Source organism: Streptacidiphilus sp. MAP12-16 (assembly GCF_041262165.1).
GTDB lineage: Bacteria > Actinomycetota > Actinomycetes > Streptomycetales > Streptomycetaceae > Streptacidiphilus.
In genome coordinates, this window is sequence record NZ_JBGCBY010000010.1 from 113,686 (window position 1) to 169,553 (window position 55,868).

The window sequence follows — 55,868 nt, forward strand, 5'->3', positions numbered from 1 at the left end:
GCACACCACCGGCCCAGGCGCTGCAGACCGCCCAGGTCCGCTGAATCTGACGCCTCGCGTGTACTCCTGCCGTCCGGTGAGGCCATGCTTGCTCCCAGAGGATGTGACCATCGATCAGCCGAGCTGCACTGATGAACTTTTGTCCCATATCTGACGCTAGGCCCCTGGTCAGCTCCGTCAACGCCGCGACACACGCCCATTGGGGGGCCGGGGGGCGGCGCGTGGACCATGGTCACGGGCACGAATTGGTTGCGGCGGCTGATATTCCACAGCGTCTCGGAGCGGCGCGCGGGAGGGGCGCGGGAGAAGCCGCCGCAGGCGGCGCAGGCCCGGACGCCCGCGGTCGGGTGACCGCAGCGGGCCGCCGCAGGGCGTCACGGGAGCCGGCAGGTAACGTGCCTATGCCGCGCCGCCCTGGTACACGCTGTCGACGAAGGCGTTGCGGAACTTGCCCGCCGGATCGTGAAGGTCCATCAGCTTGCGGAAGTCCGAGGCACGTTCGTACAGCTCCGCGGCCGCACCGGGCGTCGCGCTGAAGAGCTTGCCCCAGTGCGGCCGGGCACCGAGGGGCGCCAACTGCTCCTCGACGGCGGCGAGGACGGGGGCGACCGCCACCGGGTCCTTGATCCAGGTGAGGTGCACGGCGAGCGAGTCGCGGTGGTAGGCGGGGCTCAGCCACAGCTCCTCCGCCGCCACGGTGCGGAGCTCGGAGACCTGGAGCACCGGGGCCAGCCGAGCACCGAGGGCGCGCAACGCCGCGAAAGCCGCGGGTGCCGCCTCGCGCGGGAGGAAGAACTCCGACTGCAGCTCCTCCCCCGAGCTCGGGGTGAAGTCCGGGCGGAAGTGCGGCAGCCGCTCGTGCCACGGCCCGGGGACGCCCAACTGCTCTGTGCAGTGGGTCGCGGGGACGCCGGGGACCGGGTGATGCGGACGGTCGGCGGGGGTGGCGCCGAACCAGGTCCGGGCGGGCGGCCCGCCGTCGGCCGTGTCGCAGCGGCGCTTGAGCCAGAGCATCGCCTCCGGGGCATGCCAGTCGGTGAAGGCGCTGACGCTGTAGGCGGCGCCGAACACGTCCGCGACGTTCTCGGCGAGGGCGTCCAGCGCCAGACCGGTGTAGACGTGCTGGGCGACGTCGAAGGTCGGTTCGACGTCCAGGGTGACCGCGGTGACGACCCCGAGCGCGCCGAGGTTGACGGCCGCTCCGTGGAAGGCGTCACCGTCCGCCTCTCGGCTCAGCCGGACCAGGTCGCCGTCCGGGCCGACGAGGTCGAGCGCGGCCACCGCAGAGGCCAGACTGCGGTTTCCGTCGCCGGAGCCGTGGGTGGCGGTCGCGCAGGCGCCGGTCACGGAAATGTGGGGCAGCGACGCCAGGTTGGCCAGGGCCAGGCCCTCCGCCTGCAGGTGCGCGGCGACCTGCGCGTACCGTAGCCCGGCCGCGACCGTGACGGTCGAGCGCTCGTGGTCGACGCTGATCTCCGCCGGCAGTCCCGCGACGGAGACAAGCGCGCCGCCCGCGTCGGCATCCGCGATGCGGTTGAACGAGTGACCCGAACCGAGCACGCGGACCGACGGAGCCCCGGCCACGACGCGGCGCAGTTCGTCCACGGTCGCCGGACGGTGGACCCGCGTCGCCGAGAACGTGACGTTCCCGGCCCAGTTGGTCACGGTCTCGCTGCTGGGCATTCGACTGCTCCTTCACGGGGGCCTGCTGTGAGCGCTCACAACAGTAGTCGACCACCTCAACGCCGCCTTCGTGGCCCTCGCCGCCCCGCCTCCCGCTGCCAACGGCACCCGCCCGCACCGCCTCCCACTCCGTCCCCCCGCACTGGCTCCGTCACATGCCGCACGTTTGCCATGTTCCGTTCAAGTCTTTGTTGCCCGACCATGGTGGAACACACCACGGCGCACACCCATGCTGGTCTCCGGCATTGCGCCTACGCGCGTAGCGCAAGCCTCAGTCCCCACAGCTCGAGGAGTTTGACGGATGATCAGTATTCAGCTCCCATCTCGCCGCGGCCGGGCGGCACTCGCCGCCGCCGCCGTCCTGGCCGCGCTCGCCTCGGTGGCCGTCGGCCAGCCGGCGGGCGCGGCGCCGGCGCGAAGCGCTGCCGCGAAGGTCCCGGCGGCAACCGCCCAGCATCGGGTGCTCTTCGACAACAGCAAGTCCGAGACCGCGGGCAACGCCGACTGGATCATCAGCACCGGCCAGCCTGACCCGCTCGCCCAGAACGCCAACCCGCAGTCGGAGACCGACTGGACCGGAGCGATCTCCGCCTGGGGCGTCGCCCTGCAGAAGACCGGCAACTACAGCCTGAAGACGTTGCCCGCAGGCAACACCATCACCTACGGCAGCACCTCCAACGCTCTCGACCTCTCGAACTTCGACACCTTCGTGCTACCCGAACCCCAGGACCAGCTCAGCCCGTCCGAGAAGACCGCCGTGATGACCTTCGTCCAGCACGGCGGCGGCCTCTTCCTGGTCGTCGACCACACCGGCAGCGACCGCAACAACAACGGCTGGGACTCCCCCGCCATTGTCAACGACCTGCTGGCCAGCAACGGTGTGGACAACAACGACCCGTTCGGCTTCTCGGTCGACCTCAAGAACATCGTCACCGACAACCCGCGGGCCATCTCCGACGCGTCCAACCCGGTCCTCAACGGCCCGTTCGGCACCGTCACCGGCAGCATCCTGCGCAACGGCACCACGTTCACCCTCAACCCGACCGACAACCCCTCGGTCAAGGGCCTGGTCTACCTCAGCACCGGCTCCAGCGGGGGCAACACCAACGCCTTCTTCGCCACCAGCACCTTCGGCACCGGCCGGGTCGCCGTCTGGGGCGACAGCTCGGCGATCGACGACGGCACCGGCCAGAGCGGCAACAACCTCTTCAACGGCTGGGACGACCCGGCCGGCACCAATGCCGCACTCGCCCTGAACGCCACCGCCTGGCTCGCCACCGGCTCCGGCGGCACCACCACCGGAAGCGTCAGCGTCACCAACCCGGGCAGCCAGACCGGCACCGTCGGCACCGGCGCCAACCTCCAGCTCGCCGCCACCGACACCGCCGGAGGCACCCTGAGCTGGGCCGCCACCGGTCTGCCCGCCGGACTGACCGTCGACTCCGCCACCGGCCTGATCAGCGGCACCCCGACCACCGCAGGCAGCTACACCGTCTCGGTCACCGCGACCGACTCCACCGGTCCTTCGGGCACCGCGACCTTCGGCTGGACCGTGGCGGGTTCCGGAGGCGGCGGCTGCACCGCGGCACAGCTCCTCGGCAACCCCGGCTTCGAAACCGGCTCCGCCGCGCCCTGGACCGAGACGGACTCCGCCGGCGGCAGCGTCATCAACAACAGCTCCACCGAGCCCGCCCACAGCGGCAGCTACGACGCGTGGCTGGACGGCCGGGGCAGCACCACCACCGACACGCTCGCCCAGACGGTCACCCTGCCGACCGGCTGTGCCAACGCGACCTTCAGCTTCTGGCTGCACGTCAACACCGCCGAGACCACCACCACCAAGGCCTACGACACGCTCGCAGTCCAGGTCCTGGACAGCTCCGGCAGCGTGCTCGCCACCCTCGCCACCTACTCCAACCTCAACCACGCCAACGGCTACACCCAGCACAGCTTCAGCCTGGCCGGATACGCCGGACAGACCGTCACCCTCAAGTTCAGCGGCGCCGAGGACTACACGAAGCAGACCTCGTTCGTCCTGGACGACACCGCCGTCACCGTCTCCTGACCGCCAGGACCACCCGGAATGCCGGCAGAATGCCGGCACCCAGGACGCCGGCTCAGACAGCCACGTCCCGCACCGCCTGCTCGGCCTGGACCTCCCCGCTGACGAGCTCGAGAATGAGCCCGCTCGTCCGCGGGGTGTTCAGCAGTTCCGCGATCGCCAGCGCCACGTCCTGACGCGGAACGCTCCCGCGCCCGGTGTGCTCGGCGAGGGCGACCCGGCCGGTGCCGGGCTCGTCCGTCAGCCGGCCGGGCCGAAGGACCGTCCAGTCAAGGCCGGCGCGCGCGGTGACGTCCGCGTCCGCCGCGCCTTTCGCGCGCAGATAGGCCGCGAACACCGGATCGGTGCCCGCCGGTGGTTCGCGGTCCGCCCCCATCGACGAGAGCAGCACGAACCGACGCACCCCGGCCAGCTCAGCGGCGTCCGCGAACAGGACGGCCGCGGCCCGGTCCACCGTGTCCTTGCGGCCGGCCCCGCTCCCGGATCCGGCCCCGGCCGCGAACACGGCCGCGTCCGCCCCCGCGAGCACCTTGGCGACCTCCTCGACCGTGGCGGACTCCAGGTCGCAGACGGCCGCCTCCGCTCCGGCCGCACGCAGGTCGGCCTCCTGAGCGGGTTTGCGGATCAGGCCGACCGGCGTGTCACCACGCTCGGCGAGCAGCCTTTCCAACCGAAGTGCGATCTGACCGTGTCCCCCGGCGATGACGATACGCATGTCCCCGATCCTAGGCGCGGACGCCGACGCCGGCCTCCGCTCGCCACGGCTTTCCGTCGCGACGGCTTTCAGTCGCGCTGTCAGCGGACGCGCAGCCCCAGCGCCGTGGCGATGACCGCCGCCTGCTCCAGGTCGATCATCGCGCCGCCCAGCTCCACGGTGAGCGGGTCGAGCGAGGACAGGTCGCTGCCGCGCAGGTCGGCGCCGCTGAGTTTGGAGCCGCGCAGCATCGCCCCGGAAAGGTCCGAGCCGGTGAGGATCGCCTTCTCCAACCGCGCGGCGGTCAGGTCGGCCTCGCGCATCCGGACGTTCTCGAAGGTCGCCTGGCGAAGATCCGCGCCGGGAAGGCCGACGAAGGACCAGTCCCCGCCGGACACCTTGAAGAGGGTGAAGGTGGACCGCTGGAACAGACTCCCGACCAGCTTGCAGTCGGAGAACTGGGTGTCGAAGAAAGTGCAGCCGCGAAAGGTGCAGTTGGTGAAGGCCGCCCCCGCGTGCCGGGAGGCGTTGAAGCGCACACCCGCGAAGGTGCACTCGTCGAAGACCGCGCCCTGGGTGGTGACCTCCGTCCAGTCGGTGTCGAGGAAGCTGTGGCGCGCGTACCTGCCGCCGGAGAGGTCCCGTCCGTACCAGTCCTCGTCGCGGACCACGAGCCGCTCGTCCGGAATCGGGGGTTCGTTGGAGACGGGATCCACGTTGGCGCGAACGGGTCGAATCGGCATGGCTTCATTCAACACCGAGGGTCCGACAATCCGGCCGTGCCGAAACCCGGGCCGACTCAGCGGTGGGCGAAGGTACGGCGGTAGTCCATCGGGGTGATCCCGACGGTGCGCCGGAAGTGGTGCCGGAGCAGCGCTGCCGTGCCGAAGCCGCAGGCGCGGGCGATCTCGTCGATGCCGAGCGACGACTCCTCCAGCAGTCGCCGGGCGTGCGCCACCCGCTGCGTGGAGAGCCAGCGCTGCGGGGTGGTGCCGGTCTCGGCGGCGAAGCGGCGGGCCAGGGTACGCGACGACAACTGCGCGCGGCGGGCCAGCGAAGCCACGCTGTGGTCGGTCTCGAGGGTGTCGAGCATCCAGGCGAGCAGGGGTTCCAGGCTGTCCGCGTCGCGCTCGGGGATCGGCACTGCGATGTACTGTCGCTGTCCGCCGTCGCGCTGCGGGGGCACCACCATCCGCCGAGCGATGGCGGTGGCCGGCCCCGATCCCAGTTCGCGGCGTACCAGGTGCAGGCAGGCGTCGATGCCCGCGGCGGTCCCGGCGCTGGTGATGATGTCGCCCTCGTCGACGAAGAGCACGTCAGGGTCGAGCTTGGCCTCGGGGAAGCGTTCGGCGAACTCTGCGGCGTGCCGCCAGTGGGTGGTGCAGCGGCGCCCGTCGAGCAGACCGGTCGCGCCGAGCAGGAACGCGCCGCTGCACACGGTGAGCAGGGTCGCGCCCCTGGCGGAGGCGGCCCGCACCGCGTCGAGCACGGCCGGCGGGTATCCGTCGCGAATCGTGAAGGCGGGGATGGCGACCAGGTCGGCGCCCTCCAGCGCGTCGAGCCCGTACCGGGGAATGACCTGCGCGCCGACGCTCATCGACAACGGCTCGCCGGGGCGCTCACCGCACACCCTGAAGTCGAAGGGTGGCACCCCGTCCTCGGTGCGGTCGATCCCGAACACCTCGCAGACCACCCCGAACTCGAAGGGGGCGACCTCGTCGATGAGTACGGCGGCAACGGTCCTCAGCATGCGGGAAGTATATCTGGCAGGATTTTGTAGGTACAGGTCTTCACTGCCACTTATGGCAGGATGTTGTCGGGAGAATAATAAGTGACATGACGTACACACTCATCGCACTCGTCCTGATCGGCCTCCTCGCCTACGCCCTCGAGCGCAACCACCGCCGTCAGGTCGGCCCGCGACCCCCGCTGGCCGGCAGCAGCGACGTCATGGACCGGGACGCCCAGCGCGTCGAGGCAGAACTCACCTACCTCTCGGGGTCGCTGAGCCACCGTCAGCCGACGGTCCGAAACAGCAGGACCGCGACGGCCCAGGAGCCGAAGACCAGGAACGCACCCAGGCCGGCGGCGCTGGGTCGACTCGGTGCGGCCGGCCGCACCAGGTAGACGGCACGAGTTGACCCGCGAGTGAACCGATGACCGGCGATCCGCGTACCTTGCTGAGGACGCGCCACCGCACCTGGCCGGCGGCCATTCTGGAGCGGAGTTCGCCATGTGGATCCGAGGCATCGTCGGCATCGTCCTGGTCGCGATCGGAGGCGTCTGGATCGCCCAGGGCACAGGCGCGTTGCGCGGTTCGATGATGAGCGGTCACGGCCAGTACGCCGTGCTCGGCGTGGTCGCCGTCGCGGTCGGGCTGGCACTGGTCGGCTGGGCCTGGCTCATCCGCCGCCGCAGCCCCCGCGCGTGACGCGGTCCCCGCTGCGACGTGCCACGACAGCGCAACGCGAAGGCCGTTACGGACAGCGACCTGCTGTTGTATGCCTGCACACCGTAGCCAACCGAACGCAGATCCGATAGTTTTTCCGGCAGCAGTCGTGGTTCCGAAGTCTCACGTGCCCACGGTCCCGCACCGTGGGCACTGTGCTGTGTCGCAGTCGGAGGACCAGGGCGATCACCTCAACCCTGAGGGCGTGCACCAGGTACGCCCCCGTACTCCTGAACAGGAAACAGCATGGCAACTGGCACCGTGAAGTGGTTCAACTCGGAGAAGGGCTTCGGCTTCATCGCCCAGGACGGCGGCGGCGCCGACGTCTTCGCCCACTACTCCAACATCAACGCCCAGGGCTACCGGGAGCTTCTCGAGGGTCAGGCCGTGGAGTTCGAGATCGCGCAGGGCCAGAAGGGCCCGCAGGCCGAGAACATCCGCGTCATCTGACACGGCCCCGCAGCGCCCCGCGCCCACCCGGGTGCGGGGCGCTGCGCCGCGCAGAGGTACGCGGGAAAACTCATCGCCGGCCCGCCCGCCTACGCGTTGCCACGTCGCGGAAGGTGAACGCCGGATGCACGGCGTGGGACGGCGGAGCGATTTCGCCGGCCGCCGCGGGCGCGGACGTTACCGTCGCCGCATGGGCATCTTCCGGGGGCGTGCACTGATCGGCGCGGTGCTGCTGGCTACGGTTGCGGGCTGCGCCACGGCAGTGGGCGGGCCGGACCCGACGGCCCCTCAGGCCGCACCTTTCGGCGCGGCCGGCACTGCGCAGAGCGCCAGTCAGAGTGCAAGTCCGAGCGGCGCGCGGCCTCCAGCGGCCGAGCCCGCCGCGACACCTGCGTCCGCCACACCCAGCGCGGCCTCCCCGGCGGTGCCCACGGCGGCTGCCCCGATCCGAACCTGTGCCTCCGGCGACCTCGCCGTCTCGGCCGGGGTCGACGGAGGCCTGGTGCCCGACGGCAGCGGGGAGACCATCACCAGAGTCCTGCTGCGCAACGTGACGCACTCGCTCTGCGGACTGGACGGATGGCCGGGGCTCGCGCTCTACGGCGACGACACCCTCGTGGTCTGTTCCGCCGGGCAGCCCACGCCGAACTGCGGCTCGGTGGTGAGCAAGACCGAGGCGCGAACCTTCACGGTGACCCTCTCGCACCGGCGTCCGCCGACGGAGGTCCTGCTCGCCCCCAAGCAGAGCACCTCCTTCGCCCTGCTGTGGGTCTCAGCGTTCGGCAGCGTCTGCGCAGGCGGCCGCTTCGAGGCGAGCCCCTACGGCGGCGACATCCGGATCCCCGGCGACTCCCACCCGCTGACCCTCGCCCCCTTCCCGCAGATCCAGCCGTGCGACGGCCACCTCGAGGTCACCACGTTCGGCTCGAACTTCTGAAACCGGGCTCAGGGCATGCAGGTCGGTCTTAAGATCATGTGTACGGCATCGCGTGTCGGTCACCGGTCGGGTGAGGCATGGAGGTGCCCGTGAGTGCCTTACGGAGGCATCCACCGTGTCAGTCGAGTTGAACCACACCATCGTTCACGCCCGGGACAACCGGGAATCCGCCGAGTTCCTGGCGACCGTCCTGGGCCTCGAGGTCGGGCCCGAGTGGGGCCCGTTCGTCCCGGTCGCCACCGGCAACGGGGTCACCCTGGACTTCGCCACCGTCCCGGCGGGGTCGATCACCGTGCAGCACTACGCGTTCCTGGTCTCGGACCAGGAGTTCGACGCCTCCTTCGAGCGGATCCAGCAGGCCGGGATCACCTACTTCGCCGATCCCTACCGAGCGCAGCCGGGCGAGATCAACCACCACCACGGTGGGCGCGGGCTCTACTTCCTGGATCCGGTCGGGCACGGCATGGAGATCATCACCCGCCCCTACGGCAGCCACGAACAACCGCCCACAGCGGCGTCCTGAGGCGGACACCGGCCGGGGCACGACGCCCCGGCCGGCCCCGGCCCCGCCGGCATACCCCGCCGCGTCCCTGCGCCGGGGCCCCAACCGAGCGAATCTGCTGCCTGAAGTGGCGCCGATCTGTCGCCGAAGGACAATGGGGCCCTAACATCCGGCCATGACGCGCGTCACATCCGTCTCGCCCCTCGGTGACGCCCGGCCGCTCGTACCCACGCCCGGTTCCAGGTCCGACCGCGAAAGGCACGGGATCCCCGATGAGCAGTCCCTCTGGCAGATCCGCAGCACCCGAGTCCCTCCCCCCGCTCACCACCGGCTCCGGCGCGGGTGAGAAGGGCCTCAAGAACAACGCCCTCGGCCTCTTCTCCTCCGTCGCCATCGGGCTGGCCTCGACCGCCCCCGCCTACAGCCTGGCCGCCACCCTCGGCGTGATCGTGGCCGGGGTCGGGCTCCAGGCGCCCATCATCACCATCCTGGCGTTCATCCCGATGCTCCTGATCGCCTACGCCTACAAGGAGCTCAACCAGGTCGACCCGGACTGCGGCACCACCTTCACCTGGGCGGCGCGGGCCTTCGGCCCCCGTACCGGCTGGATGGGCGGCTGGGGCATCATCGTCGCGGACATCATCGTCATGGCCAACCTGGCGCAGATCGCCGGCTCCTACGGATTCCAACTGTTCGGCTTCAGCAGCCTGTCCTCCAGCACCCTGTGGACCACCGTCGCCGGGGTGATCTGGATCATCGTGATGACGGCGATCTGCTACGTCGGCATCGAGGTGTCCGCCGCACTGCAGCGCTGGCTGCTGTGCATCGAGGTCGCCATGCTGGTCGTCTTCTCGATCACCGCCCTGGTCAAGACGTACTCCAGCAACGCCCCCTCGACCTCGATACACATCTCGGCGTCCTGGTTCAACCCGTTCAACGTGACCTCCGCGAGCGCGCTCACCGCCGGCATCCTCTCCGCCGTGTTCATCTACTGGGGGTGGGACACCGCAGTCTCCGTCAACGAGGAGACCGCCGACAAGGAGCACACCCCCGGTCGCGCCGCCGTCATCTCCACGGTCCTGCTGCTGCTCATCTACGCGCTGGTGTCCACCTCCGCGCAGGCCTTCGCCGGAGTAGGCGACAAGGGCATCGGCCTCAGCAACCCGGACAACGTCGGCGACGTCCTCTCCGGCCTGGGCAACGCTGTGTTCGGCAGCAAGGGACTCGGCTGGTTCATGGCCAAGCTGCTGATCTTCATGGTGCTCACCTCCGCGGCCGCCTCCACCCAGACCACCATCCTGCCCACCGCGCGGACCACCTTCTCCATGGCCGTCCACAAGGCGATCCCGGCGAGGTTCGGCTACGTCCACCGCAGGTTCCAGACCCCGACGTTCTCGACCGTCGCCATGGGCCTCGCCTCGATCGCCTTCTACGTCCTGCTGGTCAAGATCAGCACCAACGTGCTGACGGACTCCATCGCCTCGGTCGGTCTGGGCATCGCCTTCTACTACGGCCTGACCGGGTTCGCCTGCGTCTGGTACTTCCGCAAGGTGCTCACCCGCAGTGCCCGCGACCTGTGGTTCAAGGGCATCATGCCCGGCCTCGGCGGCCTGATCCTGCTCTACTTCTTCTGCTATGCGGCGTTCGACGTCTACGCCAGCCCCACCTACGGCAGCACCTCGATCGATCTGCCGATCTTTGGCCCAACCGGTGGCGTGACCGTGATCGGCCTGGGCGCGCTGCTGCTCGGCGTGGTGCTGATGCTGATCCAGTGGGCGGTGCAGGGTTCGTGGTTCCGCGACCCCGACGTGCCCGTCAGCGCGGCGAGCCACGACGAGGAGGTCGTGTCGAGCGTCTGACGCGCCGGCCGGCACGACGACAAAGACCGGCCGGCACGACGACAAAGAGGAGAGTCCATGAGCACCGCCACATCCACCGTCACGTCCAAGGACGGCACCGAGATCGCCTTCGACCGGCTGGGCAGCGGCCCGTCGGTGATCCTGGTCGACGGCGCGCTGTGCTACCGCGCGTCCGGACCGATGGCGCCGCTCGCGAAGGATCTGGCCGCGCAGTTCACCGTCTACACCTACGACCGGCGCGGCCGCGGCGAGAGTGGCGACACCAAGCCCTACTCACCGGAACGCGAGATCGAGGACATCGCCGCACTGGTCTCGGAGGCCGGTGGCACGGCGGCTCTCTTCGGCGCCTCGTCCGGGGCTGTCCTGGCCCTCGACGCCGCCGCCCGGCTTGACGGCGTCTCCCGAGTCGCCGCGTACGAGCCCCCGTTCGTCGTCGACGACACGCATCCCCCGCGTCCGCAGGACTACCTGGACCGGATGGACAGGCTGGTCGCGTCGGGGCAGCGGGGCGCCGCGGTCAAGATGTTCCTCAAGTCCGTCGGCGTGCCGGGCGCCGCTCTGGTCGTCATGCGGCTGCTGCCGGTGTGGTCCCGGCTCACGTCCGTTGCCCACACGCTGCCCTACGACTTCAGGGTCCTGGGCGACACCGGGTCGGGCAAGCCCTTGCCCAAGGACCGGTGGGAGTCCGTGAGGGTACCGGTGCTGGTCATGGACGGCGGCAAGAGTCCGACCTGGATGCGCAACGGGACGCGGCAGCTCGCGGAGGTGCTGCCGAACTCCGAGTACCGCACCCTGCCCGGCCAGACGCACATGGTGAAGGCCGAGGCGGTCGGGCCGGCGCTGGTGGAGTTCTTGGGCGACTCGCCGGCGAAGTGAAGCGGCGAAGGCGGCTCCGGGTAGCGGGGCCGCCTTCGCCGTCGTCGATCAGTCCCCTCGGTCAGTCCCGCCGGTCAGTCCTGGGCGTCCGGCAGGTACTCCGGGTGGCGGACCAGCCATTCCTTGAGGAACGGGCAGGTGACCTTGACCCGGATGCCGCGCTTGCGTCCGTCGTCCAGCGCCGCGCGGGCGAGTGCACCGCCGACGCCCATGCCCTCGTACTCCTCGTCGACGACGGTGTGCTGGTAGTCCACCTGCTCGTCGTCGCGCAGATAGGACAGGTAGCCCGCCAACTCGCCGTCCAGCCGGGCCTCGAAGCGGTGCGACTGCGGCACGTCGGTGACGGTGACCCTCGCCTCGGCGCTCATGATGCGTGATTCTCTGTCATGGCCCCATCCTGGCCTGGCTCCGCCGCCTCCGCATCCCTGCCCGCGGCAGGCCGCCGACTTCGGGAAGTGGCTGCCCGTCAGACCTGGGCCTGGCTACGGTCGTAGACCTGCTGGGCCGCGAGCACATCAGGCATGTGCGCCTCCAGGTCGTCGATGAGGCTCATCAGCTTGTCGGAGATCCGACTCCCGAGCGGGGTGAGGCTGTACTCGACGCGCGGGGGGATCGCGGTCCGGACCTCGCGGTGGACGAATCCATCACGTTCGAGCGCCTGCAGGGTCTGCGCGAGCATCTTCTCGCTCACCCCGTCGACACGGCGCCGCAGCTCGTTGAACCGCAGCGGCCCCTCGTGCAGGCCGCCCAGGACGAGGCTCCCCCAGCGTCCGGTGACATGTTCGAGCGTGGGGCGGGAGGGGCAGTTGCGGGCGAACGCGTCGAACTCCGCTTCCAGGCTCTGGCAGGTCCCCGGCGGAGTGCGGACCGTCTCAGAAGTGTCCATAGAGCCATGCTACCCGTTCCGCAGCGCTTTCTCATGGGTTGCGCTTTCGATTAGAAAGTGTCAGCGTAGTTGCGTCGGCGCCAGAGCGCCGCACACCCAGCGAAGGAAAAGTGCCATGAGCCGCTTCGGCTCCCATCGCAAGAACCAGTCCAGCAGCCAGGAGGCAGCAGCCGTGTCGACCCCCGTGACCACCCCCGTCGTCTCCATCGCCTACCACTCCGGCTTCGGCCACACCACCGTCATCGCCGAGGCTGTCCAGCGCGGCGCCAAGGACGGCGGCGCGGCGGTGAACCTGATCGCGGTGGACGAGATCACGGACGCCGAGTGGGAGTCGCTCGACGCCTCCGACGCGATCGTGTTCGGCTCGCCCACCTACATGGGCACCGCCTCTGCCGCCTTCCACGCCTTCGCCGAGGCCAGCTCCAAGCGGTGGTTCGGCAGCGCCTGGAAGGACAAGCTCGCGGCGGGGTTCACCAACTCCGGATCCAAGAGCGGCGACAAGGTGCACACCCTGCAGTTCTTCGGCATCCTCGCCGCCCAGCACGGCATGAACTGGGTCAGCCTCGGCCTGCACCCGGGCTGGAACAACTCCGAGGCATCCGAGCACGACCTCAACCGCCTCGGCATCTTCCTGGGCGCCGGCGCCCAGTCCAACAACGACCAGGGCCCCGAAGCCGTCCACGGTGCCGACATCGCCACGGCCGAGCACCTCGGCCGCCGGGTCGCCGAGCAGGCAGCGATCCAGCTCGCCGGCCGCGCCGCCCTGGCTGCCCGCGCCGCCTGAGCCCGGTCGACGACGCAGTCGAGGTCCCGTCCGATCCTCCGATTCGCGGGGGGATCGGAGGGGACCTCGGGCGTGAGGCGGCGGGCGTGAGGCGTCGGCTTGTCAGACCCGGGTGCTGTGATGGACGACGGACGGGGACCTCGACCTGCTGCGGCGTACCAACGCGCCGGAGATGACCGAACACCTCGGCGGCCCGTCCTTCCGGAGTTCCAGCGCCGGGGCATTGCGTCCGCGACCGTCGCCCAGTCGGTGGCCGCCGCAGCCGAGCGGAAGCACCGGTACCTGCATGCCTTCCCGTCGGTCGACAACCCGGCGTCGAACGCGATCTGCATCATGCGTTGCAACGACTGGCGGCTGGATCTCGCGGCCACCACATCCCCCTGAGTCACGCTTGCACTCCGTTATGGCTTTGGTACCGGGAGTTGCGGACATCTCCTGTGGGTGAAGACTTCCGCCCCCTAGGGTTTGCATAGCTCATCCGAATCCGTCCGGTTTGTCTGGGCTGCGTTGCGGCGCCTGCTATGACGACGATTTGGACAATGTGAGCGCGACCTTCGAGTACGGCTCAGGTACGTGAGACATGGGGGGAAAACCATGACGGTCCAACCAGACAGAGGACAAGCTCCACCCAGCCCGCCTCCGGCGGACCAGCCGGCTCCCGGGGGGCCTGCCGCAGGTCCGCGGGGAAAGGGCCTGGTTGCCACCCTGGGCAACATCAAGGACATCCTGACGAATGTCTACGGCATCATCGCCGTGGCCGGGTCGATCCTCACCAGCTTCGGGCTCGGCGCTGCCGTCGGGCACGTCGCCACCACCGCAACTCCCGCCCCGGCTCCGACAGTCACGGTCGTCCGGACCGTGCCCGCAGCTCCGCCGAGCAACGGGCCTGCCGCCACACCGAGTCCGACAGCCACCGACCAACCGACCTCCGCGCCGAATCCCACCGCAGCAACCAGCCTGTCCCTGCTCAAACCGCTGCAGAACAACAACGCCGGGAACATCGTCATCGGACCGGTGCAGATCGGTACCACGCCCTTCCCACAGAGCGTGCGATTCAACTGCACGGGCGGCTACAACTCGTACGTCGTCTACAACGTAGCCGGCTTCGCGTTCCTGGACGCGACCGTCGGCGTGCCCAACGACGCCACCAACGCGGCGGGGAACACCGCGACCATCGGGTTTCTCAAGAACGGCTCCACCACTCAGCTGAGTCCGCCGATCGCCGACGTCATCGGCCAGCCGCAAAAGATCCACCTCAACCTGCAGGGGTCGGCTCAGTTGGAAATCACGTGCAACGCCACCAGCAATGCGAACCACAACGCGGTATCCATGGATATTGCCCTGGGGGACGCGACGTTGACACCCTGACCTGACTCCCGCTGCCCGCTGCCCGCTGCCCGTTCCACAAGAAACCCACAAAGGCGCGTCCTACGGTCGGCGCGTGCCAGCCGATCGCAGGGCGGCGCACAGGGGAACGCTGATTGCGGGTGGGTGCTGTGACGTCTCCGACTCCATCGTCATCTTCGACAGCTGTCGGTGACCCACGGGCCGAGGTCGCGCACCTGCTGCGGCGGGCCGGGTTCGGCGGCCGCCCCGAGGAGATCGACGCCGCCGCCACGAACGGATACGAGGCGACGGTGGACACGCTGCTCGCCGGTCCGGGACCGGGCGGAGACCCTGGTGCCGCGGCCACGCCGCCGCCGGACCTCGGCCCCGAGCCCACTGCCGTGGGCCGTGACCCGGCCGCGCGGAAGGCCGCGAACCAGCAGCGGGCGCAGCAGGAACTGCTGCTGGTGGCCTGGTGGCTGGACCGGATGACCCGGGTGACCGCGCCCCTGGTGGAGAAGCGCACCTTCTTCTGGCACGGCCACTGGGCCACCTCGGAACAGAAGGTCCGCAGCCCGCAGCTGATGCTGGCGCAGAACCAGACCCTGCGCGCCCTCGGCGGCGGCGACTTCGGCGTGCTGGCGCACGCGATGGTGCACGATCCGGCGATGGCGCTGTGGCTGGACGCGTCGGGCAGCACCAGGAGGGCGCCCAACGAGAACCTCGGGCGCGAGCTCATGGAGCTGTTCACCCTCGGCATCGGGAACTACACCGAGAACGACGTGCGCGAGGCGGCGCGAGCGCTGACCGGCTGGCGGCTCGACCGCACGGACGGGCGGCTGGTCTTCAATCCGGCGGCCCACGACAGCGGGAGCAAGACCGTCGTCGGGCAGAGCGCCGACTTCGACGCCGAGTCGCTGGTGGACCTGCTGGTCGGTCAACCCGCCTCGCACGTCCATGTGGTGACCCGGCTGTGGAATCGCCTGGCCGCGCCGGGGGCCGTCCCTGCGGACGCGATGGGACGCCTGCTGGCCGCCTACGGACCGGGGCGGAACCTCACGGCGCTGCTGAGGGCGCTGCTGCTGGACCCGGTCTTCCGTGGCGCGACCGTACGCGGCGCCCTGGTGAAACAGCCGGTCGAGTACGTGGTGGGCGCACTGCGGATGCTCGACATCAGGGTGGACACCGGTCCCGGCCGCAGCCGCACCACCCTGCTCGCGGCGCTGCGGGCGCTCGGCCAGATCCCGTTCGAGCCGCCGAACGTCGGCGGCTGGCCGGCTGGGAGCGCCTGGTTGACGACGGCGGCCGCCCAGGCCCGGCTGGTGTTCGCCCAGTGGGCGGTCTCCGGCGCCGACATCCGGCCGGTGACCTCGGCGCCGGCCGCAGCGCGGGTGGACGCAGCGGCGCGACTGCTCGGGGTGGACGCCTGGACCCCGCGCACCCGGGCGGCGCTGGCGCAGGTCCAGGACGACCCGCGCGAGCTGGTGCTACTCGCCCTGGTCTCGCCCGAGTACGCAACAAACTGAAGTCCCAAGGGAGTTGAGCCAGGATGGACCGATGGACCCGACGGAGGTTCCTGCTGGCCTCAGGCGTGGTCGGCGCGGGTGCGCTGGCCGCCGGAGGCACCGTCATCGGCTGGCAGGACCTCGCCCACGGAGCCCGCACCAGTCCGCTGCCGGCGCAGTCCGCGGTGCTGGTGGTGCTGACGCTCTACGGCGGCAACGACGGACTCAACACGGTGATCCCGGCTGGTGACTCCGCCTACCAGGACGCCCGTCCCGACCTCGCGTACACCCCGGCGCAGGTGCTCGACCTGGGAGACGGCCTCGGGCTGAACCCCGCGCTCAAGGGGCTGCACGCGCTGTGGGAAGGGAAGCGGTTGGCGGTGGTGCGCGGCGTCGGCTACCCGAAGCCGAGCCACAGCCACTTCCAGTCGATGGACATCTGGCAGACCGCCTCGCCGGAGATCCCGCAGAGCACAGGCTGGCTCGGCCGCTGGCTGGACGCCACGGGAAAGGACCCGCTGCGCGCGGTGTCCCTCGGCGGGGTGCTGCCACCGCTGCTGGCGGGTGCGTCGACCGCCGGGTCCGCGCTGCCCACCGGTGCGTTCCGACTGCCGAAGGGCCGCAGCCTGAATGCCTTCACCACCCTGGGGGCGGAGTCCCCCGCCGACTCCTCCACCCAGGCGCAGGCGGCGACCGCCGACCGCGATCTGCTCACCGTCGCGCGGACCTTCGGCGGGGTTTTCGACGGGGCGAAGGCGTCCCTGAGCCCCCGCCAGTCGCCCTCGCCGACCGCCTCGCCCGCTGCCACGCCCACCCCCGGCGGCCAGACTGCGCAGCCCGCCTACGCCGGGAGCGGGGTGCTCGCGTCGCAGCTCGACGTCGTCGCCTCCTGCATCGCGGCGAAGGTCCCCACCCGCGTCTACGCCGTCAGCCTGGGCGGGTTCGACACCCACGCGGGCGAGAAGGCCACCCAGGAGCAGCTGCTCGGAGAGCTCGACCAGGCCGTGTCCGGTTTCCTCGCCCGGGTGGAGACCGGCCCCAACCCCGTGGTCCTGGCGGTCTACTCCGAGTTCGGCCGCCGGGTGCAGGCCAACGCCAACCAGGGCACGGACCATGGGACGGCAGGTCCGGTGCTGGTCGCCGGCACCCCGGTCCGGGGCGGCTTCTACGGCGCGCAGCCGAGCCTGACCGACCTGGACGCCGGGGACCTGAAGTTCAGCACCGACTTCAGGTCCGTCTACGCGACGCTGCTGCACCGGGTCCTGGCGTTCGATCCCGCGCAGGTCCTCGGCAAGGACTACCCCCTGCTCGGCTTCGTCTAGGAGGGTGCGGAAGATCTAGGCCGGGCTCGCGACGCCCTGCGCCCGCGACGACAGCGGCTCCGCCGCGGGCGCTTGCCGCGTTGTCTCCCCCACCCTTCGGGCGGGAGGTGCCCCCTGGTCGCCCTCTACGCCGCATGACGCCGCTCCCTGTTCCGGCCCAGATCTTCAGCACCCTCCTAGCCACCGACGGGACGGCGGGAGGGCGGGCTCGGCAGGGTGATGCCGAAGTGCTGCCGGTATGCCTCCAGCAACGCACTGTCGCCGATGAGTTCCTCCTCCCGGCGTTCGCTGCCCGAGGTCTCGATCAGGGTGCGGTCGCTGAGGGTGACCCTGCCCGTGGTGGTCAGGCGCGAGCAGACCGGCGCCTGCGTGAAGTGCGAGTCGGGCGAGGTCTGCTGGTACCAGCAGCCCGCCGTGAAGTCGTCCAGCGTGCGGGGCCGGCTCTCCAGCCGGTACTGCGGCTTCCCGTCCATCAGGACGTCGAGGTCGCCGAAGGCCCGCTCGACGAGCTGGAACCGTCCACCCGGATCCTGCTGCTCGTCGCGCTGGAGCAGGCGCAGCGGGTGGTGGGCAAAGCGTCCGAAGCCGACGTCGACCAGCCAGGGCTCGTCCAGGTCGACCCGAAGTGCGAGGTGGTCGAAGGGGATGCCGAGGCTGTCGCCGCCGCCGAACACGCGCGCGGAGAGCAGTGTGACCTGGAAGCCCAGCGCGGCCAGCAACGCTCCGAAGGCGCTGTTGAGTTCGTAGCAGAAGCCGCCGCGCCCCCGGTCGACGATCTTTTCGAGCAGCGCTTCCTCGGTCAGGACGATCGGCTGTCCCAGGTGGATGTCCAGGTTCTCGAACGGCACCCGCAGCAGATGCCGGAGCTGCAGCTCCGCCAGCGCGGAGGCGTCCGGAACCCTGGGGCGCTCGGCGCCCATGGCCGCCAGATAGGCATCCGCTCGTTCCTGGTCCACGATGTCCCTTCGGTCAGACTTCCCGCCAGGCTCCATTCCTTCACATGGGTGTGCAACCCGTCATCCGACCGAGGTCCTACGTCCCCTGGCGGACGCGACCGGCACCGGACCTAGACGGTCAGGTCCAGAACGTAGGCGGCAGGGGCGCCGCGGTCGTCGTGGCCGACGACCTGCCGTCCGAACCGGGCGCCGGTGAGCAGCCCGACTGCCTCCCCGCCGGTTCCGGGATCGGCCAGCACGTGCCAGCCCTTGCGGAACGCACCCGGGACCGGCTCGATCGGCTCGGTGCCGGCCAGGGCCTTGTCGCACAGCTCGCCGACGTCCGGTTCCCGCCACCCGCGCCGGTCGATCTCGGGACGGGCCAGCGCGAGCATCCGCTCGCCAAGCCGAAGACTGGTCCCGTCCGTGCCCAGGCACAGCAGGCCGGACCGGATCAGACCCGCGCCGCCACGCCGACCGCCCTGCTCGTCGGCCCAGCTCGTCGCCGGCTTCGCGCCGAACGGGACCACCACCAGCACCACCTGGTTGTCGCCGCGGCGGTCCTCCTCGACCCGCAGCCACACCGGATACCGCCCCGCCGGCAGACCCACGGTGGCGTCCGACTCCGGTGCGGCCGGGCCGGCCGGGCCGGCCGGGTCCCACGGGACCAGGACGCCGCCGGGCAGCACGATCTCGCCCGCCCTGAACGCCGTGAAGTCCCGCTCCGGGCGCCGCGCCTTCGTGCCCAGATAGCTCGCGAACAGGCCGCCGGGGTCCCCGTCGTTCGCAGCATCCGTGTCAACCACAGCCATGCCCCACCTTTCGACTCATCCTGTCGACGCCCGGCAGCGCTGCATGGTTCCCGGAAACCCTGTCAACACCACTGCCAGTGGGGGCAGTTCATGCGGCGACTCGGTCAGCCGACCGGCCGCCGGTCGCGCGGGGTGGTCGGGGTGACCACGACCGCTGCGGTGCGGCGGGGACCGGACCAGGCGGCGGGGACCGCGTCGATGTCGTACGCGAGCTGGTAGGCGAGGGACTCGTAGTTGACGCGCCATCCCCTGAAGTGCGGCCACGCCTGCTCGGCGGTGCGCTCCATCGGAAAGCCCTGTTGCTCCATCCGGGCCACCCCGTCCAGGAACCTCTTGTAGTCGAGGTCGAGGTCGTCGTCGGGTGTGGGATCCGGGTTGTAGGTGATGCCGCGGACCTCGGCGAGATCCCGCAGGCACACGAACCCGGCCCTGAGCGCCAGCCGCACCTGGGTCTGCGGACGCGAGGGGTTGAAGGCGAGATGGAGCGCGGCGGCGTCCAGGACGGCGAGCAGGGAGACCAGCCAGTTGCGCGAGGCGCGCGCGGAGCGGAACAGGATCAGCACCGGATAGGTGGTGTGGCTCTCGTTCACCTCGGCGCTCCACCGCTCCCAGTTCACGAACAGCTCGACCAGGGAGTCCAGGAGGTCCGCCTGGGCGTAGCGGGCCAGGATCTCCGGACCCCAGGGCGGGCTCCCGGCCCGTGACTGCAGCAAGGTGACCTCGGTCTCGCGGGTGGCGTAGGCGCTGTAGAGAGCGGGGAGGTAGCCGATCTGCAGGGCGATCGTGATCGGACCAGTGGCCGCCGCGCAGAAGTCCACCGCCGTGAGCGCGCTGCGCTGGCTGCTGCTGGCGAAGCCCAGGGTGAAGAGCGAGGAACCCGCCTCGCTCAGGGCGGCCTTGACCCCGAAGTCGCTGACGGCGACCTCCAGCAGGGCATAGCCCACCAAGAACGACGCCAGCCACAGCACCAACGTGACCAGGATCGACAGCGGCGCGGCCGGGCCGAGCACCCGGTCCTTCGCCTCGTTGCTGCTGCAGCGGTTCGCGACGGCCTGGAACGGCACGAACAGGGCGCGCCGCACCACCCGCGTGAAGCTGGAGCGGGCGGGTCTCGGGATGACCAGCGTTCGGATCACCGAGGAGAAGACGCCGAGGACGATGATGACGCCCAGTAGACCCAGCACGATGCGCACGTAGGAGTCCTTCCGGTGGAGCAGAGGTCGCCGGACGACCGGATACCGGCCGCTCCCGCACCTCTCGTACCGTACCTGCACCGTCGGCCGGTTCACCGGCTGACGGAGACGAGTCGGTCCCGGAGGAGTCCGCCGTTCGGCGGCGGGTCAGAAGAGGGTCACCCCGTGGGAGGCGAGCCAGCTGACGGGGTTGATGTCGGAGCCGTAGCTCTCGGTGGTGTCGACCTCGAAGTGCAGGTGGGGTCCGGTGACGTTGCCGGTGGCGCCGGACAGGCCGATCTGGGTCCCTGCGGTGAGGCTCTGGCCGGCGGAGACGTCGATCCGCGAGAGGTGGGCGTAGAGGCTGTAGCGGCCGTCGGCGTGCCGGATCACGACCATGCGCCCGTATGCGCCGCCCCACTCGGCTTTGACGACCGTTCCGGTGCCGACCGCGTGGACCACGGTGCCGACGGGGACGGCGAGGTCCACTCCGGTGTGGTGCCCGGCCGCCCACGGGCCGGCGACGCCGTAGCTCTCGGAGATGACCGGGTCGCCGCTGATCGGGGCCACGAATACGGCGGCGGGGATCGGGGTGTGGTGGACGATGCTGGTCGCCGCCTTGGGCTCGGCCGCGGTGCCGGTGGTGGGGGTGGCGGCGGCGGGGGTGGCTTGGCCCCCTCGCCAGGCCAGGTGCTCGCCGGGGAAGATCAGGTTCGGGTCGGCGCCGACCACCGTCCGGTTGGCGGCGTAGAGGGCGTTCCAGCCGCCGGGGACGCGGAGGCTCTGCGCGATGCCCGAGAGGGTCTCGCCCCGCTGGACCGTGTGCTCGACCGTCCTGGTCGGCGCGGTTCTCATGGGACTGACCGGCTTCGCGGGTCTGCTGGGAGCGTGCTGCTTGGCCGGCGCGGGGGCGGGGGCGGGCGCAGTGGCGGCGGGCTGCGCCGCCGCGCCGTTGCCGCGGGTCAGTCCGGCCCGCACGGAGCACACGGGCCAGGCTCCCGTGCCCTGGCCCTGCAGTACGCGCTGCGCGACGGAGATCTGCTCGGCGCGGGTGGCCCGGTCGGCGGTCTCGGCGTAGTGCGTGCCACCGTAGGCTGCCCAGGTGGAGGCTGAGAACTGCAGCCCGCCGAAGTAGCCGTTGCCGGTGTTGACGTGCCAGTCGCCGCTGGACTCGCAGGCCGCGACCCGGTCCCAGACCGAGCTGGTGGCGGCGTGCCCGGCACCAGCCGTCAGGACCGGGATGGCCGCGCCGACTGCGGTCGCCCCCGCGGCCTTCACGAGGACGGCCCCGGTGGCGGGAGGCTGGGGTCGGCGGTGGCGTCCGTTCGCTATGGCCATCAGGGTTGCTCCTTCTGGGTGGTGATGGTTGGTCAGGGATGGCGCCGACCGGAGATCATGCTGAAGAGCTGGAGCGTCTCCGGTTCGTAGTCGCGGTAGCCCATGGCGTCGTTGAGCTGGGCGAGCTGGGTGATGGTGGCGGCCACGTGGTCGCGCCGCCCGGTCGTGGCGTACAGGCGGATCAGGCCCCGGTGCAGGATCTCGGCTTCCGGGACGGCGGCGAGCCCGCTGTGCAGGGCGGCCTCACAGCCGAGGTGGTCGCCACGGGCCAGGCAGCGTTTGGCCAGTTCGTGGGAGGCGTCGATGATCGCGGAGATCATGTCCTGGCGGTACGGCTCGGCCCAGGGGTAGAGGCTGTGCGCCCCGGCGAAAGGCGCCGAGCGGACCAGGTCCAGGGCCCTGCGCAGAGCTGAGTCCGCGGCGGGCCCGGTGCCGTGCATGCCGAGGCGGTACAGCTCCTGGAAGTCCGCCCAGTCGCTGGTCACCGCAGGATGCAGATGCCAGGAAGCCGGGGGCAGGTAGGGGGCGCCGGCGCAGTCGCTGCCGAGCCAGTCGCGGAGCCGGGACAGGGCGACGGAGCGGGCGACCCGGCTGACGACCGCGTCGACGTTGCGAAGGTCGGGGTCGGGCTGCAGGGCCAGCAGGGCCGCCAGCGCGGTGAGCCGGCCGACGGAGGAGGGGTCGGCGACACCGGAGGCCCCGACGACCTGGACCGGCCCGAGGAGCAGGATCCGCGGAGCGGTTCCTGGGTGGGGATCCGTCGGCGATGCGGGGAGCGGCACCTGGGCGGACGTGGGCACCTGCACCTGCACCGGCTGGTCCGCGAAGCCCCCCGGCGTGTCCAGGCAGAGCAGCGGGACCGCTGTCGCCGAGGCGGGGTCGGCCCCGTTCGTGGCTCGCGACCGCGTGGCGAGGACGGGGATGACAAAGGGGTCGTAGGCGCCGGGCTCCGCGTTCGGATCGTGGCCGGTCCAGGCGGGCGGCGGCTCGGCGGGAGCTTGCCCGCTGGTGGCGAGCAGGCTCAGCACCGTCGCCAGCTCGTCCTCATCCAGCCGCTGCAGCTGGACGGCGAACGGCAGGCCCCCTGCGAGCTGGTGGTACCCCGGGCGGGCGTTCAGATGCCAGCCCGCTCCCGGCCCCGCCGGAGTGACGGCCGCGAGGCAGCGGTGCTCGGCGCCGGACAGGACCCAGTCCAGCCAGTCGAGCTGATCAGGGGTCAGGGACTCGTCGGTGCACAGCAGCATCGGGATCCAGGTCTCGGTGGCCACTCCATGGGAGCGGGCCGCCCTCGGATGCTCGACCTGGCAGTCCGCCATGGCGCGTTCGAGCGCCTTCCGGTGTCCGCCCAGGTCCGCCAGGACCTGCTCCGGCCGGCCCCCGGCCCGCAACCGGTCGACGCCGATACGGCCGACCAGAGGCGCGGCGCTGCCGAGGGCGACCAGGCGCAGCTGGTCGGCGAGCGGGCTGGCGGCCAGCTCGGCGACCAGCGCGCGGCTGACCGCGGCGACGTCCTCGGGGCTGCCGTCGAGGTGCAGATGCCGCGCGGTCTCCAGGTCGGCCAGGACATGGACGCCGTCGCGGGTGTGTCCGAGGGTGACCAGGGCCGGGTAGGGGGCGGGGACGTCGTGCGCGCGTTCGGCGGAGACGAGGTCCGCGTCGGCGGCCCGGCAGCTCCACAGCCGGCTGTTGGGCGGCCCGGTGAACGGCGCGATGGCGGCGGGTGCGGGGTCGACCAGGTGCAGGTCGATGACACCGTCGGGGCGCAGGGCGGCGGCGGCGAGCGCGGGCAGCTCCGCACCGGTGTCGAGGCAGGTCATGCCAAGGGTGCGCAGGGTGCGGTCGAGCAGGTCGAGACCGGTGAGTTCGGCCGCGGCGCGCAGGGCCGTCTCGTACCGCTGCTCCTCGGCGGCGGGCATCGGTATCCGGCGGCGCGGGGGGCGACGGCGCTGCTGCAGGATCCGGTTGCGGACCAGCACGCCGACCAGGCCGGCGGCGAGCAGCCCGGCGGCGCCCACCGCGGGGAGGGCGGTCGAGTCGGCGCTGCGGTGCCCGGTCGGCGCCCGCGCGGGAGCGGCCGCTCCGAGCTGTGCTGCTTCGGGGCGTAACAGCTCGGGTGGTACGGCCCCGGGTGATACGGCCCCGGGATGTGCGGCCTCAGGATGTGCGCCTTGGGGTTGTGCGGCGGTTCGTGACGCGACCGCTGGACTGACGCTCCGGCCGCCGCTGCCGTTGCCGTTCGCGCTGCCGGGAGCCGACGGCAGCCGGAGCTGCTGCCCGGGCCGGATCAGATCGGGGTCGGTTCCGATCACCCGATGGTTGGCGGCATACAGCGCCTCCCAGCCCCCGGGGAGGTGGTGCTCATCGGCGATCCTGGAGAGGGTGTCCCCCGCGTGCACGGTGACCTCGACCGGGGCGGCGGGCATGGCGAGCGTCCAGCCTGGACGGAGCGCCGCGTCGGCGCGGAAGACGCTGCCGTCCGCGCCCACGACCCGGCCCTCGTTCAGCAGGGCGATGTCCTTCCACCGCGTGCCGTCGCCGAGTTGGGCCAGGGCGATGGACCAGAGGGTCTCCGCGGGGCGCGCCGCGCGCACGGTGTAGTGGGGTTCCTCGGCGGTCGCCGCGTGGGGGACAGCGGACGCCGTGTCTGTCGGACGTCCGGTGACGGGCGCGGAGCGGGCACCCGTTGCCGTGGTCGTGGCCGTGCTCGCGGGTACCGCCGAGGCGAACGCCGCGCCCACCGGCAGCACCGCGAAGATCGCACCCAGCAGGCCCGCCGCGGAACGCTGGGACCAGCCGAGCGCGGGCAGGCGGCGCGGAACCCGGCCGCGCAGCCGCGCGGGGACCTCGACCACCACGCTGAGCGCGAACGCACCCCAGGCGATCCAGCCGATCAGCGCCAGCGCCCACGCGAACAGCTGCCCCTGGTCCGGGCTGGCGAGCAGGGTGGGGACGTTCCCCGACAGCGGCACGCCTCCCTGACCAGCCAGAGCGATCGTTCCGTACACCAGCCCGGTCGGCAGCACGATCAGCATGAACAGCAGCAGAACCAGTCCGGCGACGGCCCGGATCAGGGTCGGCAACATGCCGGGGCCGAGCGGCACGGCAGCCGCCTTGCGTGTCTGCGGGCCCATGGCCCTCCCCCTTGTCGGCGTGCCGATATCGCTCACCTGGTGACAACTCTGCCGCCTCGTCACAGTGATCGGTAGAGGGGAACCACGTTCAAGGCCGACTCTGCTAAAATTGGTCTATACCATAACGCGCGCCTCAGAACGGTGGGACCAGCATGGAGATAGTGATCGTTCCCGACGCCGCCGCAGGTGGCGAGCTCATCGCCGCGTCGATCGCCGACCTGCTGACCCGCAAGCCCGACGCCCTGCTGGGCGTGGCCACCGGGTCGACGCCGCTGCCGATCTACGAGGCGCTGGCGGCCAGGGTCAGCGGCGGCTCCCTCGACACCTCGCGCGCCAGGATCTGCCAGCTCGACGAGTACGTCGGTCTGCCGACGGGACACCCCGAGTCGTACCGCTCGGTGGTCCTGCGCGAGGTGGTCGAACCGCTCGGCCTGACCGAGTCCTCCTTCATGGGCCCGGACGGCGCCGCCGAGGACATCGCCGCCGCCTGCACCGACTACGACCGCGCGCTCGCCGAGGCCGGCGGCGTGGACCTGCAGCTCCTCGGCATCGGCACGGACGGGCACATCGGCTTCAACGAGCCCTGCTCCTCGCTCGCCTCCCGTACCCGGATCAAGACGCTGACCCGGCAGACCCGGGTGGACAACGCCCGCTTCTTCGACAGCCTGGACCAGGTGCCGCACCACGTCATCACCCAGGGCATCGGGACCATCCTGGAGGCCCGCCACCTGGTGCTGCTCGCCACCGGCGAGGCCAAGGCCGAGGCTGTCGCGCTCACCGTCGAAGGGCCGGTCTCGGCGGTGGTGCCGGCCTCGGCGCTGCAGTTGCACCCGCACGCCACCGTCGTCGTCGACGAGGCCGCAGCGTCCGGGCTCAAGCTCGCCGACTACTTCCGCGCCACCTACGCCGCCAAGCCCAGCTGGCAGCTGCTCTGATCCAGCACCCTCCTGGGAGGGTGCCGGCCGGGAGGGTGCGTCAGGACAGGTTCCCGTCGGGCGGGGTGGCGGCTGCTGGGTGATCCTCCGGTTCGGCGCGCCGTGACGTCGAGGGGGGTGCGGGCGGGAGTGCCACCTCATATCGTGCAGGTGAGCCATGCCACCTCGTGCCTCCTGCTCCGGACCGCACCCAGGGAGTCCCCATGCCCGCACCCGCGCCCAGCCACGCCACCGGACCTGCAGAACCCGCCCTTCTCGACGAGACCATCGGGGCCGCCCTGGACCGCGCCGTGGCTCTCCACGGCGAGCGCGAGGCCCTGGTCGACGTGCCCAGCGGACGCCGCTGGACCTACCGGGAGCTCGCGGACGAGGTGGAGGCGGTCGCTCTCGGGCTCGGCGCGCTGGGTGTGGAAAGCGGCGACCGGGTGGGCATCTGGTCGCCCAACTGCCCGGAGTGGACCTTCCTGCAGTACGCCACGGCACGGATCGGCGCGATCCTGGTCACCATCAACCCCGGCTACCGCAGCCACGAGCTGGAGTTCGTGCTCAACCAGGCGGGGGTGCGCACCGTCGTCGCCCTGCCCGCGTTCAAGACGTCCAACTACGCCGGAATGCTCGCTGAGGCCGCCCCCAACTGCCCGGCACTGCGGGACATCGTGCTCATCGGCACCGAATCCTGGGCCGCGCTGACGGCGGCCGGACGCTCCGGCGACGGCAGCGACCTGGCGGCGGTCGCCGCCGGGCTGGACGCCCGAGACCCCATCAACATCCAGTACACCTCGGGGACGACGGGCTTCCCCAAGGGCGCGACACTGTCGCACCGCAACATCCTCAACAACGGCTATTTCGTCGGCGAGCTGTGCAACTACACCGAGCAGGACCGGATCTGCATCCCGGTGCCCTTCTACCACTGCTTCGGCATGGTCATGGGCAACCTCGCCGCCCTCACCCACGGCGCTTGCACGGTCATCCCCGCACCGGCCTTCGACCCCGCCGCCACCCTGGACGCGGTGGCCTCGGAGCGCTGCACCTCTCTGTACGGGGTGCCGACCATGTTCATCGCCGTCCTCAACGACCCCGGTTTCGCGGAGCACGACCTCTCCTCGCTGCGCACCGGGATCATGGCCGGCTCACCCTGCCCGACCGAGGTCATGAAGCAGGTGGTGGAGCGGATGGGCATGCGCGAGGTGTCCATCTGCTACGGCATGACCGAGACCTCGCCGGTGTCCACGCAGACCCGCGTCGACGACTCGCTGGAACACCGCGTCTCCACCGTGGGCCGGGTCGGCCCGCACCTGGAGGTGAAGGTGGTCGACCCGGGCACCGGCCAGACCCTTCCGCGCGGGACCGACGGCGAGCTGTGCACCCGCGGCTACTCGGTCATGCTCGGCTACTGGGACCAGCCGGACCGGACCGCCGAGGTCGTCGACCCGGAGGGCTGGATGCACACCGGCGACCTGGCGGCCATGGACGAGGACGGCTACCTCACCATCACCGGCCGGATCAAGGACATGGTGATCCGCGGCGGCGAGAACATCTACCCACGCGAGATCGAGGAGTTCCTGCACACCCACCCCGACGTCCTGGACGCCCAGGTCATCGGCGTGCCGGACGCCAAGTACGGCGAGGAGCTGATGGCCTGGATCCGGTTGCGGCCGGGTGCGCCCGAGCTGACGGCTGAGGCGCTGCGGGAGTACTGCGCGGGGCGGCTCGCGCACTACAAGATCCCGCGCTACGTGCACCTGGTCGACGCGTTCCCGGTCACCGTCACCGGCAAGATCCGCAAGGTGGAGATGCGCGAGGAGGCCGTGAAGCTGCTCGGCCTGGACGGCTGAGGCTGCTGGGCCCGCACCGCCGAGGCTGCTGGGCCCGCACGGCTGAGGCGCGGGCTCAACGGGCCGCCGCCCGGCAGTGGTAGAGCCGCACCCCGGCCACTCCCCCGCCGTAGGAGCCGGGCGGCACGGGCGCGCAGCTGTGGCTGACCCACCGCGTCGCCTGGGCGGCGGCCGTGCCGGCGGTGGCGGTGACGGCTGCCGCGTCGCCCGAGGTGGTGTCAGCGATCAGCACATACCTGAGCTTTCCCTGGCTGACCTGGCGCTGGAGCGCACCGAGGGTGGGCGAGGGGACCTGGTCGGTGAAACCGCCGATGGGGAGCACCCGGGCGTCTGCGGCCAGGATGTACGGGGAGGCGAGGGTCCAGCTGGTGGTCGCGAAGAGGTAGCGCGCGCCGCCTCGGTGCGCTTCCGCATAGGCGATCAGCGCGCGCTGACGGCTGGTCAGCACCCCGGCGGAGGACCCCCTGCCGGTTCCCCCGGCCCCCTCGCCCCCCGCTGGCCCGGCGAAGCCGGCGGCCAGAGCGGCCCAGGGTCCGGCGGCTCCGGCGGCACCGGCCCCCGAACGCGCGAAGGGCAGATGGCGGGCGGGCGGCCCGACCGCTCCCATCGCCGAGTGGCCGTACGCCGCATTGAACACCGACGCGGTCCAGGCAGCCGGGGCCAGCAGGATCGCCGCCAACCCGGCGACCGCGCCGAAGCGCCCCGCCCTGGCCCGACCCCCGAGGCTCGGTCCCACCAACGGCACGGCCAGCAACAGCACCGACGCCCCGGCCAGCAGCAGGACAACGGGCCCCAGACCCGGCAGGAACGCGGGGTAGTCCCCGGCGACGTACGCAGCCCAGGCCCCCGTGGCGGCGACTGTGGCCGGCAGCGCCCAGGCGCCGAGCCCACGGCCCTGGTGGGCGCGCCACAACAGCACCAGGCCCGCGCCGCTCAGCGCGGCGAGCGGTGCGGCGACGACCCCCATGTAGTAGGTATGGCCTGCGACGCTGCCTGCGCTGAAGACCAGGAAGTAGACGGCGAACCAGCCGCCCCAGAGCAGGAATCCGGCCCGGGCGGGGTCGGTTCTCGGCTCCCGCCGGCGCCGGTGCAGGCCAAGGCCGAGGCCGGCCAGGCCAAGCGGGTAGAACCAGCCGGTCTGCGAGGCCAGCGGACCGGCGAGCATCTTGTGCCAGCCACCGTCCTCCCGCGCTGGGTCGCCCATCGGCCCCTGACCGTAGGAGTCGTGGCCGTGGCCATAGCCGCCACCTGCGCGTACGGCCGAGACGCTGCCGGTGTCGGCGGCGTTCATGCCCACCGAGGAGAAGCGGTTGAGGAAGTTGTAGCCGACGACCATGCTCACCGCGGAGTTGTCGGTGGTCCCGTCGACGTACGGCCGGTCCTGCGCCGGGGTCAGCGTGATCAGCAGCATCCACGAGGCGGAGACGGCCAGAGTGACCGTTCCTGCCAGCACCAGATGGACCAGCCTGCGGCGCAACGCGGTAGGCGCGGAGAGCAGGTACACCAGCGCCAGTACCGGCAGCACGGCGAACGCTTCGAGCATCTTCGCCTGGAAGGCGAACCCGATCCAGCAGCCTGCCAGCAGCAGCGAACGCAGCCGGGCCGCGCGCGCGGCGCGCTGGGTGGCGTCTGCGGCGAGCAGCAGGAACAGGGTGAAGGCAGGGTCCTCGACCGCGGTGCGGAAGAGCCCGGCCACGACCGGCGTGAGAGTGAAGAACGCGGCGGCGAGTAGTGCCGCGTTGGTCCCGGCCCAACGGCGGACCGCCCGGTGCAGGACCAGGACACTGAGCACGCCCTCGATCACCTGGGGCAGCGTCAGCGCCCAGGGGTGGAACCCGAAGAGCCGAGCGGAGAGGGCCTGCGGCCACAGGAAGCCGGGGAGCTTGTCGAGCGTGATGGTGTTGCCCGGATCGAACGCCCCGTACAGGAACGCCCTCCAGCTCCCGGCCATGCTGCGGACCGCGTCGGCGTAGAAGGGATGGAACTGGCTGTGCTGGATGTCCCAGGCGTAGAGCAGAGCTGCGACTGCGGTGATCACTATCAGCACGGGACGGGCATAGCGGGGCTGCTGGTCGGGGGCGGGCGCGGGGCGCAGTGGGAGCATCACGGTCGTTGCCATGACCGCGAGCCTGCCCGCACCGGCGGACCGCCTACGACCTGAAACACCTCACGCGGCAAAACCGTGGGACAAATCTGGTGCTTTCTTGAACTTCCGGACATTCCTCAGCTGCCTACACCGCGAGCTGCCCTCGGGTCGCTCATCGCCGACGACGGTGCCGACGCATTCCGTCCACCTTCGCGGCGAACTCGCGCGGCCGCAGGACCGGAGTGCCACGCCAGGGCGACATGCTGGTCAGATCCGCATCATCGGAGACGATGAGCAGCGCGCCGACTTCTGCGGCGAGGTCGAGGATGCGATTGTCCTCCCAGTCAGAACAGTCAGAGACAGTAGCTGCGGGGTCCACCACGCCACCCCCACTGTGGTCACAGATCTCCACGAGGAGCGAGATGAACTTCTCGACCATCGCAAGATCCCATTTGAGCCCCTCAGCAAGCACCCGCGCGGTGTTGTCGAGAATGTGCGGGGACAGCCACAATCCGAACTCCGCAGCGTCCACGACGACGCCCAAGCAGTCCGCAAACGGATTTCCCGACGTGGGCGGCGGCGAAGGCCATGAGCGAAACGGGCTGTTCCCCCCTGCGGCGGCCCCCACCAGGACGTTGACGTCATGGACGACCGGTACCGGCTCGCTCATTCCCGCCCCTTGAGCACGCGACGCGTGATCGCCGTGACGTCGGCAAGGGTCGCCCCCTGCTCCGCCAACTTCTGCTCCCCGTACGCCTGAACCTCGCGCAGTTCCTCGGCCAACTTCACCGACTTCATGACTCTTATCGTCGCTCGCAGATACGCCGAGCGGTTGCCGCCGCCGAAGTACTCGACAAGCTCGTCAAGCTCAGCCCGGTCCGCGTCGGACACCGCGAACCCTATGGTCTGGGTGCTCACGAGTCGTCCTCCCTCAGCTGCAGTTGCATACAGATTGCACTTCAGATGCAGGATACCGCTCTTCTGGGGACGCGGCCAGGATTGGAGCGCCTGTATCAAAGCCAGGCCCGGCTCGGAGTCCAGCAGCGCTCCGGCCGGCTACTCGCCGCGCGCAAGTGCTGCGGTCAAAGCGGGTGGTCCGAGCAGTTCGTGGTCCGGCGGAGTCCCGCCCTCAGATCTCACACAGCACACCAGAGACGTCCACTTGTTCCAGGCGATCCAGACAGCGACCGATCTCCACAACGAGTTCGTCCGCACTCGCCGGGAATTCCAGCGGCCCCGTGCAAAGCAGCTCCGCGGACTCCTCCCCGTCCTGCTCCAGCGTCACCCTGGCCGCGATATCCACGTGCTGAGCGTTGAAGTCAACGGCCAGCTCGCATGTCACCGCACCTCCCTGCTTCAGAACCAGCGCATGGCCGTCGAAGTAGGTCACCCGGCTTGGATCGTCCGAGTACTGCCACACCGGGCCAAGAGCTTCACGATCCGAGACCGAACCGACTGCCGCCAGTTGTTCCCAAGCCCTCACCAGCGACTTCAGTCTGAAGTGGGCATCTCGAAGGACCACTGCCAGCGCGATGGCTCCGCGCCCTGACTCGTCCATTGACTACTCCTCACCCCGCGCTAACGGCCGGACCGGCCAGAGCGCGCCTCTGTCGTGCGCCGCCGGGCCGCCGGACCCCGGCAGCGCCGACGGGTCCGGGCTGGTTTCGGTATACCGGGGGCCCGGGGATCCTACTGAGGCGTGCCTTCGAGTCCCTTGAGCGGCCAGTACCCGAACTCGCTGACCAACCAGCCCAGGTTCGGTGCCGCGCCGCCCGGGCAGTTTAGACCGACCGGCAAATGGAGGGCGGCGTCGCGGGCAAGGGGGCACCTCCCGCCCGAAGGGTGGGGGAGGCTCTCGCCCAGACGGCTTCTCCTCAGTCGCCAGGGCTCCGCCATGGCTCCTTCGTCGGCACCGCCTGGACTCGGCCCTCGACCCTCCCCCAACCTTCGGCCGGGGGGACCCCCCTTTTCTTCCACCCTCCATGCGCCGGTCGGTCTTAGTAGGCGCGGGCGGGCGGCCGCCGCACGGCTCAGGACGGGGAGGCCGGGACGTCGATCCGGTCGAGGTCCGGTGCGGACGCCGACGCGTTGCCGAAGGTGATCGTGTTCGTTCCGGCTGCCAGGGTCAGGCTCACCGTGGCGGTGCCGGGCGTGGTGAAGGCCCCGGTCGGTGCGAAGGCCACCGACTGCGCGGCGCCGCCGTTGACGCTGATCTGCGCGGTGCGCGCCGAGGTCGAGCCGTTGGTGTAGGCCACGGTCACCAGGTAGCTGCCGGCGGAGGTGACGGTGACGCCGTTGATGGTGAGGGTCGCCCCTTTGCCGATGTAGCCGACCCGGGCGCCACCCGAGCAGGCGGAGCAGCTGATGACCGCGGCCCGGCCGGTGCGGGTGTTCGCCGCCGCCTCCGCCTCGAAGCTGCCGCCGCTCGGCCCGGTGCCCGAGGTGACCGTCAGGTTGAAGGCCGCGGTGTGACTGCCCGACGCCGCCGAGCCGGTCAGCGTGATCGGGTAAGTCCCCGCAGCCGCCGAGGCGGTGGTGCCGACGGTAAGGGTGGAGGAGCCGCCGGAGGTGACCGAGGCGGGCGACAGGGACACCGTGACACCCGCGGGAGCCCCCGAGGCGGTCAGCGCCACTGTCTCGGCGCTGCCCGCAGTGACGGCGGTGGCGACGGTCGCCGTGACCGTGCCGCCGACGCTGACGGAGCCGCTGCTCGGGGAGACCGACACCGAGAAGTCGTTGCTCGGCGGGGTGGCTCCGCCCAGCGACGCCTGCAGTGCGCCGGCGAGGACCGCACTCCCGGTCATGTCGAGCGCGGGCTCGCTGGTCTGCCAAGAGCGGACGTCGTCGACGTACTCGCTGCCGTGGCCGGTGAAGGCGGTGAACGAGTCGTTCTCGCACTTCTTCATACCGCTCTGCAGGCTGCCGAGTCCGCCGCTGAAGTTGCCGGTGCCGTTGGGTCCGTTGACCACGGCTCCGGTGTCGATGGGGCTGGACCCGTTGGTGGAACCGACGATGTTGGGGATCTGCGACCCCATGCAGTCGGGGAAGGTGGTTCCGGCGCCGATCATGAAGCTGGTGCCCCAGGCGTTGCCGCCGAGCAGCCAGTCACGCTGCGCGCCGGCGAAGGCCGCGTACTGGGTGTCGCCGCTGGCCTTCTGGTAGAGGGCCTCGGTGGTGATGAAGCCAAAGGTGTGCGCGTCGACGTCGAAGTCGGCGTAGTTGCCGCCCTCGCGGAAGATGTCGGCGGCCGAGACCTTCGCGGCGGAGGCGACCTGCGCCTTGAGGTTGGCGACGAGCGCGGCGGGGGTGACGGCGAGTCCGGACGGGTTCCCCGCCTTCCCGAGCGCGGTGATCAGGTCGGCGTGGGCCAGGGCGCTGTTGTCGTAGAGGTTGAAGGTGTCGTTGCCGGAGTCGCTCGCGATGTAGTCGGAGGCCCAGGTCGCGGCCTGGGTCAGGTACGGCTGGTAGACGGAGCTGGGCTGTCCCAGGGCCTGCTGCGCCAGCGTGATCTCGGTCGCGCCCAGTTCCATCGCGTCGTGCCAGATGGACTCCGGGTAGTAGGCGTTGGGGGCCGCCGTCTCCAGGGTGCTGGACGGGCTGGTGTTCGCCATCGCGTACAGGGAGGTGGCGTTGGCGAGTTCGGTGGCCGCCTGGGAGCTGTTCCCCGCGGCGGCGTCGGCCTGGGCGGCGAAGGCGAAGGAGGCGGCGACCCGCCCGACGATGTCCGGGTCGATCTTGGCTCCGGGGGCGGCCGCCTCGAAGACCGGCCGGTGCGCGGCCGCGTAGGTGTCGGCGCTCGCCGTGTCCGAGTCGTCCACCTCGGGCAGCCGCCACAGGTCGTGGTCGCCGTAGAAGGTGCCCGCCGCGTTGCCGCTGCCGATCCCGACCTGGAGATAGAGGGTCTTGGTGGAGGGGTTCCACATCTTGTTCAGCCAGCTGCTGCCGTACCGGGCCTCGGCCGTCAGCGACGCCGGGGCGCCGGTCCCCAGCGCGCGGGCGGAGGCGAAGAGCAGGTTGTCGGCGTTGGCCGTGGTGAAGGTGAACTTGAGGTAGTCACCGGCGTCGAACCAGCCGCCGGACACGTCCACCGGTCCGCCGATCCGGGTCAGCGAACTGCCGTTGATGACGTCGCCGTTGCCGCCGGACTGGAAGCTCGGGATCTTGTAGACCGTCGCTGCTGAGTCGTTGAGATGCGCCGGCTTGCGCTTCAGAGCACCGGCGATGACGTCGGAGCCGTCGCGCTGGTTCTGGTAGAAGTTCACGCCGTCGGTGACCAGGGTGCCGTAGAGCGAGGCGGCACTCTCGATCTGGAAGCTGTCCGAAGTCGCCTGCACCGGGCCGCTGGTGACGATGTGGTAGGTACCGTTCGCGGTCAGACCGGAGAAGTCGATCGGGTACACGTCGGGATAGGCCGAATTCCACGAACCGCGGCTGGCGGCGGCGACGCTTCCGCTCGCCACCGTGCTGCCGGCCGAGTTGACCACCTGGTACGTCGCACCGGAGACGGCCGCGCTGGTCATCAGGTAGGCGACCTTGGTGTCGCCGTTCGCATAGCCGACCTGGTCGACCCGCAGCCGGCCCGTGGTCGCCGCCTGAGCGGTCGCGAACGGCACGACGGCGAGGACCAGTCCCCCGCCCACGGCCAGCGCGGTCAGTACCCGGCGGTCGGGGCGGCGTATGCGATGTCTGTGCAGCTGGCGAGTTGACGATCCCATACGAACTCCTCGGAGGGGTGTATGTGGGGGCCAAGCAAGTTAGTTAAGCTTCCTTACTCGATGGGTGGACCGTACTGGCCGCCTCGGACACCGTCAAGACCGCGAGATCTCGTAAATCTTTCTTACTCCTCCCCATGGACCCTCCGCGCGAGCGGGACTAACCTCTGCTGATGAGTCTTCAGATATGTATCCAGTGTTCATGTTTATGAACATCCGCGAAGGAGACCCGACGATGCCACCCGTCGACCCACAGCACCGCGCACCCGCCCGCCGCAGGCGGCTCGCCCTCGGCTCCGCCCTGGCGGTGTGCGCCCTCCTGGCCGCCGGCGTGATCAGTACCGCCACAGCCGGCGCCGCGAGCACTCCGCCGCCCGGCGCGGTCCCGCAGACCGTCGTCCTGGACGGCGTTCAACTCGCGGCGACCCGCGCCAAGCTGACTGCGGGTCAGTCCGATCTGGTCGCCGAGCTCAAGCTCCTCACCGCGCGTGCCGACTCCGCACTGACAGCCGGCCCCTGGTCGGTCATGGACAAGACCCGGACCCCGCCGAGCGGCAGCAAGCACGACTACCTCAGCCAGGCCCCGTACTGGTGGCCGACCAAATCCCCCACCAGCAGCAACCCCTGGGGCTGCCCTTACGTGCAGAAGGACGGGCAGCGCAACCCGGCGGTCGACAGGATCAGCGACCACTCCGAGCGCGGCCAGATGTTCAACGCCGTCTACAACCTCACCCTCGCCTGGTACTACACCGGCAAGCCCGCGTACGCCCAGCGCGCCGAGCTCGACCTGCGGACCTGGTTCACCAACCCCGCCACCGCGATGAACCCGAACCTGAACTACGCCCAGATCATCCCCTGCAGCACCGCCGTACGCGGCGAGGGCGGCATCGACTTCTCCCAGCAGTTCACCGACGTCATCGACGCCACGGCCATCCTCGACTCCGGCGCACCCTCCTGGACCAGCGCCGACCACACCGCCATGACCAGCTGGTACCGCACATTCCTGACCTGGAACCGGACCAGCCCGAGCGGCCTCGCCGAGTTCAACGCGACCAACAACCACGGCTCCTTCGCCGCCATGGAGGAGTCCGCGCTCGCCCTCGCCACCGGGCAGCCCTCGCTCGCGAAGACCATCGCCTCGGGCGTCGAGACCCGCCTACTGCCCGGCCAACTGGCCGCCGACGGAAGCGAACCGCAGGAGCTCGCCCGCACCCGCAGCTGGCACTACTCCAACTTCAACCTGGTCGCGCTGACCCGGCTGGCGCTGATCGGGCAGCATGTCGGCGTCGACCTCTGGCACTCCAGCACACCCAAGGGCGGCAGCATCCTCACCTCCGTCAACTACCTGATCCCCGCGGCCACCGGCGCGGTGAAGTGGACCCACCCCGAGCTCGACTTCCAGGCCTACGCCGCCACCGACGTCGTCCACGCGGCGGCTGCCGCCGGAGACCCGAAAGCGGCAGCCGCCGAGAGCCTGCTCTCGCCCCCACCCGGAGGCGACATCTGGGCGCTGCGCCCCGCCCCCGAGCAACTGGACTCGATCACGGGTTGAGAGAAATGCGTTGGCCCGTTCGCGAGTCCGCTGTCACGATCGCACGATGACGACGCGAACCTTCGAGGACCTTGTCGCAGAGGCCGACTCCGTCTCCGTGGACGGCTGGGACTTCTCCTGGCTGGACGGGCGGGCCGGCGAGGAGCGCCCGTCCTGGGCCTATGCCCGCTCGATGGGCGAGCGGATGGCGTACGCCCGGGCCGCGCTGGACATCCAGACCGGCGGCGGCGAGGTCCTCGCCGGTGTGCCCAAGCTGCCGGCGCTGACGGTGGCCACGGAGTCGTGGCCACCCAACGTCGCCAAGGCCACCGCCCTGCTGCACCCGCGCGGCGTGGCTGTCGTCGCCGACGCGGACGAGCCGCCGCTGCCCTTCGCGGACCAGGCGTTCGACCTGGTGGTCAGCCGCCACCCGGTGACCACCTGGTGGGCGGAGATCGCCCGGGTGCTGCAACCGGGCGGGACGTACTTCTCCCAGCAGGTCGGCCCCGCCAGCGTGTTCGAACTGGTCGAGTTCTTCCTCGGCCCGCAGCCCCCGGAGGCCCGGCGCGGCCGCCACCCCGACGACGCCCGGGCCGCCGCCGAAGCCGCCGGCCTGGAGGTGAGGGACCTGCGGTTCGAGACGCTGCGCACCGAGTTCCACGACATCGGCGCAGTCGTCTACTTCCTGCGCAAGGTGATCTGGATGGTCCCCGGCTTCACCGTCGAGCAGTACCGCGGCCAACTCAAGGCGCTGCACGAGCGGATCCGGGCCGACGGGCCCTTCGTCGCCCACAGCACCCGCTTCCTGATCGAGGCCCGGAAGCCGCTACCGCGTTCCTGACGAACCGTCCGGAAGCGGGGTGCGATGGAGTGCCACCAGCAGGCGCCAGATCAGGTTGGCGAGGTCCTCCGGCGTGCCCGGGACGAGCCCGTGCAGCCAGTCGGCCAGCACGCCGGCGAAGGCCGCCGCCACGGCCGAGGCGACCAGCTCGGGGGCGGGGGCGCCGACCAGCGCGCGTTCCGCGCGGCTGCGTTCGCGCAGCTCCTGGTGCAGCAGCTCGCCGAGCGGGCCGCTGCCGCCGGGCCGGAGCAAGGCGCGGTAGAGCGGGGCGTGCGGGGTGATGTCGGCGAGGAACGCGGCCAGCGCGGGGGGCGGGGCGGCCGGGTCGGGGGCGCCGCGCCAGGCGTGCAGGGCGTCGACGGCGTCGCGGACCACCTCGGCGCAGGCGTCGACGGCCAGTGCCTGGAGGTCCGGGTAGTGCAGGTAGAACGTGGCCCGGCCGAGACCGGCCCGGCGCACCAGGGCGGCCACGGTCAGGTCTTCGAGCGGACGTTCCGCACACTCCTCCAGCAGGGCCCGGCGCAGGGCCGCCCGGGTACGGGCCGTGCGCGGGTCACCCGCCGGGGCGGTCATCCGGCCGCCAGGACCGCGGCCAGGGCGAGCGCGCCCGGCAGCGCCTGGGCCAGCAGGATCCTCCGGTTCGCGGTGACGCCGCCGTAGAGGCCCGCGACGACGACGCAGCTCAGGAAGAAGACCTGGACCCGGTACCCGGTCGGGTCGGCGGCGATCAGGCCCCAGATCAACCCCGCGGCGAGGAACCCGTTGTAGAGGCCCTGGTTCGCGGCCAGGGGCGCGGTCGCACGGGCCATCTCCGGGTCAAAGCCCGAAAGTTCACGACCTGGCTTGCGCTCCCACAGGAACATCTCCATCACCATGATGTAGACGTGCAGCACGGCCACCAGGCCGACCAGCACGCTCGCGGTCATCTCCATGATCGTCACCTCGGGTTCGCAGACTTTATGGACACACGTCCAGATCTTATGGGCATGTGTCCACAAAGTCATAACGGAGGAGGTTGGCCGGGCGCCGGCCGCGCCGTCAGTACGAGGCGCGGAGTTGGGCCAACGCCTCTGCCGGGGCGCCCAGATGGTCCAGTCCCAGCAGGGCTGCGCCGGCGACCGGCGGGACGTCGGCGTAGCAGGGCAGCGCCGCCGGGGCGTGCTGCTTGAGCCGGGACTCGACGCCCTCGGTGAGCAGAGGGTGACGGCTCGCCAGGATGCCGCCGCCGAGTACGACCTCCACGTCCGTACCGGCGAGGTCCAACCGGTCCAGGACCGAGCGGGCCATCAGGAACACCTCCTCGGCCTGCCGGTCCACCAGCGCCTCGGCGACGGCGTCGCCCTCGTCGGCGGCGGCGAAGAGCACCCGCGTCAGCTTGATGATCTCCTCCTCGCCGAGCCGGCCGACGTGCACCGCGACGGCCACGTCATGCATCGTCGCCTCGCCGAAGTAGGCGGCGACCTGACGGCGCAGCAGCGTCTCCGGGCCCCGGCCGTCCTCGGCCCGGATCGCCGCGTACATGATCTCGCTGCCCAGCCAGCGGCCGCCGCCCCAGTCACCGGTGTAGTGCCCCAGCGCGAGGAACCGGGCGGTGCGGCCGTCGGGGCCGACCCCGGCGCAGTTCATCCCCGCTCCGCACACCATCGCCACGCCCCATGGCCGGTGGGTGCCGGAGCGCAGCAGCGCGAAGGTGTCGTTGAGCACCTGGGAGCTCTGCGACCAGCCCCGCTCGGCGAGTTCGGCGGCGAGCCTGGTCTCTTCCTCGGGCAGGTCCACGTTGGCCAGGCAGGCCGAGGTGTGCCTGGCGACCGGGCCGTCGCCGTCGAGGCCGGCGCGCCGGGCGACCTCGGCGACGAGCGGTGCGAGCGTCGTTCCGTCGGGTGCGGTCGAGCCCGGGCCGCGGACGCTCGCGAGCAGGCTCCCGTCCTCGGCTATCAGCGCGAGATCGGTCTTGCTGTTCCCGCCGTCGATGGCGAGCACCGCCGGCAGGCCCCCCACAGGTCTCGTCAGATCCACGCCAGGTAGTCCTTGTTCTCGTGCAGCAGCAGGTCGGTGAGGCGTTCCGCCGGGTCGTACTGGCCGATCAGCGGATGGGCGAGCAGCGCCTCGAAGACGCGGTCGCGACCGCCGAGCAGAGCGGCTTCGAGCGCCACCTCCTCGTAGGCGCTGACGTGCGAGATCAGCCCGGAGTAGCGCGGCGGCACGGCGGCGACCGGCAGCGGTACGGCGCCGTCGCCGCCGATCAGCGCCGGCACCTCGATCACCGCGTCGTCCGCCAGGAACGGCATGGTGCCGTTGTTGCGGACGTTGGCCACCTGGACGTCGCCGGTGCCGGCCACCAGCGAGGCGAGCAGATTCGCGGCCGCCTCGGAGTAGAACGCGCCGCCGCGCTCGGCGAGCAGGTCGGGCTTGCGGTCCAGGGTCGGGTCGGCGTACATCTCGAGCAGCCGCCGTTCGATGTCGGCGACCGCCGCGCCGCGGGTCTGTGCGCCGCGCAACTCCTCGACCACGACGTCGTGCTGGTAGTAGTAGCGCAGGTAGTAGGAGGGGATGACACCGAGCCGCTGGACCAGCGGGACCGGCAGTTCGATGTCCTCGGCGATCTCCTCGGCGCGTTCGGCGAGGATCTGCGGCAGCACCTCCTCGCCGTCGATCCGCACGCCGCGGATCCAGGTGAGGTGGTTCAGCCCGAAGTGGTCCAGGGCGACTCTGCTCGGATCGACCCCGGCAGCGGACGCGAAGCGGCGCTGGAAGCCGATGGCGACGTTGCACAGGCCCACGGCCCGGTGTCCGGCGTCGAGCAGGGCGCGGGTGACGATCCCGACCGGGTTGGTGAAGTCGATGATCCAGGCGTCGGGCGCGGCCAGTCGTCGTACCGTGTCGGCGATGTCGAGCACGACCGGGACGGTGCGCAGGGCCTTGGCCAGGCCGCCGGCGCCGGTGGTCTCCTGGCCGACGCAACCGCACTCCAGCGGCCAGGTCTCGTCCCTGGCGCGGGCCGCCTGGCCGCCGATGCGCAGTTGCAGCAGCACCGCGCCGGCGCCCTCGACGCCGTCCTCCAGGTCGGTGGTCCAGCGGACCTTGGCGGGATGGCCGTAGGCGGCCATGATGCGTGCCGACACGCCGCCGACGAGCGGCAGGCGCGTGGCGTCGGGGTCGACCAGGACGAGTTCGCTGACCGGCAGCCGGTCGCGCAGCCGCGCGATGCCGTCGACCAGTTCCGGGGTGTAGGTCGAGCCGCCGCCGACAACGGTCAGTTTCATGCGAAGTCCTTGTGTGTCGGAGCGTTGGTGGGCACGGGCCGCGTCGGCGGCACGGTCGGAGTCGGCGTCGGAGTCGGCGACGGCGTCGCGTTGGCGACGTGGCAGGCCGCGGAGTGCCGGTCGCCGAGCAGCCGGAGCTCCGGGGTGACGGTCGCGCACTCGGCGACGGCGACCGGGCAACGGGCCCGGAAGCGGCAGCCCGGCCTGGGGTCGACCACTTTCGGCGGCTCGCCGCGGTCGGCGCCGGCCAGGTCGGCCAGCGGCGCGCGGGGGTCGGGGACGGTGGACAGCAGCAGTTGCGTGTACGGGTGCTTGGGGGCGGCGAGGATGTCCTCGATCGGGCCCTGCTCGACGATGTGCCCGGCGTACATGACGATCAGCCGGTCCGCCGCGTAGCGCGCGCTGGCCAGGTCGTGGGTGATGTAGAGGAAGGAGACGTTCGAGCGGTCACGCAGCTCGGTCATCAGGTTGAGCAGCCCGATCCGGATCGAGACGTCCAGCATGGAGACGGGCTCGTCCGCGATGATCAGCTTGGGGTTGGAGGCGAGCGCCTGGGCGAAGCCGATGCGCTGGCGCTGGCCGCCGCTCATCTCGTAGGGGAACTTCGCCATGTACTGGGCGGCGGGGGTGAGGCCGACGACGGTGAGCAGGCGCTCGGCCTCGGCGACCCGCTGCGCCTGGTCCAGCTCCGGGCGGTGCAGCTTGAGCGTGCGCAGGATGCCGTGGGATATCCGGTACACCGGGTTGATGGAGCTGAACGGGTCCTGGAACACCATCGGCACCTGGCTCCGGTAGGCCAGCACGTCCTTGCGGGAGCGCAGCCCCGACAGCGGCCTGCCCTCGAAGAGGATCTCTCCGGCGGTGGGCTGGTAGACCATCGCCAGCAGTCGGGCGATGGTCGACTTGCCGCTGCCGCTCTCGCCCGCGAGCGCCACGATCTCGTTGCGGCCGATGCTGAAGTCGGCGCCGTCGACCGCGTGCAGGTTCCTCCGGGAGAAGATCCCGCCGATCTGGAAGTGCCGGGTGAGGCCGTTCGCCCTCAGCAGCGGTTCGTCCTCCCGCGCGGCGTTCGCGGCGGAGTTGAGGGGTTCGTTGAACGGCTCGTTGAACGGCTCGTTGAACAGTGGCTGGTTCATGCCGGCACCTCCTCCTTGCTGACCTGGCCGGGCGCGTGCAGCAGGCAGCGAACGAGGACCTGGTCGACGTCGTACAGTTCGGGCCCGGTCTGCGTGCAGGAGGGCATGACGCTCGGGCAGCGGGCCGCGAAGCGGCAGCCCGGGGGCAGGTCGGAGAGGTCGGGCGGACTCCCGGGAATGCCGAGCAGCGGGACCTTGGGGCCGCGGATGGACGGGAAGGCGTCCAACAGGCCGCGGCTGTAGGGGTGGCGGGGGGTGTCGAACACGGTCCTGGTGTCGCCGAACTCGGCGATCTGCCCGCCGTACATGACGATCAGCTGGTCGGAGAAGTGGCTCACCAGCGACATGTCATGGGTGACGAAGATGATCGCGAAACCCAGCTCGCGCTGGAGTTCCTTGATCTGCACCATGAGCGACCGCTGCGCGACGACGTCCAGTGCGGAGGTCGGCTCGTCCATGATGATCAGGTCGGGCGTGAACAGCAGCGCCATCGCGATCATGGCGCGCTGCCGCATCCCGCCGGACAACTGGTGCGGGTAGCTGCCGAGGTGCACCGGGTCGACTCCGACCAGTTCCATCACCTCGCGGGAGCGGACGGCGATATCGGTGTCGAAGCTGTGCGCCCGCAGTACGTCGCGGAACTGCGAGCCGATGGTCTTCACCGGGTTGAGCGCGTTCATCGCGCTCTGCATGACCACCGAGAGCTCGGACCAGCGGATCGCGTTGAGCTGCCTGGCCGTCATCGTGACCAGGTTGCGGCCCTTGAAGGACACGCTGCCGCCGGTGATCCCGGCCGGCGGGCTGAGCAGCTGTGCGATGCCGAACAGCAGCGTCGACTTGCCGCAGCCCGACTCACCGACGATGCCGAGGAACTCGCCCTTGTCGAGCGTGAATCCGACCTTGTCGACCGCCAGGGCCGAGCCGGTCGCGGTGGCGTACTCGACGGTCAGGTCGCGGACCTCCAGCAGGGGCGACGGGGCAGTCTGGTAGGGGACGTCACGAAGCGACACGGAGCCTCCTCACCGGACGCAGTGCGGGGTTGCTGATCTCGTCGAAGGCGTTGTTGAGCAGCGCGAAGGCGGTGCCGAGGAGTGCGATGCAGAGTCCGGGAACGGCGGCCCAGACGTATCCGCCGGTCTGCAGCGCGGACTGGTTCTGCGCCCAGTACAGCATCGTGCCCCAGTCATAGGAGTTGACGTCTCCGAGGCCCAGGAACTCCAAGCCGGAGGCGGTGAGGATGGAGTAGAGCGCCGCGCCGAGGAAGTTGGCGACGATCAGTGACGTCATGTTGGGCAGCAGCTCGAACATGATGATGTAGGAGCGGCGTTCGCCGCGGACCCGGGCGGCCTCCAGGAAGTCCCGGTTCCGCAGCGACAGCGCCTGGACCCGCAACTGCCGTGCGCCGAAGGACCATCCGGTGACCACCAGGGCGATGATCATGACGGTGATGCTGTGGTGCGAGAAGTACCCGGCGATCACCACCACCAGCGGCAGAGTGGGGATCACCAGCACCACGTCGGTGAAGAGGTTCAGCACGTCGTCCCAGATTCCGCCGAGGTACGCGGCACTGACGCCGACCAGGACCGAGAGCACGGTGGCGAGCAGGCCGGAGACGACCGCGATGAGCAGGGCGGGCCGGGCTCCGTGCACCACCTGGACCAGGATGTCCTGGCCGAAGCCGGTGGTGCCGAGCCAGTGCTGCCCGGAGATGCCGAGCGAGACGTCGTTGGTGATCGTCGCCGGGTTCCCCGGGGCGATCAGGTCCGGTACCGCGGCGAGTACCAGGAAGAAGATCAGGATCAGCAGTCCGGCTGCGGCCTTGCCGTTGTGCCGGATCGCTCGGAACAGGGTTGCCATGGGGGTTGCTACCTCACGCTGTCAGCGGGCGGACCGGGTCCGGGGGTCGAGGAGGGCGGTCACGATGTCGGCGAGCAGCACGGAGAGCAGCACCGCCACGGTGATCACCAGGAACAGGCACTGCATGACCGGGAAGTCCTCGTTGTCCACGGCCTGGACCAGCTGAAAGCCGACCCCGGGGTAGGCGAAGACGTACTCGACCAGCACCGCGCCGCTGACCACGAACCCGAGGGACATGGCGAATCCGGTCAGGTTGGGCAGGATTGAGTTGCGGGCGGCGTAGTCGAGCATGATCCGCCGACCGGGCAGGCCCTTGGCCCTGGCCATCCGGACGTAGTCCTCGGCCAGCGTGGTGATCATGGTGTTGCGCATGGTCAGCACCCACACACCGGCGGAGGTGAGCAGGATCGACCCGGCCGGCAGCACGGCGTGCTGGAGCACGGTGCTGACGAAGTCGCTGTTCCACCCGGTCGCGATGCTGCTGTCGCTGCCGAACGCGGTCGGCAGCCAGGGGTTGATCTCCGCGAACACCATGATCAGCATGATCGCGACCCAGAAGTAGGGCAGTCCGGTGGCGACCACGAACAGCGGCGGCAGCACGCTGTCCAGCTTCCCGCCGCGCTTCCAGGCGGCGAGCGCCCCGATCCCGGTGCCGATGACGAACGCGAGCACGGTGGTGACCCCGACCAGGCCGAGCGTCCACGGGATCGCCGCCCCGACGACGCTGGTGACCGGCGTGGGGAAGTTGGCCACCGAGATGCCGAAGTTGAAGGTGGCGCAGTTGTGCAGGTAGGTGACGTACTGCGAGAGCAGGCTCTGGTGGCTGTTGATGCCGAGGGCGGCCTCGACCGCCTGCAGCGCCTGTCCGTGCAGCCTGCCGTGGTAGCGGGCCATCATCGCGGTGACCGGGTTGCCCGGGAGCATGTGCGGGATGGCGAAGTTGATGGTGAGTGCGGCCCACAGGGTGAGCACGAAGAACCCCAGGCGGCGGATCAGAAATCTCACCCTGTGGACCTCTCTCTTCTCTTGTACGGGTCTGCTGGGTCGGCTACTTGGGCTGCAGGTGCAGCAGCATCTGGCCCATGTCCGGGTAGGAGAACGCGGCCGGGACGGCGTAGGGGTCCTGCTGGGTGACCCAGCCGGTGAACTTCGCGGTGTTGTACTGGTACCAGGCCACCGACTCGGTCACCGGGATCACCGGGACGTCCTTGAGCATGATCTGCTCCAGCTGCCCGATGATGTCCTTCTGCTCCGCCGGGTCGGCCGTGGAGGCGTACTGGTCGAGCAGGGCGTCGGCGGCGGGGTTGCTGTACCGCTCGAAGTTGGTCGACGCCGGCTGGCCGATCGGGGCACTGTTGGCCGAGTAGAGGAACTGGCGCAGCTCGTAGTACGGCGCGGGGCCGCCGGTCTCACCGTAGTAGCCGATCTCGAACTTGCCGTTGAACAGCTTGTTGGTCCAGTCGTCGTTGGACAGGTTGTCGATGGTCAGACCGATGCCGGCCGCCTTCATGCCCTGCGCGACGACCTGCAGCGAGGCCACCCAGTCGCCGTAGCCGCCCTGGTTGATCACGGTGAAGCTGAGCTTCTTGCCGTTCAGCACATAGATGCCGTCCGGGCCCTTCTTGGCGCCGATGCCCTCGAGCAGTTGGGCGGCCTTGGTCGGGTTGTAGGTGTAGTCGTCCTTGCCCTTGGCGGTCGCGTCGACCCAGTCCGGGTAGGTCTCGGTGACCACGCCGAGCTGGTGGCCGGGCGGCTCCTGGCCGCCCTCGCCTATGGTGGACGCCTTCTGACGGTCCGTCGCGTAGGCGAGCGCCTGGCGGACCACCGGATTGTCCAGCGGTGCGACCTTCTCGTTGAGGAACATCGACACCTGGGTGATCGGCGGCGACCAGGTGTGGTTGTCCTTGCTGCGCGCGGAGTAGAACTTGTCGATGTTGGGGATGAACTGGCTGCCCCACTGCGCCTGCCCGGTGGCCAGATAGGTGTTGGCCGGGTCGTTGGACGTGAACGCCGGGTACTTCACGGTGGTGACCTTGGGCAGTCCCGGCTGCCAGTAGACCGGGTTGGCGGTGTAGGTGATGTTCTGCGGCGTACAGGGGTTGACGACGTAGGCGCCGGTGCCGATGGGCTTGTCGTCCTTGAAGGAGACCGGGTCCTTGATCGAGGACCAGATGTGCTGGGGCACGATGGGAAGCTGGTCGGCGATGTAGTAGAAGTACGGCACGGCGGGCGACTTGAAGGTGACCGCGATCTGGTCGCTGCCCACCTGGGTGACCGAGGACAGCACCGACCAGATCGAGTTGAGGTCGAGCGCCGGGAACTGCTTCAGCAGGTTGAAGGTGAACAGCACGTCGGCGGCCGACATAGCCTGACCGTCGCTCCACTTCACGCCGCTGCGGATGGTGAAGGTCATGGTCTTGTTGCCGTTGCTCCAGGCCCACTTGGTCGCGAGCCAGGGAGTGGTCTTGTCGTTCTGCAGAGCGTTGACGAAGACCAGCGGCTCGTACACGTTGCCGGTGGCCAGGAAGTTCACGGAGCTGTTGAACGGGTTGAACGAGCAGGTCCAGAGCCCGCCGCTCTCATTGGAGATGGTGAGCACGCCGCCGCGCTTGCCGGTGGCGGTGCTGCCGCTGTGCCCGCTGGATCCGCACGCGCTGACCAGCAGCGTGGAGGCGACGACTGCGGTCACACCGAGAGCCTTCGCTCTCTTTCTGAAGAGGCTTCCTGTCTTCACGGTTTCGCCTTTCACTGAGGGAGTCACTCGTCGTGGGTCGCCCTGGGTCGCCCTGGGTCGGTGTCCCTGCCCGCGACCGCCGTGCTCCGGTCACCGTCAACCATGTGGCGCAGCCTCCGACCATGGGCGATGTTAGTTAGGGAGTTTTACTAAGTGGCGATGCGTAAGAGTTGCGAGGAATCGCCGACCTGTCAAGGGCCTGCGGTGGGGGGCCCTGACATAGGGGCCAAGCTGCAACTTCCTCTTCGCTTTCTGATGTTCCGTCAGCCCGTCGAGGGGTCCTGGTCCTGGCCCCGACCGGTCCTGCCGGGGTGCGCGTCGGCGAGGCGAGTGGGGTAAACCGAGCCGGATGGTGCCGGTCTGTACCGGCGCGCGGTGGCAGACTGGTCGGGTGAACTCCCTCAGCAGGCGGACCCTGCTCGCGGGCACGGCGGCAGGCCTGCTGGGTGCGGCCGGGTGCGGCGCGGGGCACACTCATGCGCCCGCCCCCGCGCCCACGTCGCCGACTCCACCGCTGACGGCGACGACGCGGACGCCGACCGGAGTTCCGACGACCGCCTCCGCGTCCCCCTCCGCCTCCGGTGCCGCGCTGCCGGCCGTCACCGTGTGGCAGCCGAGCAGCAACGACATCGACCCGCAGGTCAAGCTGCGTGCGGTACAGCTGGTCGAGGCCCTCGGCAACTGGTCCCAGGGACAGCAGGGCACGGCCGCGGCCCGGTCCCGGGTCGCCGCCCTCGGACTCGATCCGGCGCTGGCCGGGCAGGCGGGCGCGCTGCTCAGCCAGGCGCCCCGCGCCGCGCTCCAGGTCCTGGAGGCCCAGTACGGCGGAATCCTGAGCGACTCGGCCAGCGTGCTGGTCGTCTGCCGCCAGTGGACCCAGGACGCGAACGGCCTGGTCGTCCCGGGCGGCACCACCGTGGACGTACGGCTCTCCCTGGCTCAGCCCCGCTGGACGGTCACCGCCCTGCACCCTGCCCAGCCCGGTCCGGCCGTCACCCCGCTGCCCTCCGCCGCGCAGCGGGTGCTGGCCAGCTCGGCGATCACCCTGCCGCCGGCCGCCGAGGCCGACCTGCACAGCGGCACCATCCACGACAGCGTGCTGGAGGCCCTGCTCACCCTGTCCCGCAGCTACCGGATGGAGCTGAGCGTGGTCCGCTCCGGCCATCCCCTCGACGTCTTCGGCACGACCCGCCCCAGCGACCACCCCCAGGGGCGGGCGTTCGACGTGTGGCGGGTCGACGGCCACGCCGTCGTGGACCCGGCCACGTCCCAGTCGCTGGTGCAGGGGTTCATGCGCGCGGCGGCCGCAGCGGGCTCGTACAACGTGGGCGGCCCTTGGCAGTTGAGCGGAGGAAGCGGCAACCAGTTCTTCTCGGACGACACCCACCACGACCATGTGCACGTCGGCTTCAGCAGCTGACCCCGCCGGGCTCAGCGCACCGACCCGACGTCGGACCCGACGCCCCAGGCAGGCGCACCGGGCTGCCAGAATGGAGCGATGACCAGCCCCAGCCCCAGCAGCAGCCCCTTCGCCGACCGCTCCGCCGACCGTGACGCCGCGCCCCAGTTCGTGCTGCCGCTCGTGGTCCGCATCGAGCGGACCGAGCCTCCCGCGCACACCGACGCCCTGGAGACGGCGGCACGCGCGGTGCTCTCGCTGCTGTCCGACGAGCGCACCACGGCGGCGGACGGGGAATGGGCGCAGGCCGTCCACGCCTGGGAGGACGCCAGGATCCGCAAGGTCGTGCGTCGGGCGCGTGGCTCGGAGTGGCGCAAGGCCCTGGACCTGCCCGGGGTGACCGTGACCGGGAAGGCGGCGGAAGTGCGGGTCTTCCCGCCGGTGCCGCTGGACGGCTGGCCCAAGGAGCTGGTCAAGCTCCAGGTCTCGGGCACGGAGCTGGACGACCCCGAGCCGCCGACCGATCCCGACCCCGGTTCCCCGGTGCTCTGGTTCAATCCGGGAGTCAGCATGTCCACCGGCAAGTCCATGGCCCAGGCCGGCCATGGGGCTCAGCTCACCTGGTGGGCCCTGCCCGTGGAGGAGCGCGCGGCCTGGCGGGAGGCCGGCTTCCCGCTCGCCGTCCGCACCGCGGCGCCCGAGCTGTGGGCGACGCTGGCCGGGTCGACCCTGCCGATGGTCCGCGACGCGGGCTTCACCGAGATCGCCCCGGGCTCCTGCACCGTCATCGCCGACCACCCGGCGCTGCGCTGACTCCCCGGCCCGTCGTTCCTCGCGCGCCAGCGGCAGCAGTAGCAGGGCGGCCGCCCGGCGACGGAGAACCGGGCGCGGTTCAGCAGGAGACCCCGTCCCGAGGGGAGCCACCGCGGGCCAGCGCCACCGCGCCGATGACGATCCAGATGATGTTCAGCGCTACTGACGGCCAGGCCCGGTGGATCGCGGAGTTGAGTGTCAGTCCCGCCGCACCGGTCAGGTTGAGGACCTGGAAGCGGAGGCCGGCGCCGGAGAGGCGCCCGCTGGAGACCAGAGCGTAGGCGGCCAGCAACGCGGCGGCCGCGGCCCAGCCGACGAGGCCGACGACCACGCTCACCGGACGCCGTCCGAGTCGATGCCGTCGAGCACCGCGAAGGCCCGCACCGGGAACGTCCCCATGCCGACGACGCGCGGCGGCGCCGCGTGGAAGCGGAAGCCGTCCGAGGGGAGCTGCTCCAGGCCGCGTAGGTGCTCGACCACGGGGATGCCCGCCGCCAGCAGGGTGGTGTGCGCCGGACGCGTTCCGTCCTCGGTGTCGTCAACGTTCAGGGAGTCGATCCCCACCAGCGCGGGCCTCTGTGCGGCGAGCCACTCGGCGGCCCGACGGGTCAGGAACGGGTGGCCGCTTCCGTACTGGTCGGTGCCCCAGTGGCGGTCCCAGCCGGTGTGGATGAGGACGGCGCGGCCGGTCACCTCGTGCGGAGCGAGGGCGAGGACGTCGATCGCGCGTCCGGGGTCGTCCGCTGCGACGGCGTCGTGGCCGACCCGGACGACGATCCCGTCCAGGTCGGCGAGCTTCTCCAGCCCGATGCCGGACAGGTCGGCCCCGTCTCCGAAGCGGTGGAACGGGGTGTCCAGGTAGGTGCCGGTGTTGGCGACCATGCTGATCCGCCCGATCTGGAACTCGGTGCCCTCGGCGTAGTGGTCGTGGGACGCCTCGCGGGACAGATGGTCGCTCAGCTCCGGTCCGGGCAGGCCCGGGTAGGTGACCATGCCGTGGTGGATGGGATGGCTGAGCTCGACCAGTCGCCGCGCGGCCGGGATGCCTCCCCCCGCGCCTCGCGAGCCCTTGTGCTGCTCATGGACCACGGTGAGCTTGTCCACGGTGACGGTGTCGACCATGAGCAGCCCCAGATGGCGTACCAGGCGCAGAGCCACCTCGTCCTGGTCGAGGTCCGCTCGGTCCGTGTCCAGGCGGAAGCCCTGGACACGGAGCGATCCGCCGTTGCGGAAGGTGACCTCGGCGTCGAACTGGACCCGCAGGTCGGTGGCGGGGGCGGTGGGGTCGGTACGCGTCATGGATCAAGCTTCGATGAAGCGATACTGAAGTTCAATCGATAGTTTCTTAAGTGACGCGACAGTCGGCGCGAAGAGTCGGCATGAACGGGAAGCGCGGGAAGCGCGGGAAGGAAGGCGGCTCGGCATGGACATCGACCCTCGGCGGCTGCGGGTCCTGCACGCGGTGGCGGTCCGCGGCGGGGTCATGGACGCTGCCAAGCTGCTCCACCTCACTCCCTCGGCCGTATCCCAGCAGATCGCCCAGTTGGAGCGTGAGACCGGGGTCGCCCTGCTCGACCGCACCCACCGCCGGGTCGAGCTGACCGCCGCAGGTCGGCTGCTCGCGGCTCGCGCGGAGCGAATCGAGCGTGAACTCCAGGAGGCTCACCGGGAGTTGGCTGCGCTGGCGGGACGCGCCGCGGGCCGGGTCGTGGTCGCGGCGTTTCCGACCGCGGTACGTCACATCGTGGTCCCGGCCATCGCCCGCCTCGCGATCGAGCATCCGGACATCGACATCGGCGTGGTCGACACCGAGGGCGCGGCGGCGCTGCGCGAGCTCAGGACCGGCGGGGTCGACGTCCTCATCACCGAGCAGGACTCGGTAGCCGCAGCCGCCCGACCGCCGACGGCCGGTGTCACCGGTCGGCCCATCCTCCAGGACGAGTACCGCATCGTGGTGCCGCCGGGCTGGGCGGCCAGGGTACGAACGATCGCGGACCTCGCCGACGCGCCATGGGTCGCCGCACCACCGGACTCGGCCTGCGGCCAGGCCCTCGCACGCCTCTCGGCGGAGCATGCGTTCACCCGGACCCCGGCCCACGTGTGCATGGAGTTCCCCGCCGTGCTCGCCCTGGTCGAGGCCGGTCTCGGGGCGGCCGTCGTGCCCCTGCTCGCCCTCGCCGACGTCTCCCCCGGCCGGGTGGCCACGGCCGGTCTGCCCGGAGTGGGACACCGGGTCGTCTCCACGTTCCACCGGGCCGGGACAGCAGGACCCGAGCCGGTCGTCGGCGTGGTCACCGCAGCCCTCGGCGAGGTGGCGGCCGTGCTGGCTCTCGCCAACTCCCGTGCCACCGGCGGCAGACCCGGCTGAGTGCCCGCGCGGAGGACCGGCTACGCGGCGACCGGCCGTGGCGCGGAGCCTACGGTCGGGCGGAACAGGAACGTCGCGCCGTAGGCGGCGGTGGCTGCGGCCATGATGGCGAAGCTGGGCGGCAGGCTGGGGATCAGGGCGCTGGCGGCCAGCCCCGCCCACATCTCGCCCACCGCCAGTCCCGCCGACAGGGCCAGGCCCACGAACGGACGGACGGTCAGCCGCAGTGCAGCACCGGCCGGGGCGGCGAGCAGCCCGAGCAGCAGCAGCGAGCCGACCGCCTGGGTGGCCTCCCCCGCGCATGCCCCGACCAGAGCCAGGAATCCGAAGCCGAGAAGGCGAACCGGGACGCCGCGCGCGGCGGCCACCGCCTCGTCCACGGTCGCGAACAGCAGCGGGCGGGCGATCAGCACCATCACCGCGCTGATCGCGGCCGCGACCAGGACCGCGACCAGGGTCTGCCCGCCGTCCAGGCCGAAGATCGTGCCGAACAGCACGCTGGTCCCGGCTCCGCCCATCGCGCCGCTGCGCGAGGTGGTGTAGAGAGTCAGGAAGAAGGAGCCCAGGCCCAGGATCCAGGCGAAGGCGCTGCCGATCACCACGTCGTCCGCGCGCCCAGCGCGGCCGATCCCGGCCAGCAGCAGGCCGGCTCCGACACAGCCGACGAAGAGGCCGACACGCAGGTCGTACCCTCCGGCCAGGGCCGCCATCGCGCCGGTGAAAGCGACATGGCTCAGGGCGTCCCCGGTGAAGACCTGGGCGCGCAGCACCAGGAAGTACCCCACCAGGCCGGCCGCGAGCGCGATGAACGTCCCGGCGAGCAGGGCGTGGTGGAAGAAGGGCTGGCTCCAGGCCGAGGCGGCGAGCACGGTCATGCGGCACCCGCCTGCAGCAGAGTTCCGCCCGAGCGAGCCCGCACGCCCTGAAGCGCACGAGCGGCGTGCGCCGCCAGGAATCCGGCGAAGGCGAAGGTGGTCACGAAGAATCCCAGCGGATAGGGCCAGTAGAACGCGGCGACCAGGCCCAGCCAGGTCACCGCGAAACCGATCAGCACGGTCAGCAGCAGGCTCAGGCCCGGCCGGGCGGTGAGGACCTGCGCGGTGGCGGCAGGCAGCACCATCAGCGCGAACACCAGCAGCGCCCCAGTGATCTGCGCGGCCTCGGCGGTCGCCGCGCCGAGCAGCACCAGGAACAGTGTGGACAGCAGCCGCACCGGCACCCCGCGCCCGGCGGCGACCTGCGGATCGACCGACGCGAACAGCAGCGGGCGGCCAATCACCGCCAGCACCGCCAGGACCACCACGCCGACGACGGCCAGGACCGCGACCTGGCCGGTGGTGATCCCCAGAAAGCTGCCGAAGAGCAACGCCTGCGGGCCCTCCAGCAGGCCCTTGTACAGGGCCATGAACAGGTAGCCGCAGGCCAGCAGGAACGCCTGCACCACGCCGGTGGCGGCTGACTCCCCCGCACCGCCGGCCTGCCCGTCCCGCCGGAGCGCGGCGAGGGCCAGCGCGGCGGCGACGCAGAACCCGAAGTAGCCGAGGCTGAGACTGATCCCGACCAGGGTGGCGAAGGCCGCACCGGGGAACGCGACCACCGACAGGGTGTGCCCGGCGAAGGTCTGCCGGCGCAGCACCATGAACCAGCCCACTGCTCCGGCGACCACGGCCACCACCGCCCCGGCCCGGAAGGCGTTGACCATGAACGGGTAGGACCACATCTGCTGGAAGTCCGCGACCAGGTTCCAGGACCACCCGGTCGACGAGGCGTCAGCCAGCGGCATGGTGACCGCCGTGGGTGGACGGGGCCTCGGGCTGCCCGACGACGACCAGACGCCCGTCGCGGGTGCGCAGCACCTCCACCGGCGTGCCGTACAGGCGGGTCAGCGTCTCGGAGGTGATCACCTCGGCCGGCGTTCCGCATGCCGCGCCGCCCTCGGCCAGATACACCACCCGGTCCAGGTGGTGCAGGATCGGATTGACGTCGTGCGCGACCATGACCACCGCAACGCCCTGCTCATGGCAGATCCGCCCGATGAGCGCGGCCACCGCACTCTGGTTGGGCAGGTCCAGGCTGTCCAACGGCTCGTCCAGCAGCAGCACCTCAGGGCGCCGCACCAGCGCCTGCGCGATCAGCAGCCGCTGCTGCTCACCGCCGGAGCACTGCCCGATCGGGCGATGCGCGTAGGCACTCGCGCCGACCAGCTCGACGACCTCGGCGACGCGCTCGCGCGCCTGACGGCCGCGCCCCGGCAGCGGTATGCCCCAGCGGTCGCCGTCCAGGCCCAGCCGCACCACGTCCAGACCGCGGATGCCGAGACCAGGATCGAAACTGCGGCGCTGCGGCAGATAGCCGACGCGGGCGCCGGCCTGGCCGGGGCGCTCCCCCAGCACCCGGACCTCACCCGCGGCGGTCGGGAGCACCCCGAGCAGCACCTTGACCATCGTGGACTTGCCGACCCCGTTCGGGCCGAGCACCGCCACGAACTCCCCGGCCCGGACCTGGAGGTCCACGCCCGACCACAGCGTCCGGCCACCGACGCGCACCGCGGCACCGCGCAGTTCCAGCACTCGGGCGGTCTCCTGGCCAGCCCCCGGGGGCACAGTCTGCTGCAGCGGAATCGTCATGGGACCAGGTTAGATGGAAACGGTTTTCAGAACTACCTCCAATGGGCTAGCCATGAAAATCATTACCAAGTCTTGACCTGTAACGAAAGGCAGCCGGTCATCGCTTTTCCGATGTAACGACGGTTAGAATCTCAAGCATGCAACCGATGCGGCCAACGGCATGAACAGCTGGATCCTCTTCGTCACGGTGCTCCTCGCCTGCGCGGTCGAGGCCGTCGAGGCACTCACGATCGTGCTGGCGGCAGGCACCGGCCGGCACTGGGGCTCTGCCGTCCAGGGCACCCTGGCCGCCCTGGCCGCGCTCGCGGCCACCGTCGCCGCGCTTGGCCCGGCGATCGGCCTGATCCCGCTGGGGGCGCTGCGCCTGGTCGTCGGCACCCTGCTGCTGGTCTTTGGCCTGCAGTGGCTGCGGAAGGCCGTGCTGCGCGCCTCGGGCCACAAGGCCCTGCACGACGAAGCCGGCGCCTACGCCAAGGAGCTGGCCGCCGCCCGGGGCGCCGCCGCCGGGGGCCGGGGGATGGTGCAGGACTGGTACGCCTTCACCCTGTCCTTCAAGGGCGTCTTCCTGGAGGGACTCGAAGTGGCGTTCATCGTCGTCACCTTCGGCACCAACCAGCACAACCTGCCGGTCGCGGTCCTGGGCGCGGTGGCCGCCGTCGCGATCATCACAGCCGTGGGCTTCGCGGTCCGCGCCCCGCTGGCGCGGATGCCCGAGAACACCATGAAGTTCGTGGTGGGCACCATGCTCACCGCCTTCGGCCTGTTCTGGTCCGTCGAGGGAGCGGGTGCCCACTGGCCTGGCTCGGACACCGCGCTGCTGGCCCTCGTCCCGGCGGTGGCCGCGCTCGCGCTCGGCTACGTGGCGCTGCTTCGCCGCGTCCCCGCCCCCGCGCCGGCCACTCCGGTGGCCGCCGCCTCTGTTGAAGGACGTGTCGCATGAGCCGGATCCGCGCCTTCGCGGCGTTCTGGTACGACTTCGTGATCGGCGACGACTGGCGCGTGGCGCTGGGCGTGGTCCTGGCCCTCGCCGCCACGGCGGGCCTCGTCCACGGCGGCGTCAACGCCTGGTGGCTGCTGCCCGTGGTCGTCGCCGCGCTGCTCGGACTGTCCCTGCTGCGGGTCGTCAGGGCGGCCCGCCAGAGCTAACGACCTGCGGAGCGACAGGGCTCGGGTCAGCGCACGCCGTCCGGTGCCTGCCGCTGATGTCAGAGCCGGCAACGCGGCAAGCGGAGGTGCCGGGCCGTGGGTACCCGAGCCCTGGCGCTCCCCAGGGCGGAAACAGAGGCCCGCCGGTCGGGCCTAGCGGCTCTCGCCCTCCTCGGCGTAGACCCGGGCCGCGTACTCGTCGAGTACCTCCTCGCAGCGCTGCAACGCGCTCCTGGTCGCGGCCACGCCGGAGGCTCCGAGCACGTCGCGGGCATGGACCTTGGCGAACCAGTTCCGCAGCTTGACCAGGTCCTCGTCGTTCTCCTCCAGCTCCGCGTAGGTGAAGTGCTCGGCCCGGTACTCCTTCTCGATCTCCTTCAGGAAGTCCTGGCAGCGGTCGACGATCTCCTCGTACTCGTCGTCGCGGGCGGCGTTGAACGCCTGGACCATCTCCGCGCTGCCCGCGAGCACCTGCGAGACCAGCAGGTAGGCGCTGCCCCCCATCTCGGTGATCTCGTTGCGCAGCACCCGGAACGAGCGCTCGGCAGCGGCGGTCTGAGGCAGCGCCGCAACCGAGTTCTGCAGATAGATCGCACCCAGGCCCTTGATCTTCCGCCAGACTCCGGCCCGCAACCTGGTCGGCTCGACCGGCACCTTGTAGACGAGCACCAGCCAGCGCCAGCCCCCCGGGTCGGCAGCGTCACCCTCGCTGCGCGAACCCGCCTTCGCCACGTCCGCCACGTGCTTCCCCATCTCCACCGCGATCACCCAGGACAGCCGTCGCCACCGTACCGGCAGGCGCGGAAGTGTTCACCCCGCGTTCTTTCGCAAACACTCGGCGGCGTCGCCCCACCCCCTCTACATTCCTTGTCCGGACCATGACTTGTTCAGACAAGTAGCCGAGGTGGAAGATGTCACGTACGACAAGTAAGGCCCGGCGGGTGCTGCTCGCCGGAATGGTGTGCACAGCGATGAGCGCCGGTGGGGTGAGCGCGCTCGGCGCAGTACCGGCGACGGCGGCGACCGCGGCCGCCCTCGGCAGCAACCTCATCGTCGACGCAGGCGCGGAGCAGGCGACCGCGAGCAGCGACGGGTACAGCCAGGTCGCCCTCCCGGGTTGGACCGTCAGCGGCAGCATGACCGCTGTCTCCTACGCGACCGGGAACGGTTTCCCGTCGTCGAGCAGCCCGGGTTCGCCCACCCGGGGGACCAACTTCTTCGCCGGCGGCAACGCCCCGGGCTCCACCACCGCCACGCAGACCGAGGACGTCTCCGCCCTGGCCGCACAGGTCGACACCGGCGCCATCGCCTTCGACCTCTCCGGCTGGCTGGGCGGCTACAGCAGCCAGAGCGACGCGGCCTCGCTCAGCGCGACCTTCCTCAGCGCCTCCGGCAGCAGCCTGGGCAGCAGCACCATCGGCCCGGTCACCGCCGCCGACCGGGGCAACACCACCGGGATGCTGCAGCGCGCGTCGACCGGCGGCGTTCCCGCCGGAACCCGCAGCATCCGGGTGGTCCTCACCGCCACCCAGACCTACGGCTACAACGACGGCTACGCCGACGACCTCTCACTGACCCTCAGCCCGCGCAGCACCAGCGGCAACCTGCTGGTCAACCCCGGCGTCGAGACCGGCGAGGGCACCACCGGCGGCTACGACCAGACGATCATCCCCGGCTGGCAGCAGTACGGCACCGTCACCTCCATCGCCTACGGCACCGCGGGCGGCTTCCCGTCCTCGTCGAGCCCTGGCTCGCCCACCCGCGGCGGCAACTTCTTCGCGGGCGGCGCCGAGGGCGACTCCAGCCTCACCCAGACCGCCGACATCTCCAGCGCCGCCACCGCCGTCGACGCGGGCGGTGTC

General features: G+C 70.9%; 54 protein-coding genes (2 of these 54 only partly in view). 22 read left to right on the forward strand and 32 right to left on the reverse strand.

What is annotated here, in order from left to right:
- On the reverse strand, nt 1-86 hold the start of the coding sequence (locus tag ABIA33_RS15715) for an MMPL family transporter (RefSeq protein ID WP_370081795.1). 2,176 nt of this gene lie to the left of the window's left edge; the window shows 86 of its 2,262 coding nt (coding positions 1-86); its start codon is at nt 84-86; its stop codon lies beyond the left edge, outside the window.
- Between the two features lie 313 nt (nt 87-399).
- Nucleotides 400-1,683 (reverse strand): FAD-binding protein, encoded by a 1,284-nt coding sequence (locus ABIA33_RS15720; protein WP_370081797.1) that lies wholly within the window; start codon nt 1,681-1,683, stop codon nt 400-402.
- 301 nt (nt 1,684-1,984) lie between these two features.
- On the opposite strand from ABIA33_RS15720, the gene ABIA33_RS15725 reads away from it, so the two are divergent.
- Nucleotides 1,985-3,748: a putative Ig domain-containing protein gene (locus ABIA33_RS15725; RefSeq protein WP_370081799.1), complete on the forward strand. Its 1,764-nt coding sequence runs from the start codon at nt 1,985-1,987 to the stop codon at nt 3,746-3,748.
- Between the two features lie 52 nt (nt 3,749-3,800).
- Here ABIA33_RS15725 and ABIA33_RS15730 read toward each other — a convergent pair whose 3' ends face one another.
- The 3 genes from ABIA33_RS15730 to ABIA33_RS15740 all read right to left on the reverse strand — a co-directional run bounded on the left by ABIA33_RS15730 (nt 3,801) and on the right by ABIA33_RS15740 (nt 6,189).
- Nucleotides 3,801-4,460, reverse strand: coding sequence for an NAD(P)H-binding protein (locus ABIA33_RS15730; RefSeq protein WP_370081801.1), 660 nt, complete (start codon nt 4,458-4,460; stop codon nt 3,801-3,803).
- 80 nt (nt 4,461-4,540) lie between these two features.
- Nucleotides 4,541-5,182 carry a pentapeptide repeat-containing protein gene (locus ABIA33_RS15735; RefSeq protein ID WP_370081803.1) on the reverse strand — a complete coding sequence of 214 codons (642 nt, stop codon included), beginning with the start codon at nt 5,180-5,182 and terminating at the stop codon, nt 4,541-4,543.
- A gap of 56 nt (nt 5,183-5,238) precedes the next feature.
- Complete coding sequence (locus ABIA33_RS15740; protein WP_370081805.1) at nt 5,239-6,189, reverse strand: helix-turn-helix domain-containing protein; 951 nt, start codon at nt 6,187-6,189, stop codon at nt 5,239-5,241.
- Between the two features lie 86 nt (nt 6,190-6,275).
- On the opposite strand from ABIA33_RS15740, the gene ABIA33_RS15745 reads away from it, so the two are divergent.
- The 7 genes from ABIA33_RS15745 (at nt 6,276) to ABIA33_RS15775 (ending at nt 11,512) form a co-directional block, all read left to right on the forward strand.
- Entirely contained in the window at nt 6,276-6,566 is a 291-nt protein-coding gene (locus ABIA33_RS15745; RefSeq protein ID WP_370081807.1) for a hypothetical protein, read from the forward strand.
- A 106-nt stretch (nt 6,567-6,672) separates the two neighbouring features.
- Entirely contained in the window at nt 6,673-6,870 is a 198-nt protein-coding gene (locus ABIA33_RS15750) for a hypothetical protein (RefSeq protein WP_370081809.1), read from the forward strand.
- Between the two features lie 264 nt (nt 6,871-7,134).
- Nucleotides 7,135-7,338, forward strand: a complete 204-nt coding sequence (locus ABIA33_RS15755) for a cold-shock protein (RefSeq protein ID WP_370081811.1) — start codon at nt 7,135-7,137, stop codon at nt 7,336-7,338.
- Nucleotides 7,339-7,528: 190 nt separating this feature from the next.
- The gene (locus ABIA33_RS15760) at nt 7,529-8,275 is read left to right on the forward strand and encodes a DUF4232 domain-containing protein (protein WP_370081813.1); all 747 of its coding nucleotides are present in this window, start codon (nt 7,529-7,531) and stop codon (nt 8,273-8,275) included.
- A gap of 115 nt (nt 8,276-8,390) precedes the next feature.
- Nucleotides 8,391-8,798, forward strand: a complete 408-nt coding sequence (locus tag ABIA33_RS15765) for a VOC family protein (protein ID WP_370081816.1) — start codon at nt 8,391-8,393, stop codon at nt 8,796-8,798.
- A 251-nt stretch (nt 8,799-9,049) separates the two neighbouring features.
- Complete coding sequence (locus ABIA33_RS15770) at nt 9,050-10,636, forward strand: APC family permease (RefSeq protein WP_370081818.1); 1,587 nt, start codon at nt 9,050-9,052, stop codon at nt 10,634-10,636.
- A gap of 57 nt (nt 10,637-10,693) precedes the next feature.
- Entirely contained in the window at nt 10,694-11,512 is an 819-nt protein-coding gene (locus tag ABIA33_RS15775; RefSeq protein WP_370081820.1) for an alpha/beta fold hydrolase, read from the forward strand.
- 74 nt (nt 11,513-11,586) lie between these two features.
- Here ABIA33_RS15775 and ABIA33_RS15780 read toward each other — a convergent pair whose 3' ends face one another.
- A complete protein-coding gene (locus ABIA33_RS15780; protein WP_370081822.1) occupies nt 11,587-11,880 on the reverse strand; it encodes a GNAT family N-acetyltransferase in 294 nt (97 codons plus the stop codon).
- A 98-nt stretch (nt 11,881-11,978) separates the two neighbouring features.
- Complete coding sequence (locus ABIA33_RS15785) at nt 11,979-12,398, reverse strand: winged helix-turn-helix transcriptional regulator (RefSeq protein WP_370081824.1); 420 nt, start codon at nt 12,396-12,398, stop codon at nt 11,979-11,981.
- A gap of 184 nt (nt 12,399-12,582) precedes the next feature.
- Between ABIA33_RS15785 and ABIA33_RS15790 the strand changes: the two genes are divergently transcribed.
- The 4 genes from ABIA33_RS15790 (at nt 12,583) to ABIA33_RS15805 (ending at nt 17,335) form a co-directional block, all read left to right on the forward strand.
- Nucleotides 12,583-13,182: a flavodoxin family protein gene (locus ABIA33_RS15790; protein WP_370082058.1), complete on the forward strand. Its 600-nt coding sequence runs from the start codon at nt 12,583-12,585 to the stop codon at nt 13,180-13,182.
- A 594-nt stretch (nt 13,183-13,776) separates the two neighbouring features.
- Nucleotides 13,777-14,550, forward strand: a complete 774-nt coding sequence (locus ABIA33_RS15795; protein WP_370081826.1) for a hypothetical protein — start codon at nt 13,777-13,779, stop codon at nt 14,548-14,550.
- A 128-nt stretch (nt 14,551-14,678) separates the two neighbouring features.
- A complete protein-coding gene (locus ABIA33_RS15800) occupies nt 14,679-16,034 on the forward strand; it encodes a DUF1800 family protein (RefSeq protein WP_370081828.1) in 1,356 nt (451 codons plus the stop codon).
- A gap of 23 nt (nt 16,035-16,057) precedes the next feature.
- Entirely contained in the window at nt 16,058-17,335 is a 1,278-nt protein-coding gene (locus tag ABIA33_RS15805; protein ID WP_370081830.1) for a DUF1501 domain-containing protein, read from the forward strand.
- A 176-nt stretch (nt 17,336-17,511) separates the two neighbouring features.
- Here ABIA33_RS15805 and ABIA33_RS15810 read toward each other — a convergent pair whose 3' ends face one another.
- The 5 genes from ABIA33_RS15810 to ABIA33_RS15830 all read right to left on the reverse strand — a co-directional run bounded on the left by ABIA33_RS15810 (nt 17,512) and on the right by ABIA33_RS15830 (nt 24,723).
- Nucleotides 17,512-18,291, reverse strand: coding sequence for an arylamine N-acetyltransferase (locus ABIA33_RS15810; protein ID WP_370081832.1), 780 nt, complete (start codon nt 18,289-18,291; stop codon nt 17,512-17,514).
- Between the two features lie 110 nt (nt 18,292-18,401).
- Entirely contained in the window at nt 18,402-19,082 is a 681-nt protein-coding gene (locus ABIA33_RS15815; protein WP_370081834.1) for a hypothetical protein, read from the reverse strand.
- 104 nt (nt 19,083-19,186) lie between these two features.
- Nucleotides 19,187-20,275 (reverse strand): hypothetical protein, encoded by a 1,089-nt coding sequence (locus tag ABIA33_RS15820; protein WP_370081836.1) that lies wholly within the window; start codon nt 20,273-20,275, stop codon nt 19,187-19,189.
- A gap of 147 nt (nt 20,276-20,422) precedes the next feature.
- Complete coding sequence (locus ABIA33_RS15825; protein ID WP_370081838.1) at nt 20,423-21,592, reverse strand: transglycosylase family protein; 1,170 nt, start codon at nt 21,590-21,592, stop codon at nt 20,423-20,425.
- Between the two features lie 32 nt (nt 21,593-21,624).
- Nucleotides 21,625-24,723, reverse strand: coding sequence for a LysM peptidoglycan-binding domain-containing protein (locus ABIA33_RS15830; protein WP_370081840.1), 3,099 nt, complete (start codon nt 24,721-24,723; stop codon nt 21,625-21,627).
- 152 nt (nt 24,724-24,875) lie between these two features.
- On the opposite strand from ABIA33_RS15830, the gene nagB reads away from it, so the two are divergent.
- Nucleotides 24,876-25,658, forward strand: a complete 783-nt coding sequence (nagB, locus tag ABIA33_RS15835; RefSeq protein ID WP_370081842.1) for a glucosamine-6-phosphate deaminase — start codon at nt 24,876-24,878, stop codon at nt 25,656-25,658.
- Nucleotides 25,659-25,861: 203 nt separating this feature from the next.
- Nucleotides 25,862-27,493: an AMP-binding protein gene (locus ABIA33_RS15840; RefSeq protein WP_370081844.1), complete on the forward strand. Its 1,632-nt coding sequence runs from the start codon at nt 25,862-25,864 to the stop codon at nt 27,491-27,493.
- Nucleotides 27,494-27,548: 55 nt separating this feature from the next.
- On the opposite strand, the gene ABIA33_RS15845 is transcribed toward ABIA33_RS15840, so the two are convergent.
- The 5 genes from ABIA33_RS15845 to ABIA33_RS15865 form a co-directional block, all read right to left on the reverse strand.
- Nucleotides 27,549-29,612 (reverse strand): ArnT family glycosyltransferase, encoded by a 2,064-nt coding sequence (locus ABIA33_RS15845; protein ID WP_370081846.1) that lies wholly within the window; start codon nt 29,610-29,612, stop codon nt 27,549-27,551.
- Nucleotides 29,613-29,751: 139 nt separating this feature from the next.
- Nucleotides 29,752-30,249: a putative toxin-antitoxin system toxin component, PIN family gene (locus ABIA33_RS15850; protein ID WP_370081848.1), complete on the reverse strand. Its 498-nt coding sequence runs from the start codon at nt 30,247-30,249 to the stop codon at nt 29,752-29,754.
- Nucleotides 30,246-30,497: a hypothetical protein gene (locus ABIA33_RS15855; protein ID WP_370081850.1), complete on the reverse strand. Its 252-nt coding sequence runs from the start codon at nt 30,495-30,497 to the stop codon at nt 30,246-30,248. The genes ABIA33_RS15850 and ABIA33_RS15855 overlap by 4 nt, the downstream gene beginning before the upstream one ends.
- A gap of 211 nt (nt 30,498-30,708) precedes the next feature.
- Entirely contained in the window at nt 30,709-31,137 is a 429-nt protein-coding gene (locus ABIA33_RS15860) for a hypothetical protein (protein WP_370081852.1), read from the reverse strand.
- 472 nt (nt 31,138-31,609) lie between these two features.
- Nucleotides 31,610-34,294, reverse strand: a complete 2,685-nt coding sequence (locus ABIA33_RS15865; RefSeq protein ID WP_370081854.1) for a glycoside hydrolase family 9 protein — start codon at nt 34,292-34,294, stop codon at nt 31,610-31,612.
- Between the two features lie 232 nt (nt 34,295-34,526).
- Between ABIA33_RS15865 and ABIA33_RS15870 the strand changes: the two genes are divergently transcribed.
- Nucleotides 34,527-35,843, forward strand: a complete 1,317-nt coding sequence (locus ABIA33_RS15870) for an alginate lyase family protein (protein WP_370081856.1) — start codon at nt 34,527-34,529, stop codon at nt 35,841-35,843.
- 46 nt (nt 35,844-35,889) lie between these two features.
- Complete coding sequence (locus ABIA33_RS15875; protein ID WP_370081858.1) at nt 35,890-36,663, forward strand: class I SAM-dependent methyltransferase; 774 nt, start codon at nt 35,890-35,892, stop codon at nt 36,661-36,663.
- Here ABIA33_RS15875 and ABIA33_RS15880 read toward each other — a convergent pair.
- From ABIA33_RS15880 to ABIA33_RS15920, 9 genes are all read right to left on the reverse strand, one after another.
- Complete coding sequence (locus ABIA33_RS15880; protein ID WP_370081860.1) at nt 36,649-37,236, reverse strand: TetR/AcrR family transcriptional regulator; 588 nt, start codon at nt 37,234-37,236, stop codon at nt 36,649-36,651. The genes ABIA33_RS15875 and ABIA33_RS15880 overlap by 15 nt on opposite strands.
- Complete coding sequence (locus tag ABIA33_RS15885) at nt 37,233-37,595, reverse strand: DUF1304 domain-containing protein (RefSeq protein ID WP_370081861.1); 363 nt, start codon at nt 37,593-37,595, stop codon at nt 37,233-37,235. Before ABIA33_RS15885 ends, ABIA33_RS15880 begins: the two co-directional genes overlap by 4 nt.
- Before the next feature lie 106 nt (nt 37,596-37,701).
- The gene (locus ABIA33_RS15890) at nt 37,702-38,679 is read right to left on the reverse strand and encodes an N-acetylglucosamine kinase (RefSeq protein ID WP_370081862.1); all 978 of its coding nucleotides are present in this window, start codon (nt 38,677-38,679) and stop codon (nt 37,702-37,704) included.
- Complete coding sequence (locus tag ABIA33_RS15895; protein WP_370081864.1) at nt 38,670-39,926, reverse strand: 6-phospho-beta-glucosidase; 1,257 nt, start codon at nt 39,924-39,926, stop codon at nt 38,670-38,672. The genes ABIA33_RS15890 and ABIA33_RS15895 overlap by 10 nt, the downstream gene beginning before the upstream one ends.
- On the reverse strand, nt 39,923-41,062 hold the full coding sequence (locus ABIA33_RS15900) for an ABC transporter ATP-binding protein (RefSeq protein ID WP_370081866.1): 1,140 nt from the start codon (nt 41,060-41,062) through the stop codon (nt 39,923-39,925). The genes ABIA33_RS15895 and ABIA33_RS15900 overlap by 4 nt, the downstream gene beginning before the upstream one ends.
- On the reverse strand, nt 41,059-42,072 hold the full coding sequence (locus ABIA33_RS15905) for an ABC transporter ATP-binding protein (RefSeq protein ID WP_370081868.1): 1,014 nt from the start codon (nt 42,070-42,072) through the stop codon (nt 41,059-41,061). The genes ABIA33_RS15900 and ABIA33_RS15905 overlap by 4 nt, the downstream gene beginning before the upstream one ends.
- The gene (locus ABIA33_RS15910) at nt 42,059-42,919 is read right to left on the reverse strand and encodes an ABC transporter permease (protein ID WP_370081870.1); all 861 of its coding nucleotides are present in this window, start codon (nt 42,917-42,919) and stop codon (nt 42,059-42,061) included. The genes ABIA33_RS15905 and ABIA33_RS15910 overlap by 14 nt, the downstream gene beginning before the upstream one ends.
- Before the next feature lie 21 nt (nt 42,920-42,940).
- Nucleotides 42,941-43,924: an ABC transporter permease gene (locus tag ABIA33_RS15915; protein WP_370081872.1), complete on the reverse strand. Its 984-nt coding sequence runs from the start codon at nt 43,922-43,924 to the stop codon at nt 42,941-42,943.
- A 43-nt stretch (nt 43,925-43,967) separates the two neighbouring features.
- Nucleotides 43,968-45,608 (reverse strand): ABC transporter substrate-binding protein, encoded by a 1,641-nt coding sequence (locus tag ABIA33_RS15920; RefSeq protein ID WP_370081874.1) that lies wholly within the window; start codon nt 45,606-45,608, stop codon nt 43,968-43,970.
- Between the two features lie 436 nt (nt 45,609-46,044).
- On the opposite strand from ABIA33_RS15920, the gene ABIA33_RS15925 reads away from it, so the two are divergent.
- Nucleotides 46,045-47,073, forward strand: a complete 1,029-nt coding sequence (locus ABIA33_RS15925) for a hypothetical protein (RefSeq protein WP_370081876.1) — start codon at nt 46,045-46,047, stop codon at nt 47,071-47,073.
- 78 nt (nt 47,074-47,151) lie between these two features.
- Nucleotides 47,152-47,865, forward strand: coding sequence for a peptidyl-tRNA hydrolase (locus tag ABIA33_RS15930; protein ID WP_370081878.1), 714 nt, complete (start codon nt 47,152-47,154; stop codon nt 47,863-47,865).
- Between the two features lie 79 nt (nt 47,866-47,944).
- Here the strand turns inward: ABIA33_RS15930 and ABIA33_RS15935 are convergent, their stop codons facing one another.
- Nucleotides 47,945-48,202, reverse strand: a complete 258-nt coding sequence (locus tag ABIA33_RS15935; protein WP_370081880.1) for a hypothetical protein — start codon at nt 48,200-48,202, stop codon at nt 47,945-47,947.
- Nucleotides 48,199-49,164, reverse strand: coding sequence for a cyclase family protein (locus ABIA33_RS15940; protein ID WP_370081882.1), 966 nt, complete (start codon nt 49,162-49,164; stop codon nt 48,199-48,201). The genes ABIA33_RS15935 and ABIA33_RS15940 overlap by 4 nt, the downstream gene beginning before the upstream one ends.
- A 124-nt stretch (nt 49,165-49,288) precedes the next feature.
- Here ABIA33_RS15940 and ABIA33_RS15945 point away from each other — a divergent pair, with 124 nt between their 5' ends.
- Nucleotides 49,289-50,233: a LysR family transcriptional regulator gene (locus ABIA33_RS15945; RefSeq protein ID WP_370081884.1), complete on the forward strand. Its 945-nt coding sequence runs from the start codon at nt 49,289-49,291 to the stop codon at nt 50,231-50,233.
- Between the two features lie 20 nt (nt 50,234-50,253).
- On the opposite strand, the gene ABIA33_RS15950 is transcribed toward ABIA33_RS15945, so the two are convergent.
- The 3 genes from ABIA33_RS15950 to ABIA33_RS15960 are packed head-to-tail and all read right to left on the reverse strand — an operon-like array spanning nt 50,254 to nt 52,860.
- Entirely contained in the window at nt 50,254-51,108 is an 855-nt protein-coding gene (locus tag ABIA33_RS15950) for a metal ABC transporter permease (RefSeq protein ID WP_370081885.1), read from the reverse strand.
- Nucleotides 51,105-52,016 (reverse strand): metal ABC transporter permease, encoded by a 912-nt coding sequence (locus ABIA33_RS15955; protein WP_370081887.1) that lies wholly within the window; start codon nt 52,014-52,016, stop codon nt 51,105-51,107. Before ABIA33_RS15955 ends, ABIA33_RS15950 begins: the two co-directional genes overlap by 4 nt.
- The gene (locus ABIA33_RS15960) at nt 52,003-52,860 is read right to left on the reverse strand and encodes a metal ABC transporter ATP-binding protein (RefSeq protein ID WP_370081889.1); all 858 of its coding nucleotides are present in this window, start codon (nt 52,858-52,860) and stop codon (nt 52,003-52,005) included. Before ABIA33_RS15960 ends, ABIA33_RS15955 begins: the two co-directional genes overlap by 14 nt.
- 160 nt (nt 52,861-53,020) lie before the next feature.
- On the opposite strand from ABIA33_RS15960, the gene ABIA33_RS15965 reads away from it, so the two are divergent.
- A complete protein-coding gene (locus ABIA33_RS15965) occupies nt 53,021-53,800 on the forward strand; it encodes a COG4280 domain-containing protein (RefSeq protein ID WP_370081891.1) in 780 nt (259 codons plus the stop codon).
- Nucleotides 53,797-54,006, forward strand: coding sequence for a hypothetical protein (locus ABIA33_RS15970; protein WP_370081893.1), 210 nt, complete (start codon nt 53,797-53,799; stop codon nt 54,004-54,006). Before ABIA33_RS15965 ends, ABIA33_RS15970 begins: the two co-directional genes overlap by 4 nt.
- A gap of 153 nt (nt 54,007-54,159) precedes the next feature.
- Here ABIA33_RS15970 and ABIA33_RS15975 read toward each other — a convergent pair whose 3' ends face one another.
- Nucleotides 54,160-54,759 (reverse strand): Chromate resistance protein ChrB, encoded by a 600-nt coding sequence (locus tag ABIA33_RS15975; RefSeq protein ID WP_370081895.1) that lies wholly within the window; start codon nt 54,757-54,759, stop codon nt 54,160-54,162.
- Between the two features lie 158 nt (nt 54,760-54,917).
- Between ABIA33_RS15975 and ABIA33_RS15980 the strand changes: the two genes are divergently transcribed.
- A protein-coding gene (locus ABIA33_RS15980; protein WP_370081897.1) for an alkaline phosphatase family protein crosses the window boundary here: on the forward strand, nt 54,918-55,868 show its 5' portion. It continues 1,143 nt past the right edge of the window; only the first 951 of its 2,094 coding nucleotides appear in the window; the start codon lies at nt 54,918-54,920; the stop codon falls past the right edge of the window.

Excerpts from the sequence above, each read along its gene's own strand:
- ABIA33_RS15780 (WP_370081822.1), bottom strand. The coding sequence starts at position 11,880 with ATGAGCGCCGAGGCGAGGGTCACCGTCACCGACGTGCCGCAGTCGCAC.
- ABIA33_RS15725 (WP_370081799.1), top strand. The coding sequence starts at position 1,985 with ATGATCAGTATTCAGCTCCCATCTCGCCGCGGCCGGGCGGCACTCGCC.
- ABIA33_RS15960 (WP_370081889.1), bottom strand. The coding sequence starts at position 52,860 with ATGACGATTCCGCTGCAGCAGACTGTGCCCCCGGGGGCTGGCCAGGAG.
- ABIA33_RS15840 (WP_370081844.1), top strand. The coding sequence starts at position 25,862 with ATGCCCGCACCCGCGCCCAGCCACGCCACCGGACCTGCAGAACCCGCC.
- ABIA33_RS15940 (WP_370081882.1), bottom strand. The coding sequence starts at position 49,164 with ATGACGCGTACCGACCCCACCGCCCCCGCCACCGACCTGCGGGTCCAG.
- ABIA33_RS15760 (WP_370081813.1), top strand. The coding sequence starts at position 7,529 with ATGGGCATCTTCCGGGGGCGTGCACTGATCGGCGCGGTGCTGCTGGCT.
- ABIA33_RS15895 (WP_370081864.1), bottom strand. The coding sequence starts at position 39,926 with ATGAAACTGACCGTTGTCGGCGGCGGCTCGACCTACACCCCGGAACTG.
- ABIA33_RS15735 (WP_370081803.1), bottom strand. The coding sequence starts at position 5,182 with ATGCCGATTCGACCCGTTCGCGCCAACGTGGATCCCGTCTCCAACGAA.
- nagB (WP_370081842.1), top strand. The coding sequence starts at position 24,876 with ATGGAGATAGTGATCGTTCCCGACGCCGCCGCAGGTGGCGAGCTCATC.
- ABIA33_RS15850 (WP_370081848.1), bottom strand. The coding sequence starts at position 30,249 with ATGAGCGAGCCGGTACCGGTCGTCCATGACGTCAACGTCCTGGTGGGG.
- ABIA33_RS15750 (WP_370081809.1), top strand. The coding sequence starts at position 6,673 with ATGTGGATCCGAGGCATCGTCGGCATCGTCCTGGTCGCGATCGGAGGC.
- ABIA33_RS15770 (WP_370081818.1), top strand. The coding sequence starts at position 9,050 with ATGAGCAGTCCCTCTGGCAGATCCGCAGCACCCGAGTCCCTCCCCCCG.
- ABIA33_RS15805 (WP_370081830.1), top strand. The coding sequence starts at position 16,058 with ATGGACCGATGGACCCGACGGAGGTTCCTGCTGGCCTCAGGCGTGGTC.
- ABIA33_RS15825 (WP_370081838.1), bottom strand. The coding sequence starts at position 21,592 with ATGGCCATAGCGAACGGACGCCACCGCCGACCCCAGCCTCCCGCCACC.
- ABIA33_RS15745 (WP_370081807.1), top strand. The coding sequence starts at position 6,276 with ATGACGTACACACTCATCGCACTCGTCCTGATCGGCCTCCTCGCCTAC.
- ABIA33_RS15860 (WP_370081852.1), bottom strand. The coding sequence starts at position 31,137 with ATGGACGAGTCAGGGCGCGGAGCCATCGCGCTGGCAGTGGTCCTTCGA.
- ABIA33_RS15795 (WP_370081826.1), top strand. The coding sequence starts at position 13,777 with ATGACGGTCCAACCAGACAGAGGACAAGCTCCACCCAGCCCGCCTCCG.
- ABIA33_RS15845 (WP_370081846.1), bottom strand. The coding sequence starts at position 29,612 with ATGGCAACGACCGTGATGCTCCCACTGCGCCCCGCGCCCGCCCCCGAC.
- ABIA33_RS15975 (WP_370081895.1), bottom strand. The coding sequence starts at position 54,759 with ATGGGGAAGCACGTGGCGGACGTGGCGAAGGCGGGTTCGCGCAGCGAG.
- ABIA33_RS15720 (WP_370081797.1), bottom strand. The coding sequence starts at position 1,683 with ATGCCCAGCAGCGAGACCGTGACCAACTGGGCCGGGAACGTCACGTTC.
- ABIA33_RS15865 (WP_370081854.1), bottom strand. The coding sequence starts at position 34,294 with ATGGGATCGTCAACTCGCCAGCTGCACAGACATCGCATACGCCGCCCC.
- ABIA33_RS15785 (WP_370081824.1), bottom strand. The coding sequence starts at position 12,398 with ATGGACACTTCTGAGACGGTCCGCACTCCGCCGGGGACCTGCCAGAGC.
- ABIA33_RS15930 (WP_370081878.1), top strand. The coding sequence starts at position 47,152 with ATGACCAGCCCCAGCCCCAGCAGCAGCCCCTTCGCCGACCGCTCCGCC.
- ABIA33_RS15955 (WP_370081887.1), bottom strand. The coding sequence starts at position 52,016 with ATGCCGCTGGCTGACGCCTCGTCGACCGGGTGGTCCTGGAACCTGGTC.
- ABIA33_RS15945 (WP_370081884.1), top strand. The coding sequence starts at position 49,289 with ATGGACATCGACCCTCGGCGGCTGCGGGTCCTGCACGCGGTGGCGGTC.
- ABIA33_RS15900 (WP_370081866.1), bottom strand. The coding sequence starts at position 41,062 with ATGAACCAGCCACTGTTCAACGAGCCGTTCAACGAGCCGTTCAACGAA.
- ABIA33_RS15965 (WP_370081891.1), top strand. The coding sequence starts at position 53,021 with ATGAACAGCTGGATCCTCTTCGTCACGGTGCTCCTCGCCTGCGCGGTC.
- ABIA33_RS15910 (WP_370081870.1), bottom strand. The coding sequence starts at position 42,919 with ATGGCAACCCTGTTCCGAGCGATCCGGCACAACGGCAAGGCCGCAGCC.
- ABIA33_RS15885 (WP_370081861.1), bottom strand. The coding sequence starts at position 37,595 with ATGGAGATGACCGCGAGCGTGCTGGTCGGCCTGGTGGCCGTGCTGCAC.
- ABIA33_RS15830 (WP_370081840.1), bottom strand. The coding sequence starts at position 24,723 with ATGGGCCCGCAGACACGCAAGGCGGCTGCCGTGCCGCTCGGCCCCGGC.
- ABIA33_RS15870 (WP_370081856.1), top strand. The coding sequence starts at position 34,527 with ATGCCACCCGTCGACCCACAGCACCGCGCACCCGCCCGCCGCAGGCGG.
- ABIA33_RS15875 (WP_370081858.1), top strand. The coding sequence starts at position 35,890 with ATGACGACGCGAACCTTCGAGGACCTTGTCGCAGAGGCCGACTCCGTC.
- ABIA33_RS15740 (WP_370081805.1), bottom strand. The coding sequence starts at position 6,189 with ATGCTGAGGACCGTTGCCGCCGTACTCATCGACGAGGTCGCCCCCTTC.
- ABIA33_RS15950 (WP_370081885.1), bottom strand. The coding sequence starts at position 51,108 with ATGACCGTGCTCGCCGCCTCGGCCTGGAGCCAGCCCTTCTTCCACCAC.
- ABIA33_RS15815 (WP_370081834.1), bottom strand. The coding sequence starts at position 19,082 with ATGGCTGTGGTTGACACGGATGCTGCGAACGACGGGGACCCCGGCGGC.
- ABIA33_RS15775 (WP_370081820.1), top strand. The coding sequence starts at position 10,694 with ATGAGCACCGCCACATCCACCGTCACGTCCAAGGACGGCACCGAGATC.
- ABIA33_RS15730 (WP_370081801.1), bottom strand. The coding sequence starts at position 4,460 with ATGCGTATCGTCATCGCCGGGGGACACGGTCAGATCGCACTTCGGTTG.
- ABIA33_RS15755 (WP_370081811.1), top strand. The coding sequence starts at position 7,135 with ATGGCAACTGGCACCGTGAAGTGGTTCAACTCGGAGAAGGGCTTCGGC.
- ABIA33_RS15970 (WP_370081893.1), top strand. The coding sequence starts at position 53,797 with ATGAGCCGGATCCGCGCCTTCGCGGCGTTCTGGTACGACTTCGTGATC.
- ABIA33_RS15880 (WP_370081860.1), bottom strand. The coding sequence starts at position 37,236 with ATGACCGCCCCGGCGGGTGACCCGCGCACGGCCCGTACCCGGGCGGCC.